At 67.4% G+C, this 55,539-nt stretch carries 53 protein-coding genes and 1 pseudogene (1 of these 54 only partly in view); 20 read left to right on the forward strand and 34 right to left on the reverse strand.

Annotated features, from left to right (window positions below; translation table 11 throughout):
• The 6 genes from ABE485_RS21530 to ABE485_RS21555 all read right to left on the reverse strand — a co-directional run.
• On the reverse strand, positions 1–417 hold a 417-nt coding region (locus ABE485_RS21530; RefSeq protein WP_346517298.1), incomplete at its 3' end, for an Hcp family type VI secretion system effector.
• 386 nt (positions 418–803) lie between these two features.
• Positions 804–1,247, reverse strand: a complete 444-nt coding sequence (locus ABE485_RS21535) for a MaoC family dehydratase (protein WP_346517299.1) — start codon at positions 1,245–1,247, stop codon at positions 804–806.
• 72 nt (positions 1,248–1,319) lie between these two features.
• Entirely contained in the window at positions 1,320–2,561 is a 1,242-nt protein-coding gene (gene boxA / locus ABE485_RS21540) for a benzoyl-CoA 2,3-epoxidase subunit BoxA (protein WP_346517300.1), read from the reverse strand.
• A gap of 52 nt (positions 2,562–2,613) precedes the next feature.
• Complete coding sequence (boxB, locus tag ABE485_RS21545; protein ID WP_346517301.1) at positions 2,614–4,041, reverse strand: benzoyl-CoA 2,3-epoxidase subunit BoxB; 1,428 nt, start codon at positions 4,039–4,041, stop codon at positions 2,614–2,616.
• 116 nt (positions 4,042–4,157) lie between these two features.
• Positions 4,158–5,816, reverse strand: coding sequence for a 2,3-epoxybenzoyl-CoA dihydrolase (gene boxC / locus ABE485_RS21550; protein WP_346517302.1), 1,659 nt, complete (start codon positions 5,814–5,816; stop codon positions 4,158–4,160).
• Positions 5,817–6,022: 206 nt separating this feature from the next.
• A complete protein-coding gene (locus tag ABE485_RS21555) occupies positions 6,023–6,931 on the reverse strand; it encodes a helix-turn-helix transcriptional regulator (protein WP_346517303.1) in 909 nt (302 codons plus the stop codon).
• Between the two features lie 177 nt (positions 6,932–7,108).
• Between ABE485_RS21555 and ABE485_RS21560 the strand changes: the two genes are divergently transcribed.
• From ABE485_RS21560 to ABE485_RS21595, 8 genes are all read left to right on the forward strand, one after another.
• Entirely contained in the window at positions 7,109–7,582 is a 474-nt protein-coding gene (locus ABE485_RS21560; RefSeq protein WP_346517304.1) for a DUF4863 family protein, read from the forward strand.
• 84 nt (positions 7,583–7,666) lie between these two features.
• Positions 7,667–9,226, forward strand: coding sequence for a benzoate-CoA ligase family protein (locus tag ABE485_RS21565; RefSeq protein WP_346517305.1), 1,560 nt, complete (start codon positions 7,667–7,669; stop codon positions 9,224–9,226).
• Positions 9,223–10,047 (forward strand): alpha/beta fold hydrolase, encoded by an 825-nt coding sequence (locus ABE485_RS21570; protein WP_430795454.1) that lies wholly within the window; start codon positions 9,223–9,225, stop codon positions 10,045–10,047. Before ABE485_RS21565 ends, ABE485_RS21570 begins: the two co-directional genes overlap by 4 nt.
• 55 nt (positions 10,048–10,102) lie before the next feature.
• Entirely contained in the window at positions 10,103–11,263 is a 1,161-nt protein-coding gene (locus ABE485_RS21575; protein ID WP_346517306.1) for an ABC transporter substrate-binding protein, read from the forward strand.
• A gap of 31 nt (positions 11,264–11,294) precedes the next feature.
• Positions 11,295–12,176: a branched-chain amino acid ABC transporter permease gene (locus ABE485_RS21580; protein WP_346517307.1), complete on the forward strand. Its 882-nt coding sequence runs from the start codon at positions 11,295–11,297 to the stop codon at positions 12,174–12,176.
• Positions 12,177–12,204: 28 nt separating this feature from the next.
• A complete protein-coding gene (locus ABE485_RS21585) occupies positions 12,205–13,275 on the forward strand; it encodes a branched-chain amino acid ABC transporter permease (protein WP_430795455.1) in 1,071 nt (356 codons plus the stop codon).
• Positions 13,268–14,032: an ABC transporter ATP-binding protein gene (locus tag ABE485_RS21590; protein ID WP_346517308.1), complete on the forward strand. Its 765-nt coding sequence runs from the start codon at positions 13,268–13,270 to the stop codon at positions 14,030–14,032. The genes ABE485_RS21585 and ABE485_RS21590 overlap by 8 nt, the downstream gene beginning before the upstream one ends.
• Positions 14,029–14,739: an ABC transporter ATP-binding protein gene (locus tag ABE485_RS21595; RefSeq protein ID WP_346517309.1), complete on the forward strand. Its 711-nt coding sequence runs from the start codon at positions 14,029–14,031 to the stop codon at positions 14,737–14,739. Before ABE485_RS21590 ends, ABE485_RS21595 begins: the two co-directional genes overlap by 4 nt.
• Before the next feature lie 40 nt (positions 14,740–14,779).
• Here ABE485_RS21595 and ABE485_RS21600 read toward each other — a convergent pair whose 3' ends face one another.
• From ABE485_RS21600 to ABE485_RS21620, 5 genes are all read right to left on the reverse strand, one after another.
• Positions 14,780–16,339, reverse strand: a complete 1,560-nt coding sequence (locus ABE485_RS21600) for an acetolactate synthase large subunit (RefSeq protein WP_346517311.1) — start codon at positions 16,337–16,339, stop codon at positions 14,780–14,782.
• A 206-nt stretch (positions 16,340–16,545) separates the two neighbouring features.
• Complete coding sequence (locus ABE485_RS21605) at positions 16,546–18,954, reverse strand: TonB-dependent siderophore receptor (protein WP_346517312.1); 2,409 nt, start codon at positions 18,952–18,954, stop codon at positions 16,546–16,548.
• A 93-nt stretch (positions 18,955–19,047) separates the two neighbouring features.
• Entirely contained in the window at positions 19,048–20,010 is a 963-nt protein-coding gene (locus ABE485_RS21610) for a FecR domain-containing protein (protein WP_346517313.1), read from the reverse strand.
• On the reverse strand, positions 20,007–20,525 hold the full coding sequence (locus ABE485_RS21615; RefSeq protein WP_346517314.1) for a sigma-70 family RNA polymerase sigma factor: 519 nt from the start codon (positions 20,523–20,525) through the stop codon (positions 20,007–20,009). The genes ABE485_RS21610 and ABE485_RS21615 overlap by 4 nt, the downstream gene beginning before the upstream one ends.
• A 180-nt stretch (positions 20,526–20,705) precedes the next feature.
• Entirely contained in the window at positions 20,706–21,728 is a 1,023-nt protein-coding gene (locus tag ABE485_RS21620) for an amino acid ABC transporter substrate-binding protein (RefSeq protein WP_346517315.1), read from the reverse strand.
• A 367-nt stretch (positions 21,729–22,095) separates the two neighbouring features.
• Here ABE485_RS21620 and ABE485_RS21625 point away from each other — a divergent pair, with 367 nt between their 5' ends.
• Genes ABE485_RS21625 through ABE485_RS21640 form a run of 4 tightly spaced genes read left to right on the forward strand, consistent with a single transcriptional unit; the run spans position 22,096 to position 25,318 of the window.
• Entirely contained in the window at positions 22,096–23,115 is a 1,020-nt protein-coding gene (locus ABE485_RS21625; RefSeq protein ID WP_346517316.1) for a Bug family tripartite tricarboxylate transporter substrate binding protein, read from the forward strand.
• Positions 23,116–23,158: 43 nt separating this feature from the next.
• Positions 23,159–23,839: a 3-oxoacid CoA-transferase subunit A gene (locus ABE485_RS21630; protein WP_346517317.1), complete on the forward strand. Its 681-nt coding sequence runs from the start codon at positions 23,159–23,161 to the stop codon at positions 23,837–23,839.
• Positions 23,840–23,849: 10 nt separating this feature from the next.
• Positions 23,850–24,491 carry a 3-oxoacid CoA-transferase subunit B gene (locus tag ABE485_RS21635; protein WP_346517318.1) on the forward strand — a complete coding sequence of 214 codons (642 nt, stop codon included), beginning with the start codon at positions 23,850–23,852 and terminating at the stop codon, positions 24,489–24,491.
• Positions 24,491–25,318, forward strand: a complete 828-nt coding sequence (locus tag ABE485_RS21640; RefSeq protein WP_346517319.1) for an IclR family transcriptional regulator domain-containing protein — start codon at positions 24,491–24,493, stop codon at positions 25,316–25,318. Before ABE485_RS21635 ends, ABE485_RS21640 begins: the two co-directional genes overlap by 1 nt.
• Positions 25,319–25,330: 12 nt before the next feature.
• On the opposite strand, the gene ABE485_RS21645 is transcribed toward ABE485_RS21640, so the two are convergent.
• The 6 genes and pseudogenes from ABE485_RS21645 to ABE485_RS21670 form a co-directional block, all read right to left on the reverse strand.
• Complete coding sequence (locus ABE485_RS21645) at positions 25,331–26,380, reverse strand: L-threonylcarbamoyladenylate synthase (protein WP_346517320.1); 1,050 nt, start codon at positions 26,378–26,380, stop codon at positions 25,331–25,333.
• 13 nt (positions 26,381–26,393) lie between these two features.
• Positions 26,394–27,581 carry a 5-(carboxyamino)imidazole ribonucleotide synthase gene (locus ABE485_RS21650; protein WP_346517321.1) on the reverse strand — a complete coding sequence of 396 codons (1,188 nt, stop codon included), beginning with the start codon at positions 27,579–27,581 and terminating at the stop codon, positions 26,394–26,396.
• A 5-nt stretch (positions 27,582–27,586) separates the two neighbouring features.
• Positions 27,587–28,108: pseudogene (gene purE, locus ABE485_RS21655) on the reverse strand (5-(carboxyamino)imidazole ribonucleotide mutase).
• Between the two features lie 107 nt (positions 28,109–28,215).
• Complete coding sequence (locus ABE485_RS21660) at positions 28,216–28,788, reverse strand: disulfide bond formation protein B (protein WP_346517322.1); 573 nt, start codon at positions 28,786–28,788, stop codon at positions 28,216–28,218.
• Positions 28,789–28,798: 10 nt separating this feature from the next.
• Entirely contained in the window at positions 28,799–28,957 is a 159-nt protein-coding gene (locus ABE485_RS21665; protein ID WP_346517323.1) for a DUF5993 family protein, read from the reverse strand.
• A gap of 161 nt (positions 28,958–29,118) precedes the next feature.
• A complete protein-coding gene (locus ABE485_RS21670) occupies positions 29,119–30,000 on the reverse strand; it encodes a phosphoribosylaminoimidazolesuccinocarboxamide synthase (protein ID WP_346517324.1) in 882 nt (293 codons plus the stop codon).
• A gap of 246 nt (positions 30,001–30,246) precedes the next feature.
• On the opposite strand from ABE485_RS21670, the gene ABE485_RS21675 reads away from it, so the two are divergent.
• Entirely contained in the window at positions 30,247–30,699 is a 453-nt protein-coding gene (locus ABE485_RS21675; RefSeq protein WP_346517325.1) for a GFA family protein, read from the forward strand.
• Between the two features lie 96 nt (positions 30,700–30,795).
• On the opposite strand, the gene fba is transcribed toward ABE485_RS21675, so the two are convergent.
• The 7 genes from fba to ABE485_RS21710 form a co-directional block, all read right to left on the reverse strand.
• A complete protein-coding gene (gene fba / locus ABE485_RS21680; protein ID WP_008162845.1) occupies positions 30,796–31,860 on the reverse strand; it encodes a class II fructose-bisphosphate aldolase in 1,065 nt (354 codons plus the stop codon).
• 208 nt (positions 31,861–32,068) lie between these two features.
• Positions 32,069–33,508, reverse strand: a complete 1,440-nt coding sequence (locus tag ABE485_RS21685) for an amidase (RefSeq protein ID WP_346517326.1) — start codon at positions 33,506–33,508, stop codon at positions 32,069–32,071.
• Positions 33,501–35,132: an ABC transporter ATP-binding protein gene (locus ABE485_RS21690; protein WP_346517327.1), complete on the reverse strand. Its 1,632-nt coding sequence runs from the start codon at positions 35,130–35,132 to the stop codon at positions 33,501–33,503. Before ABE485_RS21690 ends, ABE485_RS21685 begins: the two co-directional genes overlap by 8 nt.
• Positions 35,132–35,971: an ABC transporter permease gene (locus tag ABE485_RS21695; RefSeq protein ID WP_076515986.1), complete on the reverse strand. Its 840-nt coding sequence runs from the start codon at positions 35,969–35,971 to the stop codon at positions 35,132–35,134. The genes ABE485_RS21690 and ABE485_RS21695 overlap by 1 nt, the downstream gene beginning before the upstream one ends.
• The gene (locus ABE485_RS21700) at positions 35,968–36,945 is read right to left on the reverse strand and encodes an ABC transporter permease (RefSeq protein WP_346517328.1); all 978 of its coding nucleotides are present in this window, start codon (positions 36,943–36,945) and stop codon (positions 35,968–35,970) included. The genes ABE485_RS21695 and ABE485_RS21700 overlap by 4 nt, the downstream gene beginning before the upstream one ends.
• Positions 36,942–38,546: an ABC transporter substrate-binding protein gene (locus tag ABE485_RS21705; RefSeq protein WP_346517329.1), complete on the reverse strand. Its 1,605-nt coding sequence runs from the start codon at positions 38,544–38,546 to the stop codon at positions 36,942–36,944. The genes ABE485_RS21700 and ABE485_RS21705 overlap by 4 nt, the downstream gene beginning before the upstream one ends.
• Positions 38,547–38,586: 40 nt before the next feature.
• Entirely contained in the window at positions 38,587–39,909 is a 1,323-nt protein-coding gene (locus tag ABE485_RS21710) for an ArgE/DapE family deacylase (protein ID WP_346517330.1), read from the reverse strand.
• 229 nt (positions 39,910–40,138) lie between these two features.
• Between ABE485_RS21710 and ABE485_RS21715 the strand changes: the two genes are divergently transcribed.
• Together ABE485_RS21715 and ABE485_RS21720 are read left to right on the forward strand one after the other, a co-directional pair.
• On the forward strand, positions 40,139–40,912 hold the full coding sequence (locus ABE485_RS21715) for an IclR family transcriptional regulator (protein ID WP_346517331.1): 774 nt from the start codon (positions 40,139–40,141) through the stop codon (positions 40,910–40,912).
• Between the two features lie 176 nt (positions 40,913–41,088).
• Entirely contained in the window at positions 41,089–42,690 is a 1,602-nt protein-coding gene (locus ABE485_RS21720; RefSeq protein ID WP_346517332.1) for an ABC transporter substrate-binding protein, read from the forward strand.
• A gap of 45 nt (positions 42,691–42,735) precedes the next feature.
• Here ABE485_RS21720 and ABE485_RS21725 read toward each other — a convergent pair whose 3' ends face one another.
• Positions 42,736–43,635 (reverse strand): SMP-30/gluconolactonase/LRE family protein, encoded by a 900-nt coding sequence (locus ABE485_RS21725; RefSeq protein WP_346517333.1) that lies wholly within the window; start codon positions 43,633–43,635, stop codon positions 42,736–42,738.
• A 309-nt stretch (positions 43,636–43,944) separates the two neighbouring features.
• Here ABE485_RS21725 and ABE485_RS21730 point away from each other — a divergent pair, with 309 nt between their 5' ends.
• Both ABE485_RS21730 and ABE485_RS21735 read left to right on the forward strand, forming a co-directional pair.
• Positions 43,945–45,237 carry a dicarboxylate/amino acid:cation symporter gene (locus ABE485_RS21730; protein WP_346517334.1) on the forward strand — a complete coding sequence of 431 codons (1,293 nt, stop codon included), beginning with the start codon at positions 43,945–43,947 and terminating at the stop codon, positions 45,235–45,237.
• Between the two features lie 157 nt (positions 45,238–45,394).
• A complete protein-coding gene (locus ABE485_RS21735) occupies positions 45,395–45,784 on the forward strand; it encodes a hypothetical protein (protein WP_346517335.1) in 390 nt (129 codons plus the stop codon).
• A gap of 39 nt (positions 45,785–45,823) precedes the next feature.
• On the opposite strand, the gene ABE485_RS21740 is transcribed toward ABE485_RS21735, so the two are convergent.
• The 9 genes from ABE485_RS21740 to phnG form a co-directional block, all read right to left on the reverse strand.
• A complete protein-coding gene (locus ABE485_RS21740) occupies positions 45,824–46,258 on the reverse strand; it encodes a hypothetical protein (RefSeq protein ID WP_346517336.1) in 435 nt (144 codons plus the stop codon).
• Between the two features lie 157 nt (positions 46,259–46,415).
• Entirely contained in the window at positions 46,416–46,958 is a 543-nt protein-coding gene (locus tag ABE485_RS21745) for an MOSC domain-containing protein (RefSeq protein ID WP_346517337.1), read from the reverse strand.
• A gap of 21 nt (positions 46,959–46,979) precedes the next feature.
• On the reverse strand, positions 46,980–48,179 hold the full coding sequence (locus tag ABE485_RS21750; protein ID WP_346517338.1) for an alpha-D-ribose 1-methylphosphonate 5-triphosphate diphosphatase: 1,200 nt from the start codon (positions 48,177–48,179) through the stop codon (positions 46,980–46,982).
• 2 nt (positions 48,180–48,181) lie between these two features.
• Complete coding sequence (phnL, locus tag ABE485_RS21755; RefSeq protein WP_346517339.1) at positions 48,182–48,901, reverse strand: phosphonate C-P lyase system protein PhnL; 720 nt, start codon at positions 48,899–48,901, stop codon at positions 48,182–48,184.
• A gap of 2 nt (positions 48,902–48,903) precedes the next feature.
• Complete coding sequence (gene phnK / locus ABE485_RS21760) at positions 48,904–49,689, reverse strand: phosphonate C-P lyase system protein PhnK (RefSeq protein WP_346517340.1); 786 nt, start codon at positions 49,687–49,689, stop codon at positions 48,904–48,906.
• Entirely contained in the window at positions 49,686–50,567 is an 882-nt protein-coding gene (locus ABE485_RS21765; protein ID WP_346517341.1) for an alpha-D-ribose 1-methylphosphonate 5-phosphate C-P-lyase PhnJ, read from the reverse strand. The genes phnK and ABE485_RS21765 overlap by 4 nt, the downstream gene beginning before the upstream one ends.
• Positions 50,564–51,703, reverse strand: coding sequence for a carbon-phosphorus lyase complex subunit PhnI (locus ABE485_RS21770; protein WP_346517342.1), 1,140 nt, complete (start codon positions 51,701–51,703; stop codon positions 50,564–50,566). Before ABE485_RS21770 ends, ABE485_RS21765 begins: the two co-directional genes overlap by 4 nt.
• A gap of 1 nt (position 51,704) precedes the next feature.
• The gene (phnH, locus tag ABE485_RS21775) at positions 51,705–52,322 is read right to left on the reverse strand and encodes a phosphonate C-P lyase system protein PhnH (RefSeq protein ID WP_346517343.1); all 618 of its coding nucleotides are present in this window, start codon (positions 52,320–52,322) and stop codon (positions 51,705–51,707) included.
• A gap of 1 nt (position 52,323) precedes the next feature.
• Positions 52,324–52,794 carry a phosphonate C-P lyase system protein PhnG gene (gene phnG / locus ABE485_RS21780; protein WP_346517344.1) on the reverse strand — a complete coding sequence of 157 codons (471 nt, stop codon included), beginning with the start codon at positions 52,792–52,794 and terminating at the stop codon, positions 52,324–52,326.
• A gap of 185 nt (positions 52,795–52,979) precedes the next feature.
• Here phnG and phnF point away from each other — a divergent pair, with 185 nt between their 5' ends.
• The 3 genes from phnF to ABE485_RS21795 form a co-directional block, all read left to right on the forward strand.
• Complete coding sequence (phnF, locus tag ABE485_RS21785) at positions 52,980–53,702, forward strand: phosphonate metabolism transcriptional regulator PhnF (RefSeq protein WP_346517345.1); 723 nt, start codon at positions 52,980–52,982, stop codon at positions 53,700–53,702.
• A gap of 117 nt (positions 53,703–53,819) precedes the next feature.
• Positions 53,820–55,013: an alpha-D-ribose 1-methylphosphonate 5-triphosphate diphosphatase gene (locus ABE485_RS21790; protein ID WP_346517346.1), complete on the forward strand. Its 1,194-nt coding sequence runs from the start codon at positions 53,820–53,822 to the stop codon at positions 55,011–55,013.
• A 2-nt stretch (positions 55,014–55,015) separates the two neighbouring features.
• Positions 55,016–55,539: the 5' portion of a DUF1045 domain-containing protein gene (locus ABE485_RS21795; RefSeq protein ID WP_346517347.1), read on the forward strand. 220 nt of this gene lie beyond the right edge of the window; the window shows 524 of its 744 coding nt (coding positions 1–524); the start codon lies at positions 55,016–55,018; the stop codon falls past the right edge of the window.

Raw genomic sequence — 55,539 nt, forward strand, 5'->3', positions numbered from 1 at the left:
CGTGTAGTCCGACTTGCTGGGGTCCTGCGCGTGCGGCAGGACGCTGGTGATGTCCACGATCGTGGCGTCTTCCAGCTCGGTCGTGAAGAAGTGCTCCTGCTTGCCGTCGATCGACGTGCGGTACCACTTCACTTCGACCTTGGGCAGCATTTCGCCGGCGGCCAGCGCCTGGTACATCAGGGGCGTGGCTTTGTTCAGCGCGCTGGTGAAGATGAACGGCTTGTGCACGCGCTGGCCCGAAGGCTGCCCGCTTTGCGGGTCGGTCGGGGTATTGACGCGGTGCTCGATCTCTTGGACCAGGATCTGGTCTTCGTGGCCTTCGACGTAGACGTTGCCGACGGAGTCGGCGGTGAAGGCGCCCTGGGTGATGTTGCCCTGGGTTTTGCCGGTGATGCTGATGTAGGCGGGAGTAGGCATTGACGGAGTCCTTGTCGTCGTGAGGGCCGTGAGGGGCCCGAAGCATCCCGAAGGTGGGATGCGACGACATATGCGAAATCCGTGCCAGGTTTACGCGGGTGAATGAAAACCCATAAGAATCAATCTGTTATCCCACAAATGAACCTTGCTTCGGTTGCATGTCGCAACCGCAGCGCTCAAAAACCCCGCTTTCAGGCCAAAAACCGGGCCAAATTTGGCCCGGCTCTTTATAAGCCGCTGATAAATAAGGAAATGGAGCGGGCCAATTTTGGCCCGGCCGGGTCAAATTTGGCCCGCTCCATCCCGCCAGATGGTCAACGGTCGACGCCGCGCCCGGCGTGCCGCGCCATGGATGCGTCGGCACGACGCATCCGCGGGACAACTGATTAGTTGTTGCCCGACAAATCAAACAGGCTGGTCGCGTCCATTTCCAGCACGCTTTCGTCGTGCTGGTTCAGGACCGTCCAGGCCCAGGTGATGATGCCCAGGTCAGGGCGCGACGACGTGGTGCGCGCGCCCTGCACGCGCGCTTCCAGGCGCAGGGTGTCGCCGGGCCGCACCGGCGTGCGCCAGCGCACTTCGCCCAGGCCGGGCGAACCGAAGGATTCGGAATCGTGCAGGGCGGCCTTCACGGCCATGCTCATGGCCAGGGCGCAGGTATGCCAGCCGCTGGCGATCAGACCACCCCAGCGCCCCTCCGCGGCGCGCTGGGGATCGGTGTGGAACCATTGGGGGTCGTACTTCCGGGCAAACTCCAGGATCTCCGCTTCGGTCACGGTGACCGGCCCGGCCTTGATCAGCATGCCGTCCTTGAATTCGGCGAACTTCATTTTTGGTTTTCCCCCCGCAAAACGAAACCGGCGCGCCCAGGCGCGCCGATCGTCACGCATGTGTTGTTGGACTCAGTACGTCTCGAAATGCAGCCGGCCTTCGCGGCGCAGCACATCGTGCAGGATAGACCAATCCTCGCCCGCCTGCATCATCACTTCGCGTAGGGCATCCAGCACGCCGACCTCCATGCCCTTCAGGCCGCAGACATAGATGCAGGTGTTGCGGTCGGCCAGCAATTCCCGCACCTGGCCGGCGCGTTCGCGGATCAGGTCCTGGACGTAGCGCTTGGGCTGGCCGGCCTCGCGCGACAGCGCCAGATTGATGTCGATGAAATCGCGCGGCAGCTTCATCAAGGGGCCGAAGTACGGCAGCTCTCGTTCGGTGCGGGCGCCGAAGAACAGCATGAGCTTGCCGATTTCGTTGGTGCCGATCAGCCGCCTGCTGCGTTCGGTCATGGCGCGCATGGGCGCGGAACCCGTGCCCGTGCAGATCATGATCAGGTTGGCGCGCGGATGGTTGGGCATGAGGAAGGTGTGGCCGAACGGACCGATCACCTGCACGGTGTCGTTCCTGGCCAGGTCGCACAGGTAGTTGGAGCAGACGCCGTGCGCGGCCGCGCCGCCGTGGTCCTGGGTCACGCGCTTCACGGTCAGGGAAAGATTGTTGTAGCCCGCCCGTTCTCCGTCGCGCGGACTGGCCAGCGAGTACTGGCGCGCATGATGCGGCCTGCCCTGCGCGTCGGTTCCCGGCGGCAGGATGCCGATGGATTGCCCTTCCAGCACCGGAAAGGGCTGCTCGCCGAAGTCCAGCACGATATGGTGGATGTCGCTTTCCGTATCCGCGCCCGTGACGCGGTAATTGCCCACCACCGTCGCCGTGATGGGCGTCTTGTGCGTGTACAGGTTCACATAGGGATGCGCCGCCGACCATGGCGGCACGGCGGCCCCGGCAACCATGGCTGGCGCCGGCATGGCCGCGGCCGCCTGCGCATCCGCGGCTTGCGCCGGAGCAGGCGCCGCATCGGCGTCGGCGGGCAGGGAGGTTTCTTTCGGCAGCTCTTCCCAGCCCAGCTGGTCCTGCACCGAATAGGCTTGCGCGCGCACCACCAGCCGCCAGTTGTCGATGGATCCGGTGGGGCATGGCGGCACGCAGGCCATGCAGCCGTTGCAGATATCGGGATCCACCACGTAGTTGTTGGAATCGTGGGTGATCGCGTCGACCGGACAGGTCTCTTCGCACGTGTTGCAGCGGATGCAGATCTCGGGATCGATCAGGTGCTGCTTCAGGACTTCTACGGGTAATGGGGCGTTCATCGCCGTCCTCCCAGTGCACGGGCGAGGCGCTGGCGCCCCGCCCCCGCCGCCTTCAGTTGAAACGGACGTAGTCGAAATTCACGGGCTGGCGGTTGATGCCCATGACCGGCGGGGCGATCCAGTTGGCGAACTTGCCCGGTTCGGTCACGCGGCCCATCAGGGATGCGACGAATGCGCGGTCTTCCGGCGTGGGCAGCCATTTGTGCTGGTTGGCCTGCCATTGCGATTCGGACAGGATCTCGCCGTCGGGCGACATGCGGATGCCGGCCAGCGTGCCGATCTGGCGGTTGAAGGCCTTGTGCGGCACCTGCAGGCGGAACGGGATGCCGCTCTTTTCGATGACCTTGTTCCAGCGGCCGATGCCGGCCACCGAATCGCGGATGAAATCGTCGCGCAGCACCTCGTTCAGCGCGTTGAGCATCGGCACCTCGGTCTCGCTCAGCTTGCCGTTGCTGACGTTCAGCACCCGGTAGGTGTCGTTCTTGAGCTGGTGGTCGTCGGTGCGCTTGCTCTCTTCGTAGCGGCCCTTCAGGCCCGAACCGTAGAAGATGGCGGCGTTGGACGACTGGTCCGCGCCGAACAGGTCGATGGTGACGCTGTAGTGGAAGTTCAGGTAGCGCTGGATGGTGGGCAGGTCGATCACGCCGGCCGCGCGCACGCTTTCCGGGTCGTCGGTCTTGAGCTGGTTCATCACTTCGCAGGTGCGCTGGATGACGCGCGAGATGCCGGATTCGCCCACGAACATGTGGTGCGCTTCCTCGGTCAGCATGAACTTGGTGGTGCGCGCCAGCGGATCGAAGCTGGACTCGGCCAGGGCGCACAACTGGAACTTGCCGTCGCGGTCGGTGAAGTACGTGAACATGTAGAACGCCAGCCAATCCGGCGTCTTTTCGTTGAAGGCGCCCAGGATGCGCGGATTGTCCGAATCGCCCGAGCTGCGCTGCAGCAGCGCGTCGGCTTCCTCGCGCCCGTCGCGGCCGAAATAGCGGTGCAGCAGGTACACCATGGCCCACAGGTGGCGCCCTTCTTCGACGTTGATCTGGAACAGGTTGCGCAGGTCGTACTGCGAGGGCGCGGTCAGGCCCAGATGGCGCTGCTGCTCGATCGACGCGGGCTCGGTGTCGCCTTGCGTGACGATGATGCGGCGCAGGTTGGCGCGGTGTTCGCCGGGCACGTCCTGCCAGACGTCGCGGCCCATGTTTTCGCCAAAGTGGATCTTGCGCTGGCCGTCCTGCGGCGCGAGAAAGATGCCCCAGCGGTAATCGGGCATCCGCACGTGGTTGAAGTGGGCCCAGCCGTCGGGCTCCACGCTGACCGCCGTGCGCAGGTAAACGTCAAAGCCGTGCGAACCGTCCGGGCCCATGTCCTGCCACCATTGCAGGTAGTTGGGCTGCCAGTGTTCCAGCGCGCGCTGTAAGGTGCGGTCGCCGGACAGGTTGACGTTATTGGGGATCTTGTCGGTGTAGTTGATTCCGGACATTGTCTCTGCTCCTGTTCCTGGGATGGGGCCGCTTGCGACGCGGCGCATATTCCTGAGTACCGCGGAACGGAACGCGTTGCGCCCGCCGCGGCCTTGATGCATGGATGGCTGGCGGCTCAGACACGGTTCCAGTCGAACGTCGCCTGCTCGCCCTTGCCGTACAGCTTGAGCGCGCCCTTGTCGCCGGCGGCATTGGGACGATTGAAGATCCAGTTCTGCCAGGCGGTCAGCCGGCCGAAGATGCGGGTCTCCATGGTTTCCTGGCCGCCGAACCGCAGATTGGCCTCCAGGCCGGTCAGCGCGTCGGGCGACAGCGCGCGGCGCTCTTCCAGGGCCATCCGTACCTCGTCTTCCCAGTCGATGCTGTCGGGCGCATAGGTGACCAGTCCCAGTTCCAGCGCATCCGCGGCGGGCAGGCTCCGGCCGGCCTGCGCGCGCACGGCTTCCAGCGGCGCGGTCTCTTCGTAGAAGCGCCGCTGCAGGCGGCTCTGGCCATTGACCAGGGGATAGGCGCCGAAATTGCGTTCCCCCACCACGATGCGCGCCGGCGCGGCGTCTTCCTCGTCGTCGAGCATGTAGCTGCGGTCCGCCGCCAGCGCCAGTTCGAGCAAGGTGCCGACAAAGCACGAGCCCGGCTCGATCAGCGCGTACAGGCTGCGGGACGTGACGTCCAGGCGCGCCAGCGTGCGGCGGAGCATGCCGGCGGTTTCGCGCACGAACCAGTGGTCCGCATGCCGCTGCAGCGCGGCATCCGCCGCCAGCACGGCCTGCGGATCGCCCTCGGTCTTCAGGATCCAGGTGCCGATGTCGAGTTCGTTCGTGCGCATGGACAGGATGGCGTCGTCGAGTTCGCGCGCCATCTGCAGCGGCCACCAGTTCGCGCCGGCGGCGACGATGTCCTGCAGTTCCGATTCGACCGGCCCTTGCGGCGCGCGCACCGTCCAGGTGGCCTGGCGCTTTTCGCGGTCCAGCTTGATGTCCACGTAGCGGTACGACAGGCTGTCGGCGGTTTCGTGGCGCTCCAGCGGCGTCAGGGCCACGCCGGCCTGGCCGGCCGGCCGGTCGCTGCCTTGCGCCAGCGCCAGCGCGCGGGCGCGCACGGCGTCTTCGAACTGCGCGGGCTTGACCACGTCGTCGACCAGGCGCCAGTCCTTGGCCCGCTGGCCGCGCACGCCTTCGACCAGGGTGCAGAAGATATCGGCGTGGTCGTGGCGCACCCGGCGCTTGTCCGTCACGCGCGTCAGGCCGCCCGTGCCGGGCAGCACCCCCAGCAAGGGCACTTCGGGCAGGGCCACGGAGGAGGACCGGTCGTCGATCAGCAGGATCTCGTCGCAGGCCAGCGCCAGTTCGTAGCCGCCCCCCGCGCAGGCGCCGTTCAGGGCGGCGATGAATTTCAGGCCGCCATGGCGGCTGGAGTCTTCGATGCCGTTGCGGGTTTCATTGGTGAACTTGCAGAAGTTCACCTTCCAGGCATGGGTGGACAGGCCCAGCATGAAGATATTGGCGCCCGAACAGAAAATGCGGTCTTTCATGCTGGTGACGACCACGCTGCGCACTTCGGGATGCTCGAAGCGGATGCGCTGCAGGGCGTCGTGCAGTTCGATGTCCACGCCCAGATCGTAGGAATTCAGCTTCAGCTTGTAGCCGGGGCGCAGGCCGCCGTCCTCGGCCACGTCCATGGCCAGGGTAGCGACCGGGCCGTCGAACGCCAGGCGCCAATGCCGGTATTGGGCGGGTTCGGTCCGGAAATCGACCCTGCTGATGGGGCTGCTCATAACGTGTCTCCTCATACGCCCTGCCGTGACAGGAAAAATACTGCACCACATGAATTATTGTGCAGATTAGTGCAGAAGATTTTGGCCGTCAAGCAAGACATGCATAAAAGTGCATCTGCGCGCACCGGCGCGGACAGCGGGCGCGCCATGCAAAAGGCCGCCTGAAAAGGCGGCCTGGCGGGAAACGAGGGATTGGGACCGGCTGGCTACAGAGGCAGGCCGCAGGCCTTGCGTACCTGAGTGCGCAGGCCGGCAAAGCTTTCGGAGACTTCCAGGTTGCTGGTGACCCAGGTGAGGTCCGCCTTGGCGTAGAAGGCTTCGCGTCCGGCCAGGATGCGCTTGAGATCCGACATGGCCTCGTTGTTGCCGGACATGGGCCGGAAGTCGCCCTGCGCCATGACGCGCTCCATGTGTTCTTCGGGCGTGGCGCGCAGCCAGACCGTGTAGCAATGGGTCAGCAGCAGGTTCAGGGTGGCCGGTTCAGACACCAGCCCGCCCGGCGTGGCCAGCACCATCTCCGGATAGATCTGGACGGCCTCTTCGAGCGCCCGGCGTTCATAGCGGCGATACGCGTTCGGCCCATAGAGATTGTGGATTTCCAGGATGCCGCAGCCGGCTACCCGCTCGATCTCGCGGTTCAGCTCCACGAAGGGATAGCCCAGGTCGTCGGCCAGCATCTGGCCCAGCGTCGATTTGCCCGCGCCGCGCAGCCCGATCAGCGCCACGCGCTGGGTGCGGTTGGGACGCTGCGCCCCCGCGCCCACCCCGAACAGCTGAGTCAGGGCCTCGCGCGCGCGCTGCAGGTCGGATTCCGTGCGGCCGCTCAGCAGTTCGCGGATCAGCAGCCAGTCGGGCGATTCGGTGGTCACGTCGCCCACCAGTTCGGCCAGCGCGCAGTTGAACGCGCGGGCGATCTGCAGCAGGACGAGGATGGACGCGTTGCCCACGCCGTGCTCGAGATTGGCCAGATGGCGCTCGGACACCCCCGTCGCCTGGGACAGCCCCTTGCGCGTCATGCCGCGTATGGCCCGAAGACGGCGCACGCGCTCGCCCAATGCCACCAGGAAGGCCTCGCGCCGGGGTTCGATAGGCGCCGCGTCTAGCGCTTGATTCATGGTTCGACTGACTCCGCAAAAACCCTGATTACCGCTCTTTTATGCACTATAGTGCTTGACCGTAGTCAAAGGAAGCACTATTTTTCCATCCATTGAGTCCAAAGCCGTTCAGGTGCAAGAAAACAGCAGTCGAATTCACAGACTTCTGGAGCGCCGACAGTGTAAAGGAGCAGCCCGGTGAGCACGCCAGACCAATTCCATGCCCTGATGCGCGACGTGACGCGCCTGACGGCCGGCCAACCGCTGGATGCGGCGCTGCAGGCGCGGCTCAATGAAGCAGCCGGCCCGCAAAGCGCCCTGTTCCAGGACATCTTCGCCACCTGTAGGCAAGGGGTGGCGGACGGCTGGATGTGCGCCCGCGAAGGCGGCGGCATCCGGTATGGCCGGGTGATCAAGCCCGCGCCGGACCTGGACGGCTGTTCGGTCGACGTCGTCGACATGGACGACATGGCCGGTCCCCACCACGCCCATCCCAACGGCGAGATCGACATGATCATGCCGCTGACCGAAGACGCCCGCTTCGACGGCCACGGCGCCGGCTGGCTGGTGTATGGCCCGGGATCCAGCCACCGCCCCACCGTATCGCGTGGCCGGGCGCTGGTGCTCTATCTGCTGCCCGGCGGCGCCATCGAATTCACGCGCCCCGGCTAGCGCCCGGACGCTGCGGAGCCCGCCCTGCCGACCAACAACAAACACAGGCAAGGCATCCGCCCACCAGGACATCAGGAGACAACCGTGAACGCCTGCCCCGCCGAACTCAACTTCGCCAGCCATCTTGCCGCGCTGAACGCGGCGCGCGCCGCCAAGCCGGCCTACATCGACGACACCCGCCAGGTCACCTACGGAGAACTGGCGGAACGGGTGGCCCGGATGGCCGGCGCCCTGCGCGGCCTGGGCGTGCGGCGCGAAGAGCGCATCCTGCTGCTGATGCACGACTCGGCCGACTGGCCGGTGGTGTTCCTGGGCGCGCTGCATGCCGGCGTGGTGCCGGTGGCCGTGAACACCCTGCTTACCCCGGACGACTACGCCTACATCATCGCGCACAGCCGCGTGCGCGCCGTCTTTACGTCCGGCGCCCTGCTCCCCGTCGTGCAGGCGGCCCTGGCCCTGGCGGCCGCGGACGTCGAGCACATGGTCGTGTCGCAGCCCGCGGGCCCCCTGCCCGCCGGCGCGCACGAATTCGAATCGCTGCTGGCCGGATCGCCGATCGCGCCGGCGGCGCGCACGCTGTCCGACGAGATCGCCTTCTGGCTGTACTCGTCCGGGTCCACCGGCAAGCCCAAGGGAGTGGTCCACACCCACGGCAACCTGTGGCACACGGCCGAGCTCTACGCCAAGCCCGTGCTGGGCATCCAGGAAAACGACGTGGTGTTCTCGGCGGCGAAGCTGTTTTTCGCTTACGGCCTGGGCAACGGCCTGACCTTCCCGCTGGCGGTGGGCGCAACGGTGGTCCTGATGGCCGAACGTCCCACGCCGCAGGCCGTGTTCCAGCGCCTGACGCGGCACCGCCCCACGGTGTTCTACGGCGTGCCCACGCTCTACGCCAGCATGCTGGCCTCGCCCGACCTGCCGCCGCGCGAGCAGGTATCGATGCGGATCTGCACCTCGGCCGGCGAAGCCCTGCCGCGCGACATCGGCGAGCGCTTCACGCGGCATTTCGGCTGTGAAATCCTGGACGGCATCGGCTCGACCGAAATGCTGCACATCTTCATTTCCAACCGGTCCGGCCAGCTGCGCTACGGCACCACGGGCAAGCCCGTGCCCGGCTACGAGGTGCAGCTGCGCGACGACAACGGCACGATAGTCGCGCCCGGCGCCATTGGCGACCTGTACATCAAGGGCCCGAGCGCCGCGCTGATGTACTGGAACAACCGCGACAAGACGCGCCAGTGCTTCCTGGGCGACTGGCTCAAGAGCGGCGACAAGTACGTGTGCGACCAGGACGGCTACTACACCTATGCCGGACGCAGCGACGACATGATCAAGGTCAGCGGCCAGTATGTGTCGCCGGTCGAGGTCGAGAACATCCTGATCCAGCACGAAGCCGTGCTTGAAGCGGCGGTGATCGGCGTGCCGGACCATGACGGGCTAGTCAAGACCAAGGCCTATGTCGTGCTGCGCCAGGGCTTCGAACCCGACGACAGCACCGGGGCCGCGTTGCAGAACTACGTGAAGCAGCACCTTGCGCCGTTCAAGTATCCCCGCCAGATCAACTTCCTGGAAGAACTGCCCAAGACCGCCACCGGCAAGATCCAGCGCTTCCGCCTGCGCCAGCTGGAAGAGGCGACGCTATGACCACGGGTGTCGACGCCGGGACCGTCTTTGCGCGCATCCATGCGCGCGGGCGGGACATGGAACTGGAATGCCAATGGATCGCTCCCGAACGGCGCGAATCCCCGCTCCTGGTGTTCCTGCACGAAGGACTGGGCTCGGTGTCCATGTGGAAGGACTTTCCCCAGCGCGCGTGCCTTGCCGCGGGGTGCCGCGGGCTTGTGTACTCGCGCTACGGGTACGGACGATCCACGCCGCGCCCGCTGCGGGAACAGTGGCCCGTCGACTTCATGCACGGAGAGGCCCGCGAGGTCCTGCCCGCGCTGTTCAAGGCGCTGGACGTGGATGCGCTTGCCGACAAGCCGGTGCTGTTCGGCCATAGCGACGGGGGCTCGATCGCGCTGCTCTATGCCGCCATGCATCCGGACGCCGTGGCCGGCGTGGTGGCGGCCGCGCCCCACATCTTCGTCGAGGACGTTTCCGTCGCGAATATCGGCCAGGCGCGCCAGGCCTACGTCGAATCGGATCTGCGCGCCCGGCTGGGCCGCCATCACCAGGACGTGGACTCGGCCTTCTGGGGCTGGAACGACATCTGGCTCAAGCCCGAATTCCGGCGCTGGAACATCGAAGACTACCTGTCCCGCATTGCCTGCCCCGTCCTCGCCATGCAGGGCGTGGACGACGAATACGGCACGCTGGAGCAGGTGCGTGGCATCCGCCGCCGCGCGCCGCACGCCGAATTGCTGGAGATCGCGGAGTGCGGCCATTCGCCGCACCGGGATCAGCCCGCCACCGTTGTCCAGGCCGTCGCCGGCTTTGTCGGCGCGCTGGGAAAACCCGGCTGACCCCGCGCCTGCCCGCAGGCCTTGCGTCCGCCCATAACAAGCACGGAGACAAACCATGAACCACGCCCTGACCCGGGCTGCGCTGGCCGCAGCCCTGACCATCGCCGCCGGCGGCGCGCACGCCGCCGACAAGCTCAAGGTCGGCTTCATGCTGCCCTACAGCGGAACGTTCGCCGCGCTCGGCAACGCCATCGAGAACGGCTTCAAGCTGTATGTGGCCGAACAGGGCGGCAAGCTGGGCGGGCGCGAGATCGAATACTTCAAGGTCGATGACGAGTCCAACCCGGCGAAGGCGGCCGAGAACGCCAACCGCCTGATCAAGCGCGACCAGGTGGACGTGCTGATCGGCACCGTGCATTCGGGCGTGGCAATGGCGCTGGCCAAGGCCGCCAAGGACACCGACACGACGCTGATCGTGACCAACGCCGGCGCCAACGCGATCACCGGCCCGCTGTGCGGCCCCGGCATTTTCCGCACGTCCTTCACCAACTGGCAGCCCGCGTACGCGATGGGCCCGGTGGCCTACGCCAAGGGCCACAAGACGGCGATGACGATCACCTGGAAGTACGCGGCGGGCGACGAGGCCATCGGCGGCTTCAAGGAAGGCTTCGAGAAGGCCGGCGGCAAGGTCGTGCGCGAACTCAGCCTGCCGTTCCCCAACGTGGAATTCCAGCCGCTGCTGACCGAGATCGCCGCGCTCAAGCCCGACATGGTCTTCACCTTCTTCGCCGGCGGCGGCGCCGTGAAGTTCGTGCAGGATTATCACGCGGCGGGCCTGGACAAGACGATTCCGCTGTACGGGTCCGGCTTCCTGACCGACGGCACGCTGCAGGCCCAGGGCACGTCCGCGCAGGGCCTGCTGACCACCCTGCACTACGCCGACGGCCTGAACACGCCGCGCGACAACGCCTTCCGCGCCGACTACGCCAAGGCCTACAAGGCGCAGCCGGACGTGTACGCGGTGCAGGGCTATGACGCGGCGCAGCTGATGCAGTCGGGCCTGGCCGCGGTCAAGGGCGACTTCGGCAAGAAGGAAGATTTCCGTCGCGCCATGCGCGGCGCGACGGTGGACAGCCCACGCGGGACGTTCACGCTGTCCGCGGCGGGCAACCCGGTGCAGGACATCTACCTGCGCCGCGTCGACGGCCTGGAAAACAAGGTCGTCGAGGTCGCCGCACAGAAGCTGGCGGATCCAGCCCGCGGCTGCAAGCTCTGACGGCTCCATCGCGTCCGCCACGGGAGGCCCCATGGACATCAGCATCCTGCTCATCCAGAGCCTGAACGCTTTCCAGTACGGCTTGCTGCTGTTCCTGGTGGCCAGCGGACTCACGCTGATCTTCGGCATCATGGGCATCATCAATCTTGCCCACGGCAGCTTCTACATGATCGGCGCCTACATGGCGTTCGCGCTGGGTCCGCTGGTCGACCGCTGGCTCGGCGGCGGGTTCCTCGCCACGCTCGCCGTGTGCGTGCTGGCGGCCGGCGTGCTGGGCTACCTGCTGGAAGCGGCGTTCTTCAGCTACCTGTACAAGCGCAACCACCTGCAGCAGGTGCTGATGACCTACGGCCTGATTCTGGTGTTCGAGGAATTGCGCAGCATCCTGGTCGGCAACGACGTCCATGGCGTGCCGCTGCCGGCCTGGCTGCAGGGCAGCATCCCGCTGGGCGGCGTCATGACCTACCCCGTCTATCGGCTCTTCATCTCGGGCGTGGGCATCGCGGTCGCGCTGCTGCTGTACTGGGTGATCTCGCGCACGCGGCTGGGCATGATGCTGCGCGCCGGCGCCAGCAACCGCGAGATGATCGGTTCCCTGGGCATCGACATCAACAAGCTCTATCGCCTGGTGTTCGCGGCGGGCGTGGCGCTGGCGGCCCTGGCCGGCAGCATCGCAGCGCCGGTGTCGTCCGTCTATCCGGGCATGGGCAACGGCGTGCTCATCATCTGCTTCGTGGTGGTCGTGATCGGCGGCATAGGATCGATCCGGGGCGCCTTCCTGGCCGCGATGCTGGTGGGATTCGCCGAGACCTTCGGCCAGGTGCTGTTCCCCTCGGCGGCGGGTGTCCTGGTGTACCTGCTGATGGCCTTCATTCTTCTTTGCAAGCCCGAAGGGCTGTTCAAACAGGGCTAGGGCCTGTTGACTCGAAAAGGACCCTCGCATGCGCTCGCCTCTGCTGAACCGACTCCTGCCCATCGCCACGCTGATGGCGCTTGCCGCCTTTTACTGGAGCGGCAGCGACTACTACACGGGCCTTGCCATCAAGATCATGATCTACGCGATCTTCGCGCTCAGCCTGCAGCTGCTGGTGGGCGGCGCGGGCCTGGTCAGCCTGGGGCATGCGGCCTTCTTCGGCATCGGCGCGTACGTGGCCGCGCTGCTGTCGCCCGAATCCGAAGCGGCCAGCCTGTGGTGGCTGCTGCCGGCCGCCCTGCTGGCCGCCGCCGCGTACGCGGCCGTGACCGGCGCCCTGGCGCTGCGCACGCGCGGCGTGTACTTCATCATGGTGACGCTGGCCTTTGCGCAGATGGCCTATTACGTGTTCCACGACACCAAGATCGGCGGCGGCAGCGACGGCATCTACCTGTACTTCCGGCCGTCGCTGGCCCTGGGCGAATGGACGCTCCTCGATTTGGGCGATGCCGCCGCCTTCTACTTCTTCGTCCTGGCCTGCCTGGCGCTCGCCTGGGGTTTTCTGGCGCTGCTGCGGCGCTCGCCCTTCGGCGCCGCGCTGGCCGGCATCCGCATCAACGAACAGCGCATGCGCGCGGCCGGCTATTCGACCTACCCGTACAAGCTTGCCGCGTACGTCGTCGGGGCCGCGCTGGCGGGGCTGGCGGGCTTTCTGTTTGCCTTGAAGGATGGGTTCGTCACGCCGGAACTGCTGGCCTGGGAGCAGTCCGGGCTGGTACTGCTGATGGTGATCCTGGGCGGCATGGGCAGCCTGGGCGGCGCGGTGCTGGGCACGGTGGCCATGGTGCTGCTGCAGGAACTGTTCCAGTCGCAGGAGTTGTTCGGCGACTATGCGCGCCACTGGCACCTGCCCCTGGGCATCGCCATCATCGCGCTGGTTGCCTTGCTGCCCGACGGGCTGGCCGGACTGCCCGCCCAGTGGCGCGAGCGCCGGCAGGCGCGCGCGGCGGGCGGAAAGACCGAACCCGCGCCGACCGCGCGCACCGACGGCAAGGCCGCCGCCGCCCGCCTGCCCATCCAGGGAGAACGCCATGTCTGATCTCTTGCTGGCCGCGACCGCGGTCACCCGGCGCTTCGGCGGCCTCACGGCGGTCAACAGCGTGTCGCTTGGCCTGCTGCGCGGACAGGTCCATGCCGTGATCGGCACCAACGGCGCGGGAAAATCCACGCTCATCAACATCCTGTCGGGAGAGCTGGCGCCCAGCAGCGGACAGGTCATGCTGGATGGCCGCGACATCACCGCATGGCGCCAGCCCGAACGGGCCCGCGCCGGACTGGGCCGCAGCTATCAGCGATCCACGATCTTTCCCGAACTCAGCGTCTTCGAGAACTGCCGCCTGGCGGCGCAGGCCGGACGGCAACGCTTCTGGCACTGGTGGCGCGATGCGGCCGGTTGCCGGCGCAGCGCCGACCTGGCGTCGTCCGCGCTCGAGCGCACGGGCCTGGCCGAGGACGCCAGGCGCGCGGCCGGCCTGCTTCCCCACGGCCGCAAGCGCCAGCTGGAGATCGCCATGTGCCTGGCGGGCGAGCCGCAGGTGCTGCTGCTGGACGAACCGCTGGCAGGCATGGGGCCAGAAGAAACCGACCGCATCCTGGACCTGCTGCAGACGCTCAAGGCCGGCCACGCCATCCTGCTGGTCGAGCACGACATGGACGCCGTCTTCCGCATCGCCGAAACCATCACCGTCATGGTCAACGGCACGGCCATCGCCAGCGGCCCGCCCGCGGCCATCCGCGCCAACCCGGAAGTGCGCACGGCCTACCTGGGCGAAGACGAACAAGGAGCAGGCCGATGAACGCGCTGATCGAAGCGGGCGGCCTGCATGTCTACTACGGCGCCAGCCATGTGCTGCGTGGCGTCGACATGCATATCGCGCCGGGCGAGTCCGTCGGCCTGGTGGGCCGCAACGGGATGGGCAAGACCACGCTCATCCGCAGCCTGATGGGCCACGTGAAAAGCGCGCAGGGCAACGTGCGGGTGCGCGGCAGCGACTGCACGCACGCGCAGCCCCACGCCATCGCGCGGATGGGGGTGGCGTACGTGCCCGAGGGACGCGGCATTTTTCCCAACCTGAATGTGCGCGAAAACCTGCAGGTGGCGGCCCGGCCCGGCAGGCGCGCGGACCAGGACTGGACCTATGCGCGGGTGCTGGACACGTTCCCGCGGCTGCGGGAGCGGCTGGGCCATGGCGGGCAGCAATTGTCGGGCGGCGAACAGCAGATGCTGGCCATCGGCCGCGCCCTGATGACCAACCCGGACCTGCTGATCCTGGACGAGGCCACCGAAGGCCTGGCGCCGCTGATCGTGGCGGAGATCTGGAAGATCATCCGCGACATCCGCGCCACCGGCATGTCCACGCTGATCGTGGACCGCAACTACCGTGCGGTGCTGGCGCACACGGATCGCTGCCTGGTCATGGAAAAAGGGCTGATCGTGCAGGACGGCGACAGCGCGTCGCTGGCCCGGGAACCGGAGCAGCTGACGCGCTATCTGGGGGTGTAGGACATGCCTGGCGACGCGGCAGGGCGCGCCGCGCGGGGCGTCAGATCACGGCTTCGATCAGGAACGGGCCGCGGCGCTTCAGGCCGTCGGCCAGCGCGCGGGCGAAGCCTTCGACCGTGTCCACGCTGACCGCCTCCACGCCCATGCCGCGGGCCAGGTGGGTCCAGTCGAGGTAGGGTTCTTCCAGGTCCAGCATGCGGCGGGCGTTGCGGCCCGGCTCCTGCACGCCCACGTTCTTCATCTCGCCATGCAGGGTGGCATACGACCGGTTCGCCAGGATGATGGTCAGGCAGTCCAGGTTTTCGCGCGCCTGCGTCCACAGGGCCTGCAGCGTGTACATGCCGCTGCCGTCCGCCTGCAGCGTCACGACCTTGCGGTCCGGGCAGGCCACCGCGGCGCCCGTCGCCATGGGCAGGCCGATGCCGATGGCGCCGCCCGTCAGCATGAGCCAGTCGTGCGGCGCGCTGCTGACGCTGTAGATCGGGAATTCGCGGCCCTGCGTGATGGACTCGTCGCACACGATGGCCTGCTCGGGCAGGTGGTGCGCGACCAGGATGTTCACCGCGGCGCCCGTCAGCTTGCCCGATTGCGGAACTTCGTAGCTGGCGGCCGGGGCGGCCAGGCGCGGCGCGTCGGCGGCGATGCCCAGTTCGTCCGCCAGCCATTCCAGGGCGTGCGGCAGGTCTTGTTCGGCCGTGGCCAGCACCACCTGGTTGCTGTCCTGCGGCGCCAGCAGGCTGGGCTTGCCGGGATACGCGAAAAAGCCGACCGGCGACTTGGCGCCCGCCAGCACCAGGTGCTTGGCGTCCTTGAGCTTGGCCACCGCCAGATCGATCGGGTAAGGCAGCCGGTCCACCGGCGTGCGCGAGCCGCCGCGCTCGATGCGGCGGTTCGAGGTTTCCGACACCAGGCGCACGCCGGTGGCGCGCGCGATGCGGCCGGCGGCGTTCAGGGCGCGTTCGCGCAGCGCGGCGCCGCCCAGCATCAGGACGGTCGTCTCGCCGGAGCGGATGGCGGCGGCCGCCGCACGGACCGCTTCGGCGGTGGTGGGGGCCAGGGCCGCATCCCTGGCCACGACGGGCGGGGGGAAGTTGTCCGGCAGTTCGGTCCAGGCGGTGTCTGCCGGCAGGATCAGGGTGGCGATGTTGCCGGGCGCGCGCCGCGCCACGCCGACGGCTTCGGCGGCGTCCGCGGACAGGGCCGCGGCCGTCATGGTGCGCTTGACCCAGTGCGACATGGGACGCGCGACGCCTTCGACGTCGCTGGTGAGCGGCGCGTCGTACTGCACGTGATACGTGGCGTGGTCGCCCACGATGTTGACCATCGGCGTGCGCGCGCGCTTGGCGTTGTGCAGGTTGGCCAGGCCGTTGCCCAGGCCCGGTCCCAGGTGCAGCAGGGTTGCCGCGGGCTTGTCGGCCATGCGCGCATAGCCGTCGGCGGCGCCTGTCACCACGCCCTCGAACAGGCCCAGCACGCAGCGCATCTTCGGTTTGCGATCCAGAGCCGCTACAAAGTGCATTTCCGATGTGCCCGGGTTCGCAAAGCAAACGTCCACATCATTGGCAAGCAAGGTATCGCAGAGGCTGTCGGCGCCGTTCATCGTGTTTCCCTGGTAGTTATCAATGGCAGTGAGGGACGCATCCGCGCCCCGCCTGACGGACATGATAGGGAGCCTGGCGGAAACGGGATAGAGCCATTTCAGCTTGCGCGCATGGAACCATTCCCCCGCGTTCCGTCTGCCGGAACAATCCAGGGCGGCTTTCGGGGGCAGGCAGGCCACCGCCCCCCGGCGGTGCCCCGCGGCGGCTAGAACGTCGCGCGCAGCGCCAGCCGGAACGTGCGCGGCTGTCCGAAGAAGCTCCAGTAATTGGGGTTCCCGACCGACTGGTAGTAGTTCTTGTCGAACAGGTTGTCCACGTTGAACTGCACCGCCAGGTTCTTGTTGACGTCATAGACCGCGTGCAGCCCCACCAGCGCATAGGGCGACTGCGAGATCCGGTACTCGTCCTCGTCCGGACCGCTGACGTTGTAGATGCCGCTCTGCGCATAGACCGAGCCGCCCACGCGCAGCTTGTTCCAGCGGTCCGGCAGGCGGTAGTCGGTGGACACCTTCAGCAGATGGCGCGGGTAGATGGTGGCGAACGCCTCGCCCGATTGCGGGCCCTGCGCATACTTCGACTGCGTGTAGGTATAGCCCAGGCTGACGTTCCAGGCCGGCGTGATCGCGCCGTTGATCTCGAAGTCCACGCCGCGATTGCGCACTTTCTCGGCCGCGCGATAGCAAGAGAAGATCCCGGGCGGGCACAGGTCGCTGTCATCGATCAGGTCGGCCCGCCCCTTCTGGTCCGTCTGGAACAGGGCCAGCGCGGCATTGACCCGACGATCCATGAATTCGCCCTTCAGGCCGATCTCGTAGTTCTGCCCCGTCATCGGCTTGAGCACGTTGCCGTCGACGCCGATGTTCTCCTGCGGCTTGAAGATCTCGGTGTAGCTGGCGTAGGCCGACAGGTTCTCGTTAAGGTCCTGCACCACGCCGGCGTAGGGCGTGACCTTGCCGCGCTGTTCGTAGCGGCTTTCCGTGCGCACGGTGGTCTGGGCATAGCGGTCGAACTCGAACCAGCTCATGCGCGCGCCCAGGATGACCGTGGTGCTGTCGGTCAGGCTGAAGCGCCCGGCCGTGTAGATGCCCTGCTGCTTCTGCGTGATGTTGTACTGCCACATGTGGGCGTCCAGCCCGGTGGGCGCCGGCGGGTCGAAGGCGCCGAGGTCGTTCATGTCCACCAGGTACCGGTAGCTGGCGTCGCGTCCGCCGTGGTAGCTGAAGTCGTCCTTGCGCGTGGATGCGCCGATCACCAGTTCGTGCTGGCGGCCCAGCAGCTGGAACGGGCCCGAGGCATAGGCATCCAGGCCCCACTGCGTGTCGTCGTACTGGAAGAGGCGCGGGTTCAGCGTGAATACGTCGCCGCTCGTGCGCTGCGTGTAGTTGCCCAGGAAGTCGGATTTGGCCGACAGCCAGTTGCCGGCCACGGTCAGCTTCCAGCCGTTGGCGAATTCATGCTTGATGTCCGCGAACACGTTGGTGTTGCGCTTGTCCAGGTAATTCCAGTCGCCCACCAGCGAGGTCTTGCGCGACATGGGGTAGAACGAGCCGTCGGCCCGCGTGGGCAGCCCGGACCAGTCATACCCCTGGTTGCGGTCCTTCTGGTAGCTGAAGCCCGCCGTCACGGTCGTCGCCGGGGTGATGTCGCCCTCCAGGATGCCGTAGAAAAGCTGGTTTTCCTTGCCAGCCCTTTCCTTGAAGCTGCCCGCGTTGGAGTAGGCCATCACGGCGCGGCCGCGCAGCGTCTTGGCCTCGTTCAGCGGCGAGGACACGTCCAGCATGGTGCGGTAGTCGTCCCAGGAACCCGCCGACAGGGTCATCACGCCCTGGGTTTCCATGCCGGGACGCTTGCGCACCAGGTTGATCGCCGCCGCCGGATTGCCCGTGCCTTCCAGCAGCCCGGTGGCGCCGCGCACCACCTCCACCCGGTCGTAGATCTCGGTCGTGGGCTTGTTGATGGCGTCGAACGAATAGGCGTTGCTGATGTTGGCGGGCACGCCGTCGATCTGCAGGTTGTCGATCAACTGGCCGCGCGCCTGGTAGACCGAACGCTCGGACCCGTTCTGGACGACGGAAATGCCGGTGGTGGCCTGCAGCACGTCGTCCAGGTTCTGCATGGACTGGTCGTCCATGCGCTGGCGCGTCACCACCGTCACGGACTGCGGCGTTTCGCGCGGCGACAGGTTCAGGCGCGTGGCGCTGTTGGTGACCTGCACCACGTAGGTGCCGGTGGTGTCCAGGGGCGGTTGCTGCCCCGACACGGTGACGGGCGCGAGCATCGTCGTCTGGACGTTCGGCGCGCGCCGCAACGTCAGCGTCCCATCCCCGGCCCGCGCGGGTTCCAGGCCGCTGCCCGCCAGCGCCTCGCGCAGCGCCGCATCCACGGTATAGACGCCGCGTACCGCGGGCGCGCTCAGGCCGCGGACCAGTTGCGGATCGTAGGACACCACGGTCTTGCCCAGCCGGGCGATCTCGGTCAGCGTGGCGTCCAGACTGGCGGCAGGCAGGTCGAACGCAATGGGTGCGCGCGGCTGGGCATGGGCCGGCTGAGCCAGGCTGGATGCCGCCAGGACCACGGCGGCGCTTAATACATGGGGAATGGGCAAAACGCGCATGAAGATCTCCGATACGTTGCGCACAGCGATATGTAGACATGTGCCGCGAGATCGGAAAAGTGACAGTCCTCGTGCGAAAAAAATGAAAAAAGCTCAGGCTGGACGTACGTCGATCACCGTCAGCCAGCGCGTATAGCGGCTGACGGTGATCGGCAAGGTATGTTCCAGCGCGCTGAGCGCGCGGTCGGTGTCGTCCAGCGGATACAGGCCCGACACCGCGAGCGCCGCGGCCTGCGGACTCACGCGCAGCAAGCCCGTCCGGTAGCGCCCCAGCGCGGCGGCGATCTCGCCCAGCGGCTGGTCGCGCGCCTTGAGCCACCCCTCGCGCCACGACGCCGCGTCTTCCATGGGCTGCGGCCGGTCCGCCCACGCCGCGCCAAAACGGGCCCCCTCCCCGGCGGCCAGCGTCACCCGTTCGGCCGTGCGCGGCAAGACTTCGATACTGCTTTGCAGCGCAACCGCCAGGCTGTCCTGCGATTCCAGCCGGACCATGCAGCCTGCGCCCGCGCTGCGGACCAGCCCGTGCGGCGTATGCACGTCGAACAGCGCGGGATGGCCCGCGCGCGGCTGCACGACCAGAGCGCCTTCCAGGAGGCGCACGCTGCGCGCCTGCGCCGTGAACGCCAGATCCACCCGGCTGCGCGCGTCCAGCATAAGCAGGCTGCCATCGGGCAGCGTGAATTCGCGCCGTTCTCCGGTGGCCGTGCCCAGGTCAGCCACCAGATTGCCCAGGGGCGCGACCCGGTTGGCGGCCCACGCCCCCGCCGCCGCCGCGCCCACCAGGCCGGCGGCGTTGAGCAGCACGCGGCGCCGCGCGGGACGCACCAGCGTGCGCCGCAGGGCGTGATGCTCATTCTTCATCACGGTTTCCAGGCGTCCCACCGATTGGCTCAGTCCTTGCTGCAGCCGCGCCCAGGCGCGTTCGTGGGCCGGATCGGCCGCGCGCCACGCCGCGCAGGCGCTGCGGTCGGCGTCCGTCGCCTCGCCGGACGTCAGCTTCAGCCAGAAGCCGATCGCGCGGTCGCCGGCGTCGGAGGCTGCCTGCCCGCGGCTCATGGCGCCTCCGCCAGCGCGTAGCAACGCTGCAGCGCCTGCGCGATGTACTGCCGCACCATGCTCACCGACACGCCCAGCGCGGCCGCGATCTCCTTGTGCGGCAGGCCGTCCAGCTGGCTATACAGGAACGCGGCGCGCGCCTTGGCCGACAGGCCGTCGAGCATCTGGTCCACCTGCTGCAGCGTCTGCAGGATGATGAGCTGCTCCTGCGGCGACGGCGCGAACTGTTCGCCCTTGTCGAGCAGGCTTTCAAGCCAGGCGGCCTCCAGCTCCCGGCGGCGCCACAGCTTCCAGATCAACCGCTTCGCGATCGTGATGATGAGCGCCCGGGGCTCGCGCACCGAGGCGAGCCTCGGGGTCTGGATCAACTGGACGAACGTGTCGCCCGCGACGTCTTCCGCATCCTCCATGTTGCGCAGCCGGGTGTAGAGGCGGCCCAGCAGCCAAGGCCTGTCTTCGGTATGGATGCGGACCAGAAGGTGCTGGTCCGATGTAAGCGTGGAAGGCGGGAGCATGGCGGCGCGGCGGGCGGCTTGGCTATAAATGGGAATCGCTCTCATTCTATATCAGATGTCCCCAATATGGCGGCAGTGACGCACGGGAACGATCCCCAAAAAAACGGCAAGGCCTCCCGAAGGAGGCCTTGCCGTGCGCGGCGGATCCGCAAACGCCGGACCCGCCGGGCTATTGAGGCATCAACGGATCGGCCACGGATACATGGCGCCGCCCTGGTTCCACAGCGCGTTCGTGCCGCGCTGCAGGCCCAGCTTGCTGTCCTTGCCGACGTTGCGTTCGAACACTTCGCTGTAGTTGCCCACCGCCTTGATGGCGTTGTAGGCCCACTTCTCGTCCACGCCCATGTTCTTGCCCGCCCCGGGCGTCACGCCCAGGATGCGCAGCACGTTGGGATTCTTGCTCTTGAGCATTTCGTCCACGTTCTTCTGCGTGATGCCGTATTCCTCGGCTTCCAGCAGCGCGAACAGGGTCCAGCGGACGATGCCCAGCCAGTTCTCGTCGCCCTGGCGGACCATGGGGCCCAGGGGCTCCTTGGAGAAGCGTTCCGGCAGGATCTCGTAGTCGTTGGGGTTGGCGACCTGCGTGGCGCGCACGGCGGCCAGTTGCGACGCATCGTCCGTGAAGGCGTCGCAGCGGCCGGATTCGAAGGCGCGCACGACTTCCGTGACCTTGTCGATCACGACGGGCTTGAATTCGATGTTGTTGGCGCGGAACCAGTCGGCCAGGTTCAGTTCGGTGGTGGTGCCCGGCTGCACGCAGACCGTGGCGCCGTTGAGTTCCTTGGCGCTCTTGACGCCCAGTTTCTTGCTCACCAGGATGCCCTGGCCGTCATAGAAACTGGCCGCCACCGCGGACAGTCCCAGCGAGGTGTCGCGCGTCTGGGTCAGCGTCACGGTGCGCAGCAGCACGTCGACTTCACCTGATTGCAGCGCGGTGAAGCGTTGCTGCGTGGACAGCGCGGTGCCCTTGAACTTGGTGGGGTCCCCGAACACGGCCGCCGCGACCGCGCGGCAGATGTCCACGTCCATGCCTTCCCATTCGCCCTTGCTGTTCGTGGCGGAGAAACCGGAAACGCCGTCGGTCAGGCCGCACTGCACGAATCCCTTTTTCTTCACCGCGTCCAGCGTGGGACCGGCCATCGCCGCCTGGGACGCGCAAGCCAGGGCGAGCGCGCCGGCTGCAACCATCAAAGTCCGCTTCATTTTGCCTCTCCTGAGATAGATGACCGCAAGCGGCTCGTAGCCGGCAGCGGCTGATACCAGAACCCGCCTTACTGGTCCGGCCGCCAGATTAAGCGATGTCCACAGCGTGAACAACGCGCGCTTTCCTAGTGAAAACCCGAACCGGATCTCGCACCACGAGGCCTGGGCCGTTGTCCGGTGATCGAACTTTATCGGGCCCGTCGCGGACCGCCCGGCCCACCCCTGCGTGCCATACTTTTTTCGCGTCTTTGCGCCGTCTCCGTCCGATAGGCAGCAAAGCCGCAGCCCCTTAAAAAAGCCGGTCGCGCCACAGAAAAACCCCGGGCGCGCATCGACACACGGCCGATTCATGGAGGAGACAAAGTCCATGGCACAAGCACGCAAATCGCAGCCCCATCGCCAGGCGGCAGCTGGACGCCGCCACGCCCTCAGGACCCTGCTGTACGCCGCCGTCGCGGCCGCGGGACTGGCCGCGGCGCCCGCCCAGGCGGCGGACGACTGGCCCAGCAAGCCCATCAAGATCATCGTTCCGTACACGCCCGGCGGCTCCACAGACATCGTCACCCGCATCGTGATGGAAAAGCTGGGCCCGCGGCTCAAGCAGACCATCGTCGTCGAGAACCGGCCGGGCGCAAACAGCAGCCTGGGCTCGGCCCTGGCCGCCAAGGCGGAACCCGACGGCTACACCTTCCTGTCGATGCTGCCCGCCTACATCATCAACTTCCACCTGTACAAGCTGGGCTACTCGCCGTCCGACCTGACGCCGGTAGTGCAGATGGCCGACCTGCCCCTCTTCCTGTTCGTCTCCGAGGAGCTGCCCGTCAAGACCGTGGCGGACCTGGTGGCGTATGGCCGCAAGAATCCGGACAAGCTGACCTACGCCTCCAGCGGCAACGGATCCAGCGCGCACCTGACCGGCGCCGATTTCGCGCTGCAAAGCAAGATCACGATGACGCACGTGGCCTACAAGGGCAGCGCGCCGATCCTCACCGATCTGCTGGGCAACCGCGTGTCCATGGTGTTCGATCCCATCCTGGTGCCGATGCAGTACGTGAAGCAGAACCGCCTGAAGGCGCTGGCCTTCACCGGCAAGGAACGCTGGCCGACCGAGCCGGACATTCCGACTATGGAAGAGGCCGGCCTGCCGGGGTTTGTCACCGGATCGTGGGCCGGGCTGATGGCGCCGGCCAACACGCCCAAGCCGATCATCGAACGCATGGCGCGCGAGATCAGCGAAATCGTCAAGGAGCCGGACGTCAGGCAGAAGTTCGTGGACGCCGGCTTCCTGCCCGTGGGCGGCACGCCGGCGCAGTTCGCCGAGCTGATGAAGAAGGACTCGGCGCGCTACGCCGAGATCATCAAGCAGGCGAACATCACCGTGAACTGAGCGCTGCCGGGCGCCCCCGGCGCCCGTTCCCGACGGAGCCCCCATGATCGACAAGTTCATCGACACCCCCGCGGCCGCGGTCTCGGACATCCACGACGGCGCCACGGTGCTGATCAGCGGGTTCGGCGGCGCCGGCATGCCCACCGAACTCATCCACGCGCTCATCGACCAGGGCGCGCGCGAACTGACCGTGGTCAGCAACAACGCGGGCAACCGCGAGACCGGCCTGGCGGCGCTGATCAAGGCCGGACGCGTGCGCAAGGTCATCTGCTCGTTTCCGAAGGCCTCGCATTCCTGGGTCTTCGACGATCTCTACCGCCAGGGCCGCATCGAACTCGAATGCGTGCCGCAGGGCACCATCGCCGAACGGCTGCGTGCCGCCGGCGCGGGGCTGGGCGGCTTCTTCACGCCCACCGCCTACGGCACCGACCTCGCGCGCGGCAAGGAGACCCGCATGATCGGCGGCCGCGGCCACGTCTTCGAAGAGCCCCTGCACGGCGATTTCGCGCTGGTCAAGGCCGACCGCGGGGATCGCTGGGGCAACCTGACCTACAACATGAGCGCGCGCAACTTCGGCCCCATCATGTGCATGGCCGCCAAGACCACCATCGCGCAGGTCCGGGCGAAGGCCGCGCTGGGCGAACTGCCGCCCGAAGCCGTGGTCACCCCCGGCATCTTCGTCAAGCGCGTCACCGAAGTCGCCGACGCCGCCTTCTCCAGCTAGGAACCGATCCATGATTCGTCCCCTGACCCGCGAGGCCATCGCGCGCCGCCTGGCCCTGGATATCCCCGACGGCAGCTACGTCAACCTGGGCATCGGCATGCCGGTGCTGGTGGCGGCCCATCTCCCCGAAGGCCGCGAGATCGTGCTGCACAGCGAAAACGGCATTCTCGGCATGGGTCCGCCGCCGGCCGAGGCCGACATCAACCTGGACCTCATCAACGCCGGCAAGCAGCCCGTGACGCTGCTTGCCGGCGGGTCGTACTTCCATCACGCCTATTCGTTCGCGATGATGCGCGGCGGCCACCTGGACATCTGCGTCATGGGCGGCATGCAGGTCGCCGCCAACGGCGACCTGGCCAACTGGTCGCTCGATAAGCCCGGCGAAGCGCCGGCCGTGGGCGGCGCGATGGACCTGGCGGTGGGCGCGCGCAGCGTGTTCATCATGATGGAGCACAACAGCAAGAACGGCGATCCCAAGATCGTCGAGCGCTGCACCTACCCGCTCACGGGCGCCGGCGTGGTCGACCGCATCTACACCGACCTGGCGGTCATCGACGTCACGCCGGACGGACTGGTCGTTCGGGATATGATCAACGGCATGACGCTATCCGACCTGCAGAGCCGCACCGGCGCGCCCCTGCGCGCAGGCTGATGCTGCCCAACCTGCCCCCTCCCGGCTACGCCGCTCCGGTCGCGGCGGAAGACCATCCCGACCAGTTGCGCGGCGATCCCGACTACATGCTGACGCTGGCGCGCGGCCTGCACGTGATCCGCGCCTTCGGCACGCGCCGCCATCCCCAGACCGCCGCCGAACTGAGCCGGCGGGCCGGCCTGCCCCGCGCGGTCGTGCAGCGCTGCCTGCATACGCTGATCCTGCTGGGCATGGCCGAACAGCACGGCCGGCTGTATGTGCTGACGCCGCGCATCCTGGGGCTGGGCTACGCGTATTTTTCCTCCACGCCGTTCGTCTCGCTGGCGCAGCCGGTGCTGGAAGAACTGAGCGCCACCGTCAACGAGACCTGCGCGCTCGCCATCATGGAAGGCCATGAAATGCTGTATCTGGCCCGCTCCGAGGTGAACCGCCTGCTGGCGACCTCGATGGGGCTGGGCAGCCGGCTGCCGGCCTATTGCACGTCCATCGGGCGCGTGCTGCTGGCGGAACTGCCCGAACCCGCACTGGCGCGCTACTTTGCCGCGACCGACCTGCAGCCCTATACCGAATTCACGCTGACCACCGAGGCGAAGCTGCGCGCGGAACTGGCCCGCATCCGCGAGCAGGGCTATGCGGTGGTCGACCAGGAACTGGAATTGAATGTGCGCGCGATCTCGGTGGCCGTGCGGTCGGCCAGCGGCAAGGCGTGCGGCGCGGTGAATGTCAGCGTGAAAGCCGCGCGCGTGCCGCTCGGCCGCCTGAAGGACGAATTCCTGCCGCCCTTGCGGCAGGCCGTGGAGCGTATCGGGGAATTCCTGGCCGCCTGAGCGGTCAGGCTGCTACAGGCCGGTGGTGTCCAGCGTGAAGGCGGCGGCGGCCCGGCCGATGCGGTCATTGACCGCGTGCCAGTCGTCGGTGGCGGGCGGCGCCTGCACGATGATGCGCGCATAGCCCTGCCCGTCCAGGTCGCGCAGCAGGCCGTACAGGGCCTGCGCGTAGCGCGCCGGATCGGCCGGCACCGGCTGCCACTGGACGCGGGCGTCGGTGTTGGCGGGCCGGGGGCCGTAGGCCACCAGCACCACATTGCCCGCGGGCAGATTGCGGCCCTTCAGCACGTCCTGCATGCGTTCGCCCGTGGCCAGTTCAAGCGGCGTGCGCGGCGCATAGTGCGCCTTCAGCGTGCCCGAGGCGCGCGGGGCCGCGGCATCGGGCGCGAACACCTGCACCCCCAGCACGGCTTCGATCTGCGCGGCGCTGACGTGGCCCGGACGCAGCAGCACCGGACCCGCGCCGCGGTCCAGGCGCGACAGGTCGAGGATCGTGGATTCGATGCCCACTTCCGACGCGCCGCCTTCCAGCACGGGCATGCCGGCCGCGACTTCGTCGGGGAATTCGCTGCGGACGTGTTCCGCGCGCGTGGGCGACACCTGGCCGAACTTGTTGGCCGACGGCGCGGCCACACCGCCCTGCCCGTTCGGCTTGCCAGCCGCGAACGCCGCCAGCAGCGCCTGCGCCACCGGATGGGACGGGCAGCGCAGGCCGATGCTGTCCTGGCCGCCGCTGACCGCGTCGACGATGTGCGGCGCGCGCTTCAGGATCAGGGTCAGCGGACCGGGCCAGAAGGCGTCGATCAAGAGGCGCGCCTCGGGCGGCACTTGCGCCGCCCAGTACGAGACGTCGCCTTGCGGGGCGATATGCACGATGACCGGGTGGTTCGACGGCCGGCCCTTGGCCGCGTAGATCTTGGCGACCGCCTGCGGGTTTTCCGCGTCCGCGCCCAGGCCGTAGACGGTTTCGGTGGGAAAAGCGGCCAGTTCACCGTCCAGCATGCGCTGCGCGGCGTGGGCGATTTCCGCGGCGCCGGCGGATTCGGGCGTGGTCAGGGACATCGGATCACCCGGCCTATTCGGGCGCCTGCATGCCCAGCGCCGCCGCCACGCGGGCGGCGTCGTCGCGGGCCTGCTGCAACGTGGCCGCCACGATCGTGACGTGGCCCATCTTGCGGCCGCGGCGCGCCTCGCGCTTGCCGTACAGGTGCAGCTTGGCGGACGGCACCGCCAGCGCCGCCGCCCAATCGGGCTCGCGCTGCGTGGTGTCGGTGTCGTTGGCGTACCAGATGTCGCCCAGGATGTTCAGCATGACGGCGGGCGCCAGGAGGTCGGTGCCGCCCAGCGGCAGGCCGGCCATGGCGCGCGCCTGTTGTTCGAACTGGCTGGTGACGCAGGCGTCCATCGTGTAGTGCCCGCTGTTGTGCGGACGCGGCGCGATCTCGTTGACGATGAGGCTGCCGTCCTTGAGCACGAAGAACTCCACGCACAGCACGCCGTGGTAGCCCAGGCCCTGCGCGATGGCCTGCGCCGCCTCGGTGGCGCGCGCCTGGCGTTCGGCATGGGCCGCGTCCTGTACGGGCGCGGCGGTGGACACGGCCAGGATGCCGTCGCGGTGCACGTTGCGCGCCACGGGAAACACCACGCTGGCGCCGTCGAAGCCGCGCGCCAGCACCACGGAGATTTCGTAGTCCAGCGGCATCAGCGCTTCCAGCACGCAGGCCACGCCGCCGAACTCCGCGAAAGCGGCCAGCGCTTCTTCGCGGGTGTCGATGCGGGCCTGGCCCTTGCCGTCGTAGCCCAGGCGGGCGACTTTCAGGATGCCCGGGAACAGGGCGTCGGGCGCGGCGCGCAAGTCGGCCTCGCTGCGGATGGCCGCGTGCGGCGCGACCGGGATGCCTTGCGCGGCGATGAAGGTCTTTTCGGCGATGCGGTCCTGCACGATGGCCACGGCGTCGCCCGCCGGGCTGACGCGGCAGCGCGTCGCCAGGGTGCGCAGGCTGTCGGCCGGCACGTTTTCGAATTCGGTGGTGACGGCCTGACAGGTCTGGGCCAGCCGCGCCAGTCCGGCTTCGTCGTCATAGGCGGCCTGGATATGCAGGTCCGCGACCATGCCCGCCGGGCACTCGGCGGCCGGGTCCAGCACCGCGACCCGATAGCCCAGGCTCTGCGCCGCGTGGCAGAACATGCGGCCCAGTTGGCCGCCGCCCAGCATGCCCAGCCAGCCGCCGGGAGCAATCATGAAAGCATTGGATTGTGTCATTCGGATCAAGCCTCGGGCGGAACCTTCATGTCGCGCGCGGCCTGCGTCTGGCGGGCGCGGAAGGCCAGCAGCTTCTTGTGCAGGCCGGCGTCGGTGCCAGCGAGGGTGGCGATCACGTGCAGGGCGGCATTGGCCGCGCCGGCCTCGCCGATGGCGAAGGTGGCCACAGGCACGCCCTTGGGCATCTGCACGATGGACAGCAGCGAGTCTTCGCCGCGCAGGTACTTGGACGGGACCGGCACGCCGAACACCGGCACTTCGGTCAGCGCGGCCATCATGCCCGGCAGATGCGCGGCGCCGCCGGCGCCGGCGATGATGCCGCGCAGGCCGCGGGCGTGCGCCGCGGCGCCGTACTAGGCCATGTCCTGCGGCATGCGGTGCGCGGAGATCACGCGCGCTTCATGTGCCACGCCGAAATCCTCCAGCATGGTCACCGCGTGTTTCATGACCTCCCAATCGCTGGAAGATCCCATGATCACGCCCACCACGGGGGTGGCCTGCGCCGCTGCGGAAGTCTGGTCTGTCATAGCCGGTGTCTAAGAGTTGAGACCGCGGCGCCAGCGCCGCGAAAATGTCAGGGGAACCGCGGAACCTGGCCGCGAAACCCGCTATTTTACCCGGCGCGCGCGGGCCGCTAGGGCGCGGCCGCGGATCCCAGCCAAAGATAGCTGACCGGATCATCCGGGCAGGGTCCGAAACCGCACTGCAGCGTGGTGCTGCCGGCGTTGGCCAGGACAACGACGAAAAACAGGGCCATGACCACCACGCCCAGCGCCGACACCGGCTTTTTCAGCATGCTGTCGCCCCATTTGCGGTCGACGGACAACATCAACGCGCAGAAGGCGATGATGGCCGAGAACGTGATGAAGGCCCAGGTATAGAAATGCAGGCCCAGGAACGGCGTGCCATAGCCAGGGTCCCCCGGCGCGATGTGCAGCAGCACCTGCCGGCCCGAGGCCGCCATGCCGCCCAGCGAGGCCGCGATGCTCATCGCGTAGTGCATCGGCGACGGCCCCACGCGCATGTTCAGCAGAAACCCGATGCCGGCAAGCATGAGCGCCACGCGCTGGAGCAGGCACAGGGGACAAGGCAGTTCGTCGTAGGCGAACTGCCAGACAAAGGCCATGCAGAGGATTGCGGTGACGCCAAGCAGCGCCAGGCCATTCAGGATGCGCGAGCCGCGCGCGGGATTGCGAGAGAAGATCATCGCCCGCGCTTCACAGGGACAGGGCCAGCGGACTGGTCATGTGGTAGTGGCACCAGGCGGCAAAGAGCGCCAGGGTGAGCAGCCAGAATGTCACGCAGGGACGGCGCCTGCCCAGCATCCCGAACCAGGCGGCGGCCATCGCAGTCACAAAGGGCAACATCATCACCATGCGGCGCTCCTCTCTATGCAGTCCCGAACGTGCAGCGGACGAGTATAGCGTAACAATCGGAAATAATTACCTTCAAATTCTTCGGGTTTCCCCTTCCCGATGCTTTGATCGGACAAAAAAAACCCGCTCGGTCAACGAGCGGGTTTTCTGCGCGGGGCCGATCAGGCGATCAGGCGGTCCAGGGCTTCGCGATACTTGGCGGCCGTCTTTTCCAGGACGTCCTGGGGCAGGCGCGGCGCGGGCGGCGTCTTGTCCCAGGTCTGGGTCTCGAGCCAGTCGCGCACGAACTGCTTGTCGAACGACGGGGGGCTGATGCCCACGCGATAGCCGTCGGCGGGCCAGAAGCGCGACGAGTCCGGCGTCAGCACTTCATCCATCAGGTGCAGCGTGCCGTTGTCGTCCAGGCCGAACTCGAACTTGGTGTCGGCGATGATGATGCCCTTGGTCGCCGCGAAGGCGGCGGCCTCGGCGTACAGCTTGAGCGTGACGTCGCGGATGCGCTCGGCCATTTCCTGGCCGACTTCCTTGACCACGTGCGCGAAGTCCACGTTTTCGTCGTGCATGCCGAATTCGGCCTTGGCGGCGGGCGTGAAGATGGGCTCGGGCAGCTTGCTGGCCTGTTGCAGGCCGGCCGGCAGCTTGATGCCGCAGACGGCGCCGGTGGCCTGGTAGTCCTTCCAGCCGGAACCGATCAGGTAGCCGCGGGCAACCGCTTCCACCAGGATGGGCTTCAGGCGCTTGACCACCACCGCGCGGCCGCGGACCTGGTCCACTTCGTCGGGGGCAACCACGTCCTCGGGCTTCACGCCGGTGGAATGGTTGGGCAGAATGTGCGCCAGCTTCTGCAGCCAGAATTCGGTCAGCTCGGTCAGCACCTGTCCCTTGCCGGGAATGGGGTCGTCAAGGATCACATCGAAGGCGGAGATGCGGTCCGACGCGACGATCAGCAGCTTGTCGTCGCCGACGGCATACATATCGCGCACCTTACCGCGGCCCAGCAGCGGCAAGGACTTGATGCTGGATTCATGCAAAGCAGAAGTCACGGGAATGGCCTATGGCAAAAATGAACATTCCCGCCGCGGGCGGGCGCCAGGGCGGGAAGTAGAACGAAATCGGACACTGTGCGGGAGCGGCGCCGGATGGCGGCCCCCGCAAAGCGCATAGATTACTGCAAATATGTTCGCCTTGCCGCCGCCCGGGGGCCGGGTTAGGCTACTTCCCACCCCACTATTCGCGCCGGCCGCCCAACGGGCGTCACGGCGCAGACCACCTCCCGGAGACAGAGTCGTATGCAGGATGCTTCCCCCAAGCGCATGCCCCACGCCGACGCGCAGGTGCACATGACAGGCGGCTGCCAGTGCGGCGCCATCCGTTACGCCCTGACCGACGAGCCCATCACGGCCGCCACCTGTCATTGCCGGGACTGCCAGTATTCCAGCGGCGGCGCCCCGGCCCATGCGCTGATCTTCCCGGCGGGCGCGGTGACGCTGCTGCGCGGCCAGCCCAAAGAGCACCGCTACCAGGGCGATTCCGGCCATTCCGTGATGCGCAGCTTCTGTGCCGCCTGTGGCACGCCGCTGTTCGGCGGGTCGGAGGGCATGGGCTATGAAGTCGTGCGCGCGGGGTCGCTGGACGATCCCGAGGCGTTCCACGCCAAGGTCAGCCTGTGGACGGATTCGGCGCCTTCGTGGCATCACGTGGACCGCACTGTGCCGCATTTCCCGAGGAACTCGCCGCAATAGCGCCATCGGCCGCTTGCGCCCAAACAAAAAGGCTGGTCCGTCAGGACCAGCCTTTTTCCGCATGCTCCGCCCGCAGGCGGAGCCGTGGCAACACGCTTACTGAACCACCTGGGCCAGCTTGCCCGACGCGTATTGCGCGGCGATGTCGGTCAGGGGCAGCGCCTTGATCTTGCTGGCGTTGCCGGCGGTGCCGAATTCCGTGTAGCGAGCGACACAGATCGCCTTGGCGGCGGCGCGGGCCGGCTTGAGGTATTCGCGCGGGTCGAACTTTTCGGGGTTCTCGGCGAAGAAGCGGCGGATGGCGCCGGTCATGGCCAGACGGATATCGGTGTCGATATTGATCTTGCGCACGCCGTACTTGATGGCTTCCTGGATTTCCTCGACGGGCACGCCGTAGGTTTCCTTCATGTTGCCGCCGAACTCACGGATCTCGGCCAGCAGTTCCTGCGGCACGCTGGAGCTGCCGTGCATCACCAGGTGGGTGTTGGGCAGGCGGGCGTGGATTTCCTTGATGCGGGAGATCGACAGGATGTCGCCGGTGGGCTTGCGCGTGAACTTGTAGGCGCCGTGGCTGGTGCCGATGGCGATGGCCAGGGCGTCGAGCTGCGTGCGGCGCACGAAGTCGGCAGCCTGCTCCGGATCGGTCAGCAGTTGGTCCATGGTCAGCTTGCCGTCGGCGCCGTGGCCGTCTTCCTTGTCGCCTTCCATGGTTTCCAGGGAACCCAGGCAGCCCAGTTCGCCTTCGACGGTGACGCCCAGCTTGTGCGCGATGTCCACGACCTTCTTGGTGACTTCGACGTTGTAGTCGTAGTCGGCGATGGTCTTGCCGTCTTCCTTGAGGGAACCGTCCATCATGACGCTGGAGAAGCCCAGGTCGATGGCGCCTTGGCAGACCTTGGGCGACTGGCCGTGATCCTGGTGCATGACCACGGGGATGTGCGGGTAGGACTCAACGGCGGCCTGGATCAGGTACTTCAGGAAGCCTTCGCCCGCGTATTTGCGCGCGCCGGCCGAGGCCTGCATGATCACCGGGCTGTCGGTCTCCGCCGCGGCTTCCATGATGGCCTGGACCTGTTCCAGGTTGTTGACGTTGAAAGCCGGAATGCCGTAGCCGTGCTCGGCGGCGTGGTCGAGCAACTGGCGCATGGAGACTAGGGCCATGAGTGGTCCTCCTTAGGTACTGTCTATTGAAAGATGGTTGAAGTCCTGCTGAATGGGGTGATTTTACGGGGGAATCGAAGAAAGGTCTTGCAACGGCCGGTATCCTATCCATTCAGACGATGCCGAACGGCGTAGGGCCGGTTGGCGACCTCCGTTGTACGGCCGATGGGGGCGGGGCCGAACGGGCTGCGCCCCGCCGCCGCGGCCTTCAGGCCGCCTTGGGAACGGCGATCCGCCCCGCCCAGGGCTGGGCCGCCTCCAGTTGGGCCGACAGCGCCAGCACCAGGTCTTCGCGGCCGTAGCGGCCGACCACCTGTACGCCCACCGGAAGGCCGGCCTCGGTCCAGACCAGCGGCAGGCTGGCCGCGGGCTGCCCGGACGCATTGAACGCCGCCGAAAACGTGCCGTAGGTGGCGACCTTGCGGCGGAAGTCCAGGAACGAGCCCTTGGCGGTCGAGAGCTCGCCGAGCTTCAGGGGAAGCTGCGTGAACGACGGGGACAGGATGGCGTCGTAGCCCTGCATGTAGCCGTCAAGGATACGGCCGATGGCGTGGAACCGGTTCACGCTGGCGATGTAGTGCGCCGCCGGCAGCGTCTTGCCATATTCATAGCCCTCGCGCAGGACGGGTTCCAGGTCGCCGTCGCGCAGCGGCTGGCCGGTGAGCCCCAGGCGCGTGTCGACCGACAGCACGATATTGCCGGCCAGCACGTTGGCGTGAGCCAGGACGAAGGCCTCGTATTCGATGTCCGGCGGCGTGCTGTCCACCACCTCGTGCCCGAGCTCGCGGCACAGCGCGGCGGCGCGCTCCACCGCCGCCACGCATTCCGGGGCCACCGGGACGCCGTTCCAGGCGTCGCGCCACAGGGCGATGCGCAGCTTGCGGGGCGGTTCGGCCAGCAGCTTCAGGTAGGACTCGGGACCGGCCGGCGCCGCGTAGGGCGCGCCCGGTTCATGGCCGCCGATGGCGTCCAGGGCCGCGGCCGTGTCGCGCACCGAGCGCGACAGCACGCCGTCCGTCGCCAGGCCGCCCCAGCCTTCGCCGCGGAACGGCCCCATCGGCACGCGCCCGCGCGACACCTTCAGGCCGTAGACGCCACAGGCGGCCGCCGGGATCCGGATCGAGCCGCCGCCGTCGCTGCCGTGGGCCAGCGGCACGATCCCCGCGGCCACCGCCGCGGCCGCGCCGCCGCTGGATCCGCCGGACGAGCGGGTCGGATCCCAGGGATTGCGGGTGGGGCCGCCGTTGCGCGCCGCCTCGGTGGTGGGCGCCATGCAGAATTCCGGCACGGTCGTGCGGGCAAACGGAATCAGGCCGGCGGCCTCGAACCGGTCGGCCAGCGTGGCGTTGCGCGCATAGGCCGTGTCGTTGAGCAGACGCGAACCCAGGCTGGACGGAAAGCGCGTGTGCGCCAGTCCGGAATCCTTCAGCAGGAAGGGGATGGCGCCGAACGCCCCCCGCGGCTGCCAATCCCGCGCCACGTCCAGCGATTCTTCATAGCGCTCGTAGCACAGCGCGTTCATCGCCGGCGCGCGTTCCCGCGCCAGCTTGATGGCGCAGGCCATCAGGTCTTCCGCGCTGACTTCGCGCCGGGCCAGCAGGCCGGCCAGCGCCAGCCCGTCCAGCAACTGATACTCGGTGTCACGCATACTGCTTGCTCCTGGTCGAGGGATCCGACAGCGCCTCCAGATCGGGCTTGTTCCAGGCCTTGCCCGGCACCGAATCGATCAGGCGGCGCGTGTATTCATGTTGGGGGTGATAGAAAATCGTGGCGGCGCGGTCCAGCTCCACCAGCTGCCCTTGGCGCATCACCGCGATGCGGTCGCAGATCTGGGCTGCGACGCGCAGGTCATGGGTGATGAACAGCACCGACAGGTCGAACTGCCCGCTCACGGTCTTGAGCAGGTCCAGCACCTGGGCCTGGATCGACACATCCAGCGCCGACACCGCCTCGTCGGCCACCAGCAGCCGCGGCTTGAGCGCCAGCGCGCGCGCGATGCCCACCCGCTGACGCTGCCCGCCCGAGAACTGGTGCGGATAGCGGTCGCCGGCGTCGCCGCCCAGGCCCACCAATTCCAGCAGTTCGCGCGCCTCGCGCAGTGCGGTCTTGCGGTTTTCGCCGAAGGCGATCGGCCCCTGCGCCACGGCCTCGATGACGCGGTGGCGCGGATTGAGCGACGCGTAGGGATCCTGGAACACCATCTGGATCTGGCGGCGGTACGGACGGAAATCGCGCGGCTTCATGCCCACGAGCTCCTGGCCCTCCATGCGCACGCTGCCGCTGTCGGGCGGGATCAGCCCGATCAGCGTGCGGCCCAGCGTGGACTTGCCCGAACCGGACTCCCCGACGAGCCCCAGCGTTTCCCCCTGGCGTATCTCCAGCGAGATGTCGCGCAGCGCGTCGACGCGCCGCCCGCCCGTGGCGAAGGTCTTGCACAGGTTCTTCACCACCATCAGCGGTTGCGCGGCGGCGGCCTCGTCCTTGCCTTGCGGCTTGTGCGGCACCGCGGCGATGAGCTGGCGCGTGTAGGGATGCTGCGGACGGTTCAGGATGTCTTCGGCGGCGCCCGCTTCCACCACCGTCCCCTTGCGCATCACGACGATGCGGTGGGCGATGTCGGCCACCACGCCGAAATCGTGGGTGATGAAGATGACGCCGATGCCCATGCGCCGCTGGATATCCTTGATCAGGTCCAGGATCTGCGCCTGCGTGGTGACGTCCAGCGCGGTCGTGGGCTCGTCGGCGATCAGCACGTCCGGCTCCAGCGCCAGGGCCATCGCGATCACCACGCGCTGGCGCTGGCCGCCCGAGAGCTGGAACGGATAGGCGTCGTACATGGCCTGCGGATCGGGCAGCAACACCTGGCCGAACAGGTCCAGCACGCGCTGCTTGCGGGCGGCGGCATTAAGGTTGGTGTGGCGCTCGAGCACCTCGTCGACCTGGCGGCCCACCCGCATGATGGGGTTGAGCGCCGTCATGGGTTCCTGGAAGACCATGCCGAAAGACCGGCCGCGCAAGCCGTACCAGTCGGTGGGCGACAGGTGGACCAGGTCGTGCCCGCCATACAGGATCTGCCCCTGCGTGACGCTCAGCTGGTCAGCCGGCAGCAGTCCCATGATGGCGTGCGCGGTGACCGATTTGCCCGAGCCGGACTCGCCCACCACGCACAGGATCTCGTTGCGGTTCACGGTGTAGGACACGTCCTGCACCACCGTCGGACCGCCATGGGCGGCCGTTACGCTGAGATCACGGATTTCCAGCAGCGCGCTCATCACGTCGTCCTCCTGCGGGCCAGTTTGGGGTTGAGCGCATCGTTGAGCGCTTCGCCGATCAGGTTGAGCGCCAGCACCGTCATCAGGATCGCCACGCCGGGAAACACGCTCATCCACCAGGCGTCGCGCAGCACGCTGCGCGAGGCGCCGATGATGTAGCCCCAGGTCATGGCGTTGGGGTCGCCCAGGCCCAGGAAGCTCAGCGCCGATTCCAGCAGGATGGAGCTGGCGATCATCAGCGAGCCCGACACGATCACGGGCGACAGGCTGTTGGGCAGGATCTGCGTCAGGATGATGCGCAGGTTCGACTGCCCGGACAGCATCGCCGCCTGGACGAACTCGCGGTTCTTCAGGCTCATGAATTCGGCGCGGACCAGCCGCGCCAGCGGCGGCCAGGAAACCACGGCGATAGCGAAGATCACCGTGGCCATGTTGGGCGTCAGAATCGCCACCAGCACCACCGCCAGGAAAAAGCTGGGGATCGTCTGGAACAGTTCGATGAACCCCACGATGGCCTGGTCCACGCGTCCGCCGTAGAACCCGGCCAGCGCGCCGACGGTGATGCCCAGCAGGATCGACACCGCCGTGGACACGGCGGCCAGCACCAGCGTGACGCGCGAGCCATAGGCGATGCCCGAGGCGATGTCGCGCCCCAGCGTGTCGGTGCCGAGCAATGCGCCTTCTGACAGCGGCGGCATGAACGGGCCGTTGATGATGTCCCAGGGACTGTCGGGAAAGATCCAGCTCGCGGTGATGGCCACCAGCGCAACCAGCGCGACCACGATCAGGCCCATGACGCCGCCCTTGTTGCGGCAGAACGATTGCATGAACGCTTTCATTTGAGTTCGATCCTGGGGTCCGCCACCGTGTACAGAATGTCGGTGATGAGGTTGACCACGACCACGATCAGCGAGGCCACGAAGAACACGCCGAGCAGCACGCTGTAGTCGCGCTGGATCAGCGCGTCGAACGCCAGTCGGCCGATACCCGGCCACGCGAAGACCGTTTCCACCAGGAGCGACCCGCCGATCAGCCCGCCCGCCTGGATGCCGGCGTAGGTGATGACGGGCAGCAGCGCATTGCGCAGCACGTGGCGCACGATCACCGTGCGTTCGGACAGGCCCTTGGCGCGCGCCGTCTTCACGAAGTCCAGCTGGCTGATTTCCAGGATGGACGCGCGCGTCAGACGGGCGTAGACCGCCATGTAGAACATGCCCAGCGTGAGCGCCGGCAGCAGCAGATGCCTGGCCACGTCGGCCAGGCGCGCCAGCCCGGTCAGATTGGCGCCGACGCTCTCATAGCCGAAGGCCGGCAGCCATTCCAGGTTCACGGAAAAGAGCAGCACCAGCATCAGCCCCACCCAGAACAGCGGCGTGGCGTAGGCCAGCATCGACAGGGTCGTGATGACGGTATCGCCCCACTTCCCGACGCGCAGCGCGGCCTGCGTGCCCAGGCTTACCCCCGCCAGCAGCGCAAAGGCGAATGCCGACAGCGTCAGCAGCAAGGTGGCCGGCAGGTGCTCCAGGATCAGGCTGGATACCGGCGCCTGCTGACGGTAGGAGTACCCGAGGTCGAACGTGGCGACGTTCTTGAGGTACTGCCCCAGTTGCACCGCGATCGGCTTGTCCAGCCCGAACTCCTGCCGCAGCTTGGCGATGAACTCGGCGTCCACCGCGCCGGACTGGCCGGCCAGGATCTCCGCCGGGTCGCCCGGCGCCGCCCGCACCAGGAAGAAGTTGAAGAGCGCGATCATCAGCAGAACCAGGACGCTCTTGACCACCCGGTTCGCCAGGAACTTGGCGATCTTCTTCATTCTTTGGACAGCCAGGTGTCGCTCTGCGTGTCGACGACGCCCAGCGCGGTCGTCACGGCGTCATGCACGCGCTTGTTCAGCAGGGTCGAATAGTTGGTGTCGGCGATCCACAGCACGGGCACGTCTTCCACCAGGATGCGCTGCACTTCGCTGTACAGCTTCTGGCGCTCTTCATCGGTGGCGGCGGTGGCGGCGGCGTTGAACAGCTCGTCGACCTTGGGGTTGTTGTACTGCGACGTATTGGTGAACATCAGCCCCTTCTTGATGTTGCTGCCCAGGTACGTGCGCGACACGCCGATGGCCGGATCGCCGTACTGGAACACGCCGTTGGAGCCCATGTCGTAGTCCCAGTTGCCCACGCGGCTGGTCCAGCCGCCGACATCGGTGTTCTCCAGCGTCACGGCCACGCCGATCTTGGCCAGGTTCTGCTTGATGTATTCGGCCACGCGGCGCTGCATCTCGCCATAGGGCAGCGGGATCAGGCCGACCGAGGCGCGCACGCCCTTGGCGTCGGGCTTCAGGCCCATCTCGTCCAGCAGGGCGATGGCCTTCTTCGGATCGTAGGGATAAGGCTTGACGTTGCCATCGTAGAAGCGCGTGTTGTGATGGATCGGGCCGGTGGCGACCGTGCCCGTGCCGAACATGATCTTTTCGGTGATGAACTGGCGGTTGATGCCGTACATCAGCGCCTGGCGGAAACGCTTGTCCGCGAACGGCTGGCGGCCTGCGTTCAGTTCGATCCACTGCATCGTGGACCAGTATTCGTAGCCCTTGTGGGTCTGCGTGATGTTGGGCAGCTTGGCCACGCGCGCCACGTCCACGGGCTCGATATCCTGCAGCCAGGCCTGCAGCACCGTGCCCTGCTCCAGCGCCACGCGGCGCGACGCGGAGTCGGGAATCACGCGGTAGGTGATGCCGTCCAGGTAGGGGCGGCCTTCCTTCCAGTAGTGCTCGTTCTTGACCAGTTCGATGTACGAGCCCCGCTCCCAGCGCTTGAACTTGAAGGGCCCGGTTCCCACAGGCGCGTTGTTGTTGGGGTTCTGCCCGATCGGCGTGTCCACGTCGTAAAGGTGCTTGGGCAGGATCGCGCCGCCCCCGATATCGAAGGCATACAGGAACGCGGAGTACGGCTGCTTCAGCTTGAAGACCACCGTCTGCGGATCCGGCGCCGAGATCTCCTGCACGTTCGCCATCAGCGTGCGGGTGCGCGGCGTGTTGGCCAGGATCTTGGTGTAGGTGAACACCACGTCGTCGGACGAAAACGGCTTGCCGTCATGCCACTGCACCTTGGGCTGCAGATGGAAGGTGTAGGTCAGGCGGTCCGGCGACACGTCCCAGGACCTGGCCAGGCCGGGTTGCGGTTTCAGGTCGAACGAATAGGTCAGCAGGCTTTCGAAGATCTTGCCGGCCACCAGCTGGGTGCTGGCCACTTGCTGCACGGCCACGTTCAGGGTGGGCGGCTCGGGACTGAGGACGGCGGTCAGGATGCCGCCGTATTGCGGCGTTTCGGCGGCATGCGACGGAGCAACGGCGAAAGGCAGCAGGCTGGCGGCGGCCAGGACGCAGCGCGCCAGGGCGCGCCGGGCGTTGAAGGAATTCATGGCGGAACTTCCTAAGGAAAAGTGGGGATCGCGGACGGACTCAGGCTTGCAGCGGTTCGACGCCGCACCAGTCATGGATGAAGAGTGCGAGCGACGTCGCCACGCGCACCATGCTGTCCACCGACACGCATTCATTGAAGCCGTGCACGTTCTGCACCTTCGGCCCGTAGCAGGTCACCGGCACGTCCATCATCAGCCGGAAATGGCGGCCGTCGGTGGTGGCGGTCAGCGCGGTGGGCTGCGGCAGTTCCCCGGCCACGCGGCGGTGCGCGTCGGCCAGCAGCTGCATCGCGGGCACGTCCAGGTCGTATTCGCAGCCCGGCGCGTGGAAGCCTTCGTAGCGGATGTCGATGCGCACGTCGCTGTCGGTCAGGGTGGCCTGGACAGCGCGGATGCGGGCTTCGACCAGCTTCTTGGCGGCATCGATGGTCATGTCGGGATAGCAGGCGATGCGCATGCCCAGCGTGCAGACGCTGGGCACGGACGAATTCCAGTCGCCGGCGTGGATCTGCCCCAGGTTGAAGTTGATGGGGTGCGCATGTTCACGGTAGGCGGGATGCCGGTTCTCCGGCAGGTTCCATTCGTGCTCCAGCTGCTTCATGGCGTCGACGATGCGCAGCCCCGTTTCCACCGGGTTGACGCCGGTGGTCATGTAGGCGGCGTGCGCGGGCCGGCCCACGATATCCACGTACATCCAGTACACGCCCAGCTGCGCGCTCATCATGCGTTCATGCGTGGGCTCGGGAATGACCACCGCGTCGAACGCGCTGAGCTTGGCCGCGGCGATGGCGCTTTGCAGCGCCGAGATGGTGGCCAAGGTGCCGTTGCCGGTGTTTTCTTCTTCCAGCACGCCGTTGAAGCCGACGGCCCCCGCGGGCTGCACGCCCAGGTCCTGCAGGGCCTTGAATGCCGCCAGCGCGCAGATGATGCCCGCCTTCATGTCGCCGGCGCCGCGGCCGTAGAGCCAGCCGTCGCGCAGTTCGCCGTCGAACGGCGCGGGATCCCACAATTCGTGCGGGCCGGTGGGCACCACGTCCAGGTGGCCGTTGAACAGCACGGCCCGGCCGCCGGCGCTGCGGGGTTCATGGCGCGCCAGCACGTTGTAGCGGCCGCCGTCGGGGCAGCAGGCGGGGGAATACAGCGGCAGGTTCTTGAGCTCTTCGGTACGCAGCGCGATGCGCTCGGACGTCAGGCCCAGGTCGGCCAGCGCGCCCTCCAGGAACTCGGCGGCGGACGTTTCCTGGCCGGGCAGGCTGCGGCACTGCACGAAACCCGTCAGCGTATCGGTCATGTACTGGCGAAGTCTGCCCACGGCTTCGGCGATCTTGGCCTGGTCCAGGCTGGCTGCTGCGACGGCGGTCATTGCATTCCCCTTTTCGAGTATGAAATCGCTCAAACTTAAGTATCAATAGTTGATACTTAGATATCTATATTTGGCATGATAGAGTTCGAGCAAGCGCGCAGCAATACGACAACCATGGGTAATTTCCCTAGGAACCGTCGGAAAACGCCTGCCGCTACAGTGCGTATCCGCGCGCTGTCGCAACGGGCCTTGCAGTGCCGCACATAACAAGAGAAATGGAGAAATCAACATGGCCACAACCGAGACCCGGTTCAACCAGTCCCTGGCGAAAGGCTTCGGCATCCTGGAGGCTTTTTCCAATCACCCCGGCCCGCTCAGCCTCAATGAACTGACGGAGCTGTCGGGGCTGGACCGCAGTTCCACGCAGCGCATGCTGCATACGCTGGTGGCGCTGGGCTACCTGGAGCGCGGCAGCAACCAGCGCGGCTACGTGCTCGGTAAAAAGATCCTGGACCGCACCTTCGATTTCCTGCGCAGCCATCCGCTGCTGGAACGCGCCACGCCCATCCTGGAACAGCTGCAGCAGGAATGCGGCGAACGCGTGGATCTGAGCCTGTTCGACGACCTGACGATCGTCTACGCGCTGCGGCGCCAGACCAAGCGCCAGACCTTCTACGCCACGCTGGTGGGCCGGCGCATGCCCACGTTCTCGTCGTCCGGCGGGCGCGCCATCATGGCGCACCTGTCCGACGCCGAGGTCGACGACATCCTGGCGCGCAGCGACATGCGACCGCTCACCCCCAAGACCATCACCGATCCCGACGTGATCCGCCAGCGCGTGCGGGACGCCCGGGTGCAGGGCTACGCCCTGTGCCTGGAAGAAAGCATGGTCGGGGAAATCGTGCTGGGCAGCGCCGTGGTCGACCACAGCGGGCGCCCCCTGGCGGCCATCCACATCTCCGGCCTGCTGGCCGAATGGACGCCGGACTCCTTCACCCAGCGTTTCAGCTCGCTGGCGATCTCGGCGGCGCGCGCGCTGAGCGGGCGCCCCAACCGCAACTGAGGGCTGCCGCCAGGCCACCCTTCACGGGAAATCCCTAGCGCCGGCCGCCTTGCGCGGCCCGGCGCGCTGCTGCACCATAGTCCGCTTGGATTCTTGAGTATCAATATTTGATACTTAAGATTTGACGCAGCAGCGGCCGTCGGCATCGCTGGGCCGCCCCCCCGAGGAGATTCGCCTTGAAGTGCAATAACGTCCGCCGCGCCCTGATGCAGGGCCTGCTGGCCGCCGCCGCCATTGCCGCTGTTCCCGTCGCCAGCGCCGCCGATCCCCAGCCGCAGTACGGCGGCGTCCTGACAGCCATTTTGAATCCCGAGCCGCCCAACCTGAACGTCGCGATGCAGCAGGTGGGCACCACGCAGATGGTGGCCGGAAAAATCTACGAAAGCCTGCTGACGTATTCCTTCGACCTGAAGCCGCAGCCCAGCCTGGCCAAGTCCTGGGACGTCTCGGCGGACCAGCTGACCTACACCTTCCACCTGCAGCCCAAGGCGCAATGGCACGACGGCAAGCCGTTCACGTCGGCCGACGTGGTGTTCTCGTACAAGCAGATCCTGGCCAACACGCCGCGCACGCGCTCGCTGATGCGATACATCCAGGACATCACCGCGCCCGACGAGCACACGGTGGTGTTCCACCTGAAAGAGCGCTACTCGGCCTTCCTGTACGCCTTCGACATCGGCGGCGGCGTGATCCTGCCCAAGCACCTGTACGACGTGGACACGCCGCTGGCGCAGAACCCGCACAACAACGCGCCCATCGGCACGGGGCCGTTCAAGTTCAAGCGCTGGGAGCGCGGCTCGTATATCGAACTGGTCAGGAACGAACACTACTGGAAGGAAGGCCGCCCCTACCTGGACGGCATCACCTACCGCGTGATTCCCGACGCGGCGTCGCGCCGGCTGGCGCTGGAGCAGCGGACGGTGCAGCAGGCCTGGCTGCAGGACATCGAACCCTTCGACATGCCCCGCGTGGCCAAGCTGGCGCACATCAACGTCACGCAGAAGGGCTACGAATACTGGTCCACGCTGCACTGGATCGAAATGAACGAAGCGCGCAAGCCGATGGACGACAAGCGCTTCCGGCAGGCGGTCATGTACGCCATCGACCGCGAGTTCATCGCCAAGCGCATCATGTTCGGGATGGGCACGGTGTCCACGGGCCCGTTCCACCGCAATACGCGCTTCTACGATCCCAATGTCAGGCAGTACCCCTACGATCCGAAGAAGGCCATCGCCCTGCTGGACGAAATGGGCCTGAAGCCCGACGCCAAGGGCGTGCGCGTCAAACTCGGCCTCATCCCCAATCCCTATGGCGAAATGCAGCGCCGCATCGCCGAATACACCAAGCAGAGCCTGGGCAAGGTGGGCATCGTCATCGATATCGAGAGCACCGACGTGGGCGGCTGGACCACGCGCATGGGCAACTGGGACTTCGACATGGCCTACAACGGCGTGTTCCAGTATGGCGATCCCGCCATCGGCGTATCGCGCACGTACGTCAGCAGCAACATCAAGAAGGGCCTGGCGTTCACCAATACCTCGCAGTACCGCAATCCCAAGGTGGACGAACTGTTCGACCAGGCAGCGACGGCGCCGACGGACGAGGAACGCCAGCGGCTGTACACGGAAGTGCAGAAGATCCTGGCGGAAGAGGTGCCGCTTGCGTGGATCGACGACACCAACTATTCCACCTTTTTGGACAAGCGCGTGCACGGCGCCATCACGACGGGACTCGGCGCGGTGGATACGTACGCCGACGCGTGGCTGGCGCCGAAATAGGCCAGGTTCGGGCAGGCGGGGCGGCGCCGCCGCCTGCGCGCGACCTCAGGGCCGCCCGGCGTGCGGCACGTCCACCCGCGTGGCCAATATCCGCGCCTGCGGCCTGGCCCGGCGGTTGGCCTCGATGAAGTCCGGCGCGGCGGCCATGAACAGGGTCCGCCCGTCCGGGCCGCCCAGGGCGGCGGCGAAGATGCCGAACTCCCCGGTGTCGATCTGCTCCAGGATCCTGCCGCCGCGCTCGACGCGCACGATGCGCTTGCCGATGGCGTCGGCCACCCAGACCGCCCCTTCCTCGTCCAGCGCGCCTCCGTCCGGCGCGATCGCCGACGCGGCGATCAGCGTGTCCAGGTCGTCGCTGTCGGGCAGTTCGCCGAAATTGGCCCAGTCGCGACGGGGGCCGAGCGACCCGTTGGGCTGGATTTCGAATTCGGAAATTCGGTTGGCGAAGGTTTCGTTCACGATCAGGGTCTTGCCGTCCGGCGTGATGAACGATCCGTTGGGAAAGCACAGCCCGTCGGCCACCACCTGCGCCACGCCGTCCGGATCCACCCGCACCAGGGTCGTCGTGCGGACCGGGGCGCCGCCCATGATGTCGAAACCGAAGTTGCCCACATACGCCCTGCCCTGCGCGTCGACCACCATGTCGTTGATATGCCCGCCCGTCAGGGCGGACAGGTCGGCATGGACCGACAGGGTGCCGTCCTTCTCGCGGCGCAGCACCTTGCGGTCTTTCATGGACGAGATCAGCAGGCGGCCATCGGGCAGCCAGCCCAGGCCGGACGGCTGCTGCGGGACCAGACAGACGCGGTCCACCGCGCCCTGCGGCGTGACGGTGATGACCTGCCCCGTATAGAAGTCCGAGGCCCACAGGCGGTCCTCATGCCAGCGCAATCCTTCCAGATAGGTGTATCCGGACGCCAGCACGGACAGTTCGCGATTCGGCATTGCTTCGTCTCCTTTTGTCGCCCCGGACGGGGCCGGTTCCAAGGCTTGCTTGCGGGCCTTCGCTGCGGGAGGGCCGTCGGGCCATTCTGGCATGCCTCCGCGACCCGTGTACCCCTCGTTTTACCCCGGATCCGTCCCCAAACTGACAACTAACTGTCAGCTTCGCGGCGTTAACATCGCGCCCCAAGGGTTAACCCGAGCAGCACCCGGGCCCTGGCATGTCCGTCACCGGACCGTCTTGCCCCGCCCCATGCCGGCGGGACTGGCCCCTCGGGCCCAGCGGCGGCTCCCCGTAATCCCGTTTTGAACATGAACACTAAGAAGCTGACGCGTTATATCGGCATCGCCATGGTGCTGGGCATCGTGGTGGGCTATTTCTGCAACAAGTACGCGCAGAACCAGCAGGAGGCGGCGCAGATCGCCTCGTACTTCAGCCTCATCACGGACATCTTCCTGCGCATGATCAAGATGATCATCGCGCCGCTCGTGTTCGCCACCCTGGTGACCGGCCTGGCCAGCATGAGCGACGCCAGCGCGGTGGGCCGCATCGGCATGCGCGCGATGATCTGGTTCATCGCCGCCTCCGCCATCTCCCTGCTGCTCGGCCTGGCGCTGGTCAACATCTTCCAGCCCGGCGCGCACATGAACCTGGCGATACCGGATACGCACATCACGTCCGGCCTGAAGACGGGCGATTTCACCCTCAAGGCCTTCATCGCGCACGTGTTCCCCAAGAGCATCGCGGAAGCCATGGCCAACAACGAGATCCTGCAGATCCTGGTGTTCTCGCTGTTCTTCGGCGCGGCGCTGTCGTTCATCCGCGGCAAGGGCCACAACACGATCTACAACATGATCGACGAGCTGGCCAAGATCATGTTCCGCGTGACCGACTATGTGATGCGCTTTGCCCCGCTGGGCGTGTTCGCCGCCATGGCCGCCGCCATCACCACCGAAGGCCTGGGCGTGCTGGTCAGCTACGGCAAGCTGATCGGCGAGTTCTACCTGGGCCTGGCGCTGCTGTGGACCATCCTGTTCGCCGTCGGCTACCTGTTCCTGGGCAAGTCCACGTTCCGCCTGGGCGGCCTGATCAAGGAACCGACCCTGCTGGCCTTTTCCACCGCCAGCAGCGAATCGGCCTATCCCAAGACGATCGAGGCGCTGGAGCGTTTTGGCGTGTCCAAGCGCATCTCGGGCTTCGTGCTGCCGCTGGGCTACTCGTTCAACCTGGACGGTTCGATGATGTACCAGTCCTTCGCGGTGCTGTTCATCGCCCAGGCCTACAACATCGAGATGAGCTTCGCGCAGCAGCTGACCCTGCTGCTGGTGCTGATGGTGACCAGCAAGGGCATGGCGGGCGTGGCGCGCGCGTCGCTGGTCGTGGTGGCCGCGACGCTGCCGATGTTCCACCTGCCGGAAGCCGGCCTGCTGCTGATCATGGGCATCGACCAGTTCTTCGACATGGGGCGCACCGCCACCAACGTGGTGGGCAACAGCCTGGCCACCGCCGTCATCGCGAAACTGGAAGGCAACGAGGAAGACCTGCCCGCGCAGGCAGCCGCAGGGGACGCGCAGGCCAGTCCCCCGGCCTCCCAGAACGCATAAGCAAATCGGGCCGCACTGGCCCGATTTTTTTTGGCTTGCGCAGGCTTGACCGGCCGCAATGTCCGGGCGCAACATAAAAGCCCTTTCTGACTTGCCCGCGCGGCGCGCAAGGGTTGTTGGCGTAGCGCGCACGGGCGTTCATCCTGCCCCGCGTGCCATGACTCCCCTCTTTCCGTCCCGCGCCGCAGCAGCCGCCGCGCTTGTTGCCGGCGCGCTTGCCGCGCCCACCGCCGCGCATGCCTGGACGCGCATTTCCTGCGTTCTTTCCGGCACCGTGTCCAGCCTGCCCACCACGATGCGGCAGTACCGGACCGACGGCACGGAGCTGTCGCAAGTGTTGTTCAGGCTGAAGGTGAAGGCCGCGCAGGTGCCGGACGGCGAGCGCGCCGACGGCGACTGCGCCCAGTTGATCAATCGCGACGTCGACGTGGCGCTGGAAAACGTGGCGGCCCGCAGGATCCAGAAGGGCCAGCCCCTGAAGGTGCACTATCGCTACGACGAGTCGCTGGGGCAAAGCCTGGCCACGAAATACGAGCTGGCCCCGTAGGGCCGGCCCGCGGGCAGGCGGTTCAGGGATGAACGGTGTTCAGTCGTTCACCGAGCACGACACGGGCGCGCCGTCTTCGAATTCGACGTCGTAGGTGTGGACGGGATCCCAGGGCAGCGTGAACCAGAGTTCGTAGCCGTCGCCGTCTTCGTCGAACAGCCACAAGGCGCGCAGCACGGCTTTTTCAGCCATGGCTTCGGCGGTTTCTTCCTTGAGCAGCTGGTCGTCTTCGATGCCGAGCTTTTTGTAGTGCTCGTACGAATAGTTGTCGAGCAGGAACTCGGCCGCGGCCAGGATCTGATCGTCCAGGTTGTCGATGATGGCCTTGACCACCTTGGACGCCGAACTGTCGGGCTCTTCGCCATCCGTCTGGATCATGACGTGGATAGGCGGGCGCCCTTCGCCCGCGGCGACGTTTTCGGCCGCCCACAGATCGGGTTCTTCGAGGTCCTGGGTGAAATTGAATCGTGCCATTTCGGGCTCCGGAAAATGGGACGGCGAGCCGCAAAAGAAGCGACTCGCCATGGGCTGTTCAGCCTTTCCGCCATTTAACCAGATGCAGGCCCCTCCGTCTGTGGCGGACAACGATGTTTTTGCGCCTAGTCCATGCGCACGTCTTGCGTTGCAGGCGCTAGACGCGGTCCAGGGGCAGATGCGGAGGCGGCGGGAGATCGACCCGGATGGCGTCGCCGGCGCAAACCCTGCCGCCCGCCAGCACGATGCCCATGACGCCCGCGCGGCGCATCAGGCTGCCGTCGGGATGCCGCCCCAGCACGGCGGCAGTCAGGCCTTTCTGGTAGTTGTCCAGTTGCGCGCACGGATTGCGCAGGCCGGTGATCTCGACGATGGCATCATCGCCGATGCGCAGCCGCGCGCCGCGCGGCAGGCCCAGCAGATCGATGCCGCGGGTGGTGATGTTCTCGCCCATCGTGCCCTCGGCCACGTTGAAGCCCGCCTGCTGGAGCTCGTCATGGAGCTCGCCGTGAATCAGGTGGACCTGGCGCAGGTTGGGCTGCGTGGGATCGGCACGGACCCTGGAACGATGTTTGACGGTGACGCCCAGGTGCGCATCGCCCTCCACGCCCAGCCCCGCGAGCAGCGTGATCGACGGCGCCACCGCCTTGGAAAACGTATGCGCCTGGCTGAGCGCCACGGCGGTCACGATCGGATGCATTGCCTGTCTCCGCAAGTCGCGTCAGGCCGCGAGGCTCTGCGCTACGCCCGCCGCGTCCTCGCGTGAGCGCAGCGGCGGGTAATGGGTCGAGAATACCAGCCGGCCCGCGGACCACGTGTGGCTGATCAGGGGCTGCGCGCCGACCTGGGCGACCGACACCAGGTCCGCCCGCGCGCCCACCGCGATGCGGCCCCGGTCCGCCAGGCCGCAGGCGTCCGCGGGATTGCGGGTGACCAGCGCGACGGCTTGCGGCAGGGACAGCTCCGACTGCGCCTGCGCCGCGAACGCGGCGGCGATCAGCGTGGAAGGCTGGTAGTCCGAGCACAGGCAGCTCGCCACGCCGGCCCGGATGGCGTCGATCGCGCGCATGGACCCGCTCTGGCTCTGGCCGCGCAGTACGTTGGGCGCGCCCAGGATGGTCGGCAGGCCGCAGGAGACCGCCGCGCGCGCCGTGTCCAGGGTGATGGGGAACTCGCTCATGCGCACGCCCAGGTTGCGCATGGTGGCGATGCGGTGGATGGAATCGTCGTCGTGGCTGGCCGTGGGAATGCCGTGCGACTGCGCGTGCGCCAACAGCGCTTCCACGCGCGCGACGGCCCCGTCCTTGGTCCGCGCCTTGGCTTGCGCCGCCTCTTCGGCCTGCTCGCGGCTCATTGCATGATTGCCCATCATGTACTGCAGATAGGACTCCAGCGTCTTGAACTGGCCCTGGCCCGGCGAATGGTCCATCACCGACAGCAGGTCGACGGCGCCCTCGTCCATCAGCAGGCGCAGCACCTCCACCGAGGTCTCGTCCGTGACTTCGTAGCGGCAATGGATGCGGTTGTCGACCAGGCTGTGGTCGCGGAACGCGCGCACCGTGCGCACCACCTGCGCCGCGGTCTGGTTGTTGCGCACGCCCCATTCGCTGTTGGCGAACGACAAGGCGTGATACGGCGTGGTGATGCCCGCGGCCGCATTGCGCCGGTCGACCTGGGCCACCGCGAAGTCCAGCGGAAACAGCACGCGCGAGCGCGGCTCGGCCTCTTTTTCGATGGCGTCGCAATGCAGGTCGATCAGGCCCGGCATCAGGATCTGGCCCTGCAAGTCGAGCACGCAGTCCGCCTGCGCGCCAGCGGGCTCGATCGCCAGGATGCGGCCGTCGCCGATCAGCACGGCGCTGTTTTCCAGGATCTGGTCGGCCAGCACCACGCGGGCATTCGTGAGGTAAGTGCGTTGCATGATTACTCCATGTCGGCCGTGGCCGGCAGCGCCGGGCGCAGCGCGAGCGTGCGGGTGGCGACGGCGTCGCGCACCTGCGCGTCGTGGAAGATGCCCAAAAGGCAACGGCCCGCGGCCAGGGCCTCATGGATGAGTTCGATCACCACCTGCCGGTTGTCCGCGTCCAGCGAGGCCGTGGGTTCGTCCAGCAGCAGGATCGGATGCCCCGCGATGAAGCCGCGCGCGATGTTCACGCGCTGCTGTTCGCCGCCGGAAAAGGTGGCGGGCGCCAGCCCCCACAGCCGGGACGGCACGTTCAGCCGCTGCAGCAGGGCGGCGGCGCGGGCGCGCGCCTCGTCGCCGTCCATCCCGGCCATGCGCAGCGGCTCGGCCACCACGTCCAGCGCGGACACGCGAGGTATCACCCGCAGGAACTGGCTGACATAGCCGATGACGTCGCGGCGCAACGCCAGGATGCGCTGTTCCGGCGCGCCCACCAGTTCCACCCATTGGCCGGCGGCGCGCACACGGATGCTGCCTTCGGTCGCCAGATAGTTGCCGTACAGGCAGCGCAGCAGCGTGCTCTTGCCGGTGCCCGAGGGCCCCGCCAGCACCAGGCAGTCGCCCGCGCCCGCATCGAAGTCGACCGCCTCGAGCACCGGCAGGCGCATGCCGCCCTGGTTGTGCAGGGTGAACATCTTTCCGAGGCCCCGCACCTCGATCATGGATTTCGTCGCGCTCATGGTCAGCTCTGCAAGATGGAAGACACCAGCAACTGGGTGTAGGGATGCTGCGGATCGTCGAGAATCTGGTCGGTCAAGCCGCTTTCCACCACCCGCCCGCCGCGCATGACGAGCGTGCGGTGCGCCAGCAGCCGCGCCACGGCCAGGTCGTGCGTGACGACGATGGCGGCCAGCCCCAGGTCCGTCACGAGCTGGCGCAGCAGGTCCAGCAGCCGCGCCTGCACCGAAACGTCCAGGGACGCGGTGGGTTCGTCCATGAACACCAGCCGCGGATGCGTCACCAGGTTGCGGGCGATCTGCAGGCGCTGCTGCATGCCGCCCGAGAACGACACGGGCGTGTCGTCCAGCCGGCCGGCGTCAATTTCCATCTTGCTCAGCCAGTTGCCCGCCGTCTCGCGCAGGTCGCCGTAGTGCCGTTCGCCGACGGCCATCAGCCGTTCCGCGATGTTGGCGCCCGCGCTGACCTGCATGCGCAGGCCGTCGCGGGCGTTCTGCCGCACGAAGCCCCAGTCGGTGCGCGACAGCAGCCGCAGGCGTGCGCCCTGCAGCGCGGCCAGGTCGATGAAGCCCTGGTCGCGGGTGTCGTACCAGACGCTGCCCGTGTCCGGCTGGATCTGGTGCGACACCGCCGACAGCAGGGTGCTCTTGCCCGAGCCGGACTCGCCGACCACGCACAGCACCTCGCCGGGGTAGAGATCGAAGCTGACGTCGCGGCAGCCATGCGTGCCGTCCCAGGTGCGCGTGACGTTGCGCACCGACAGCAGGGGTTGGGCGAATTGGGCGTTCATGCGGCGGCCTCGCTGTCGCGCGTCTGCGCCTGGCGGTGGTTGCAGTATTCAGTGTCGGAGCAGACGAAGCGGCGCGTGCCGGCATCGTCCAGGATGATCTCGTCCAGATAGCTGTCGCCCGACCCGCACAGGTCGCAACATTCGGTCCATTTCTCCACCGTGAAGGGATGGTCCTCGAAATCCAGGCTTTTGACGCGGGTGTAGGGCGGTACCGCATAGACGCGCTTCTCGCGCCCCGCGCCGAATAGCATCAGGGCCGGGCTGTGGTCCAGCTTGGGGTTGTCGAACTTGGGGATGGGCGAGGGCCGCATCATGTAGCGGTCGTTCACGATGACGGGATAGTCGTAGGTGGTGGCGATGTGCCCGTGCTGCGCGATGTCCTCGTACAGCTTGACGTGCATGCCGCCATATTCGGCCAGCGCATGCATGGTGCGGGTCTCGGTCTCGCTGGGCTCGAGCCACCGCAGCGGCTCGGGGATCGGCACCTGGAACACCATCACCTGCCCTTCGGCCAGCGGCGTCTCGGGGATGCGGTGGCGCGTCTGCACAATGGTCGCCTCGGGCGTGGATTCCGTCGTCGCCACGCCGGTCACGCGCCCGAAGAAGCGGCGGATGCTGATGGCATTGGTGGTGTCGTCCGACCCCTGGTCGATCACCTTCAGGACGTCGTCGCGGCCGATGATGGACGCGGTGACCTGGATGCCGCCCGTGCCCCAGCCGTAAGGCAGCGGCATTTCGCGGCTGCCGAACGGCACCTGGTAGCCGGGAATCGCCACCGCCTTCAGCAAGGCGCGACGCAGCATGCGCTTGGTGGACTCGTCCAGATACGCGTAGTTGTAGTGGTCGTCGCGTTCGACCGTTGCATTGGGCATCGTCATGGGGCAACCGCCTCGTCCATCAGATCGTTGTTCGCGGAATCGGGCGCGGCGCGATCCTGCTCGCCCCCCTCGGCGCGCTCGGCGCGCATGCGGCGCAGCAGCTCCAGGTTGGCCTGGAAGTCCACGTAGTGCGGCAGCTTCAGGTGCTGCACGAAACCGGAGGCCTCGACGTTGTCGCTGTGGTACAGCACGAACTCGTGGTCGTTGGCCGGCGAATCGGCGCGCTCGCCCAGATCACGCGCCTTCAGGGCCCGATCCACCAGCGCCATCGACATGGCCTTTCTTTCGCCGTACCCGAACGTCAGGCCGTAGCCGCGCGTGAACTTCGGCCCTTCCTCGGCATTGCCCGCGAACTGACTGACCATCTGGCATTCCGTGATGTCCAGTTCACCCACGGTGACGGCGAAGCCGAGTTCCTCGATGTGCATCTCCACTTCCAGCGCGCCGTAGCGGATCTCGGCCGCGAAGGGATGCGTGTTGCCGTAGCCGCGCTGCGTGGAGTAGCCCATGGACAGCAGGAAGCCCTCGTCGGCGCGCGCCAGGTTCTGCAGCCGCGCGGCCCGCGAGGCCGGAAAATCCAGCGGCTGGCGCGTCAGATCGAAGGGTTCGGGATCGCCCTCGGGAACGGATTCCGCATCGATCAGTTCGTCCTGCGCCAGCAGGTCGGTCACGCGCGGCATGTCGCTGTCCAGCATGTCCGCGCCCGCGGGCAGGGCATCGGCCTCGCGCCCCGCCTCCAGCGTGAAGTCCAGCAGGCGCTGCGTGTAGTCGTAGGTCGGGCCCAAGATCTGCCCGCCCGGCACGTCCTTGAACGTGGACGAAATGCGCCGCTGCAGGCGCATGCGGCCCGTGTCGATCGGCTGCGTATAGCCATAGCGCGACAAGGTGGTGCGGTAGGCCCGCAGCAGGAAGACCGCCTCGATCAGGTCGCCGGCCGCCTGCTTGATGGCCAGCGCGGCCAGCTGCGGATCGTAGAGCGAGCCCTCCGCCATGACGCGCGACACCGCCAGCGGCATCTGCGCGCGGATCTGCCCGACGCTCAACTCGGGCAGTTCGCGGTCGCCCCGCCGATAGTCGTCCAGCATGCGATAGGAATTCAGGATGGCGCGTTCGCCTCCCTTCACGGCTACATACATGTCAGCTCTCCACGCGCGTGCTGCGAGGCAGCCCGCAAATCCGCTGGCCCTGCGTCAGGAAGACGTCGACGCCCAGCGGGAACCGTTGGTGATTGAGGCGCCATTCGCGCCAGAAGCCGTCCGGCAAGCCGGCGGCGCGCAGCGTCTGCCGGGTCTGGATGCCGGGCCCCGACAGGGCGACGGGGTCGCCCTCTGTCAGCGACGCGACCTCGATCAGCAGGGTGGTCGACAGGTCGGGATAGGCCGGGTCGCCCTGGTGGCACGCCGACAGCGCCGGCGCGCCGAAGCCCGCGGGCACCGCGGCAAAGCGCGCCAGCGACGGGGACGGCACGATGGGGCAGCCGCAATGAAAGCGCAGGAACGCGATCGTCTCCTCGCTCGCGGCCTGCGGCAGCCACAAGGGCGTGTCCACGTCGACCAGCGTCAGCAGCAGCGCCGTCATCGCGGGCGACAGGCCCTCGGGCACGCCGCTGGCGGCGACGATCTCGTGCACGCGGCCCGGGTGGGCCAGCGAATCGAGCGCCGCGCGGAACGTGCCCTGCGCGTCATGGCCCGGGTCGGCGAACCCGGGCAGCAGCGTCCGGCTGGCCGCCGGGGCGGCAAGTGTCTCGTGTTGCATGTCAGTCCTCCCCTCGCACCATCGTGAAGAACTCCACCTTGGTCTGGGCCGCCACGCGCGCCTGGCGTTCGACCCGTTGCGCGTGCTGGCGCGCCAGCGGCTGGATCAGCTGCGCCTGCACGGTCTCATGCCAGTCCGGCAGCTGCAGCAGCGCGTCCGCGATCGCGGCCTGCTCGGCGTGCCGCAGGGAACGGCCCTGCACGTAAGACACGCCGACCACGCCGTCATCCATGGTCACGGCGCAACGTGTCACGGTCATTTCTCCCAGATTGAAGCGGCCGCCGGTGCCGCCGCTGCGGGCGCGCACCATGGCCATGCCCGTCTGGGCCGGCCGCAGCGTCCGATGGGGCGGCAGCCCGCCCAGTGCCCCGAACGCCCCGTCCAGCGCCGCCGGATCGGCCAGCGCCAGTACGCGCATCCAGGCCGCGCGCCGCGCGTTCGCCGCGGCCTGCCCTGCTTGTGAGTGGTCCATATTTCCTCTACACGTCTAGACGACCGGATGAAGTATGATCGCTTCAGATCGGAAGTTCAACAGCGGGGCGTGAACTTTTGATGACAGTTGCAGCGTGGCGCGCGCCGCCTATCCCGCGGCCGCCACATGATGCACAATCACGGCCAAACGTTCATGAACTTGATGTGACAGCACGAGCGCACCCTATGGTTGAAAGAGGTTCCGGCATCGCCGTCTGGCGGCAAATCGGCGAATCGCTTGCGGACGACATCCGCAACAAGCTCTATGCGGCGGGCGAACAGCTGCCGTCAGAACCGGAGCTCGCCGCCAAGTTCTCCGTCAACCGCCACACCATCCGGCGCGCCATGGGCGAACTGGAACAAAGCGGCCTGGTCCGGATCGAACAGGGGCGCGGCACGTTCGTGCAGGAACACGCCATCGACTACGCCATCGGCAAGCGCACGCGCTTTTCCGAGAACCTGCGCAGCCAGGGCGTGCTGGGTCACCTGGAAGCCCTGGGCAGCCAGACGCTGCGCGCCGCCGACATCGCCAAGCACCTGGGCCTGGCGCGCAGCGCGCCGCTCCTGCGCGTGCAGATGGTGGGCAAGGCCGAGAACCGCAACATCAGCGCCTCGGAGCACTACTTCGACGAAAAGCGCTTCCCGGATTTTGCCGAGCGCATCGCGGCGTTGCACTCGGTGTCCAAGGTCTATGCGCATTACGGTATCGGCGATTACACCCGCAAGTGGTCGCGCATCACCGCCGCCCTGCCCTCGCCCGAGGTCGCCCGCCTGCTTGGACAGCCCAAGACCCGGCCGATCCTCCAGGTGGAAGCCCTGAACGTGGACCAGGACGGCGCGCCGCTGCAATACAGCATCACCCGCTTCGTCGGCGACCTGGTCCAGCTCATGGTGACGGACGACGCCTGAATCCGGAATCGGCGCCGCCGGCCCCGATCCCGGCATGGCGGCGTCGCAACGACAATCGGCAAGCAGCTCTACTCATCTAGACATCTGGTTGTAATGCAAAATCGATAACGTCACACCATGAACCCACATGCCCCCTCGCCCCTGGCCGGTGTCACAGGCCAACGTATCCTGACCCCCCATGGCATCGCCTCGGCCAGCCTGCGGTTCCACGGCGGACTGATCGATGACGCTGGCGGCGCCCCCGCGCGCGGCGGCGCCTGGTTCGACGCCGGCGACCTGCTGGTGCTGCCCGGCATCGTCGACCTGCACGGCGACGCGTTCGAACGCGCCATCATGCCGCGTCCCAGCGTAACGTTTCCCTATGACAGCGCCCTGTCCGACGTGGACCGCCAGTTGCTCGCCAACGGCATCACCACCGAGTTCCACGGCGTCACCCTGTCATGGGAAGGCGGGCTGCGCGGCGAGGCCTACGCCGAGCGCATGTTCGACGCGCTGGAGAACCTGCGGCACATCCTGGGCGCGCGGCACTACGTGCACCTGCGCTTCGAAACGCACCACGTAGGCGGACTGGAGATCGCCCAGCAATGGATACGCGACGGCCGCGTGCGTTTCCTGGCCCTGAACGACCACCTGCCCAGCATGGCGCGCCGGCTGGGCGACGAACGCAAGCTGATGCAATACGCCAACCGCGCCGAATGCGACCTGGACGTCTTCCAGGAACGGATCCGCGCGGCCATGTCGGCGGCCGACGCCGTGGCCGACGCCATGCGCGAACTGACCCGCTGCGCGCAACAGGCCGGGCTGCGCGTCGCATCGCACGACGATCCCGACGCCGCCACGCGCCGCTATTACCACCAGCTGGGTTGCGGCGTGGCCGAGTTTCCACTGACGCGCGAGGCCGCCGGCGTCGCGCGCGACCTGGGCGATTCGGTCGTCTTCGGCGCGCCCAACGTGGTGCGCGGCGGCAGCCATACCGGCGCGCCCTCCGCCACCGAGATGATCCGCGCCGGCCTGTGCGACATCCTGACCTCCGACTACTACTATCCCGCGCCGCTGGCGGCCGTCATGCGGTTGGTCCAGGACGGCGTGCTGCCGCTGGACCAGGCGTGGAACCTGGTGTCGCTCAATCCCGCGCGCGCCGCCGGCCTGAAGGACCGCGGCGCGCTGACGCCGGGCCTGATCGCCGACGCCATCGTGGTGGACGACCATGTGCCCGGCCTTCCGCGCGTCTGCGCGGCCATCGTCGGCGGCGAACTGCGCTACGCCACGCGCGCTTTCGGCGTCGAGCACGGCCAGCGGATGGCGGCCTGACCATGCCGCTTGCCCACCGCTACGCCCTCTACCTGGCCCCGACCGGTCCGTGGCGCGAACTCGGCAGCCGCTGGCTGGGCCGATGCGCCGACACCGGCGAGCCCCTGGACCCGCTGCCTGGCCAGGCGGCGCCATCCGCGCACTGGACCCAGGCGCCGCGCCACTATGGCCTGCACGCGACGCTCAAGCCGCCCTTCCGCCTGCGGGCCGGCTGCAGTCCGCGCGAGGTGGACGCCGCGGCCCGCCAGCTTGCCGGGCAGGACAGCCCGTTTTCCGTCCAGCTCGAGTGCGAGCCGCTGCGCGGCTTTCTTGCCTGGCGCATCGCCGCGTCCGACACGCAGGGCCAGTCGCGCATCCAGGCGCTGGCCGACGCCGCCGTGCGCGGCCTGGATCCCCTGCGCGCGCCCCCCACGCCCGACGAAACGGCCCGCCGCCAGCCGCAATCGCTGACGCCGGCGCAACGGGCAATGCTGGAGCGCTGGGGCTACCCCTACGTGTTCGACACCTATACGTTCCACATCACGCT

This window comes from Achromobacter spanius, assembly GCF_039673305.1.
GTDB classification, from domain to species: Bacteria; Pseudomonadota; Gammaproteobacteria; order Burkholderiales; family Burkholderiaceae_B; genus Achromobacter; species Achromobacter spanius_F.

Bases quoted from the DNA above. Each gene is read 5' to 3' on its own strand.
- ABE485_RS21535 (WP_346517299.1), bottom strand. From the start codon at position 1,247: ATGAAGTTCGCCGAATTCAAGGACGGCATGCTGATCAAGGCCGGGCCG.
- boxA (WP_346517300.1), bottom strand. From the start codon at position 2,561: ATGAACGCCCCATTACCCGTAGAAGTCCTGAAGCAGCACCTGATCGAT.
- boxB (WP_346517301.1), bottom strand. From the start codon at position 4,041: ATGTCCGGAATCAACTACACCGACAAGATCCCCAATAACGTCAACCTG.
- boxC (WP_346517302.1), bottom strand. From the start codon at position 5,816: ATGAGCAGCCCCATCAGCAGGGTCGATTTCCGGACCGAACCCGCCCAA.
- ABE485_RS21555 (WP_346517303.1), bottom strand. From the start codon at position 6,931: ATGAATCAAGCGCTAGACGCGGCGCCTATCGAACCCCGGCGCGAGGCC.
- ABE485_RS21570 (WP_430795454.1), top strand. From the start codon at position 9,223: ATGACCACGGGTGTCGACGCCGGGACCGTCTTTGCGCGCATCCATGCG.
- ABE485_RS21575 (WP_346517306.1), top strand. From the start codon at position 10,103: ATGAACCACGCCCTGACCCGGGCTGCGCTGGCCGCAGCCCTGACCATC.
- ABE485_RS21580 (WP_346517307.1), top strand. From the start codon at position 11,295: ATGGACATCAGCATCCTGCTCATCCAGAGCCTGAACGCTTTCCAGTAC.
- ABE485_RS21585 (WP_430795455.1), top strand. From the start codon at position 12,205: ATGCGCTCGCCTCTGCTGAACCGACTCCTGCCCATCGCCACGCTGATG.
- ABE485_RS21590 (WP_346517308.1), top strand. From the start codon at position 13,268: ATGTCTGATCTCTTGCTGGCCGCGACCGCGGTCACCCGGCGCTTCGGC.
- ABE485_RS21595 (WP_346517309.1), top strand. From the start codon at position 14,029: ATGAACGCGCTGATCGAAGCGGGCGGCCTGCATGTCTACTACGGCGCC.
- ABE485_RS21600 (WP_346517311.1), bottom strand. From the start codon at position 16,339: ATGAACGGCGCCGACAGCCTCTGCGATACCTTGCTTGCCAATGATGTG.
- ABE485_RS21605 (WP_346517312.1), bottom strand. From the start codon at position 18,954: ATGCGCGTTTTGCCCATTCCCCATGTATTAAGCGCCGCCGTGGTCCTG.
- ABE485_RS21610 (WP_346517313.1), bottom strand. From the start codon at position 20,010: ATGAGCCGCGGGCAGGCAGCCTCCGACGCCGGCGACCGCGCGATCGGC.
- ABE485_RS21615 (WP_346517314.1), bottom strand. From the start codon at position 20,525: ATGCTCCCGCCTTCCACGCTTACATCGGACCAGCACCTTCTGGTCCGC.
- ABE485_RS21620 (WP_346517315.1), bottom strand. From the start codon at position 21,728: ATGAAGCGGACTTTGATGGTTGCAGCCGGCGCGCTCGCCCTGGCTTGC.
- ABE485_RS21625 (WP_346517316.1), top strand. From the start codon at position 22,096: ATGGCACAAGCACGCAAATCGCAGCCCCATCGCCAGGCGGCAGCTGGA.
- ABE485_RS21630 (WP_346517317.1), top strand. From the start codon at position 23,159: ATGATCGACAAGTTCATCGACACCCCCGCGGCCGCGGTCTCGGACATC.
- ABE485_RS21635 (WP_346517318.1), top strand. From the start codon at position 23,850: ATGATTCGTCCCCTGACCCGCGAGGCCATCGCGCGCCGCCTGGCCCTG.
- ABE485_RS21640 (WP_346517319.1), top strand. From the start codon at position 24,491: ATGCTGCCCAACCTGCCCCCTCCCGGCTACGCCGCTCCGGTCGCGGCG.
- ABE485_RS21645 (WP_346517320.1), bottom strand. From the start codon at position 26,380: ATGTCCCTGACCACGCCCGAATCCGCCGGCGCCGCGGAAATCGCCCAC.
- ABE485_RS21650 (WP_346517321.1), bottom strand. From the start codon at position 27,581: ATGACACAATCCAATGCTTTCATGATTGCTCCCGGCGGCTGGCTGGGC.
- ABE485_RS21660 (WP_346517322.1), bottom strand. From the start codon at position 28,788: ATGATCTTCTCTCGCAATCCCGCGCGCGGCTCGCGCATCCTGAATGGC.
- ABE485_RS21665 (WP_346517323.1), bottom strand. From the start codon at position 28,957: ATGGTGATGATGTTGCCCTTTGTGACTGCGATGGCCGCCGCCTGGTTC.
- ABE485_RS21675 (WP_346517325.1), top strand. From the start codon at position 30,247: ATGCAGGATGCTTCCCCCAAGCGCATGCCCCACGCCGACGCGCAGGTG.
- fba (WP_008162845.1), bottom strand. From the start codon at position 31,860: ATGGCCCTAGTCTCCATGCGCCAGTTGCTCGACCACGCCGCCGAGCAC.
- ABE485_RS21685 (WP_346517326.1), bottom strand. From the start codon at position 33,508: ATGCGTGACACCGAGTATCAGTTGCTGGACGGGCTGGCGCTGGCCGGC.
- ABE485_RS21690 (WP_346517327.1), bottom strand. From the start codon at position 35,132: ATGAGCGCGCTGCTGGAAATCCGTGATCTCAGCGTAACGGCCGCCCAT.
- ABE485_RS21695 (WP_076515986.1), bottom strand. From the start codon at position 35,971: ATGAAAGCGTTCATGCAATCGTTCTGCCGCAACAAGGGCGGCGTCATG.
- ABE485_RS21700 (WP_346517328.1), bottom strand. From the start codon at position 36,945: ATGAAGAAGATCGCCAAGTTCCTGGCGAACCGGGTGGTCAAGAGCGTC.
- ABE485_RS21705 (WP_346517329.1), bottom strand. From the start codon at position 38,546: ATGAATTCCTTCAACGCCCGGCGCGCCCTGGCGCGCTGCGTCCTGGCC.
- ABE485_RS21710 (WP_346517330.1), bottom strand. From the start codon at position 39,909: ATGACCGCCGTCGCAGCAGCCAGCCTGGACCAGGCCAAGATCGCCGAA.
- ABE485_RS21715 (WP_346517331.1), top strand. From the start codon at position 40,139: ATGGCCACAACCGAGACCCGGTTCAACCAGTCCCTGGCGAAAGGCTTC.
- ABE485_RS21725 (WP_346517333.1), bottom strand. From the start codon at position 43,635: ATGCCGAATCGCGAACTGTCCGTGCTGGCGTCCGGATACACCTATCTG.
- ABE485_RS21730 (WP_346517334.1), top strand. From the start codon at position 43,945: ATGAACACTAAGAAGCTGACGCGTTATATCGGCATCGCCATGGTGCTG.
- ABE485_RS21735 (WP_346517335.1), top strand. From the start codon at position 45,395: ATGACTCCCCTCTTTCCGTCCCGCGCCGCAGCAGCCGCCGCGCTTGTT.
- ABE485_RS21740 (WP_346517336.1), bottom strand. From the start codon at position 46,258: ATGGCACGATTCAATTTCACCCAGGACCTCGAAGAACCCGATCTGTGG.
- ABE485_RS21745 (WP_346517337.1), bottom strand. From the start codon at position 46,958: ATGCATCCGATCGTGACCGCCGTGGCGCTCAGCCAGGCGCATACGTTT.
- ABE485_RS21750 (WP_346517338.1), bottom strand. From the start codon at position 48,179: ATGCAACGCACTTACCTCACGAATGCCCGCGTGGTGCTGGCCGACCAG.
- phnL (WP_346517339.1), bottom strand. From the start codon at position 48,901: ATGAGCGCGACGAAATCCATGATCGAGGTGCGGGGCCTCGGAAAGATG.
- phnK (WP_346517340.1), bottom strand. From the start codon at position 49,689: ATGAACGCCCAATTCGCCCAACCCCTGCTGTCGGTGCGCAACGTCACG.
- ABE485_RS21765 (WP_346517341.1), bottom strand. From the start codon at position 50,567: ATGACGATGCCCAATGCAACGGTCGAACGCGACGACCACTACAACTAC.
- ABE485_RS21770 (WP_346517342.1), bottom strand. From the start codon at position 51,703: ATGTATGTAGCCGTGAAGGGAGGCGAACGCGCCATCCTGAATTCCTAT.
- phnH (WP_346517343.1), bottom strand. From the start codon at position 52,322: ATGCAACACGAGACACTTGCCGCCCCGGCGGCCAGCCGGACGCTGCTG.
- phnG (WP_346517344.1), bottom strand. From the start codon at position 52,794: ATGGACCACTCACAAGCAGGGCAGGCCGCGGCGAACGCGCGGCGCGCG.
- phnF (WP_346517345.1), top strand. From the start codon at position 52,980: ATGGTTGAAAGAGGTTCCGGCATCGCCGTCTGGCGGCAAATCGGCGAA.
- ABE485_RS21790 (WP_346517346.1), top strand. From the start codon at position 53,820: ATGAACCCACATGCCCCCTCGCCCCTGGCCGGTGTCACAGGCCAACGT.